Here is a 57,671-nt window from a genome sequence, read left to right on the forward strand (position 1 = left end):
GGAAGCGTTGCTGCCACATCCATCTCATGCAGAATGTTCTCGGCTAGGTAGTTCAGTATTAATACACCCACAAGATCGCCAGCATCGTTTATCAGTTTGTGACTTAAACGAATCATCGGTTTATGGGGCTGTTCTATCTGACCATTCTCAACATTCAAGTCAAGCTGTGATGCATAACTCTCATTCGGACCTAGGTTTAACGCTTCGAAAAAATAGTAACGGTTGGATTTGTCTTGCAGAAGTTCAGTGGGAGTGATGACAGCCTCGCCTGAAGAGTAGTTCACTCGAACGGTTTCATACCCAAGATTTGAGAGGATTCGAACCTGATCGTAACGTCGACTGACCGTTGAAAGAAGCGCGAAGTAGTTTTCAACACCTTGTCTAGCCTCTTCGCTGGGGTTATTGGTGTACTCTATGATCTCTTTGGAGTTGATCAACGTCTCTAAATCTTGTGATAGAAAATCAAGATCCTCTTGGATAACGACCCCAACGGATTCAAGCAGGTCATCAGTAACTTGACGTTCACTGTCGTAACGCGCTGTCTCAGTCTCAATAATCGTGTAACTGTATAGCCCTATTGGAACTAACAGAACAATTAATAATCGTAAAAAGACATTGATGAATAGATTGCTACCAAGAGAGAACTGCATTTATAACTTCCGATAGAAAAGGGATTTGTCCTCATTTAAGAGTAGTCCATTTCTGGCATAATGAAACCAATGTTTTGGTTTTTTTCTTTCTACTTTGTAGCCTTTTCGGTTTAGAGATAAGCTCATTAAGATGACCCATTCAATCACTTCAGCCGAGTTAACCAACCCTCTCTATTACCTACAAAATGCACAGACACTAATCGGCTGGGTCGTTAAGGTTTATCAGGATCTTCTTACAGAAGAAGAGTTAGATAGACTGTCTCAATTTCAGTCATTGAGCGAGCCAGCGAAGGCACTGTTAATAAGAATGGTGATGCGCAGCCAATCTCAATTTTTGATGCGCCACATCGATCACTACCAAGAGATCATAGAGCCAACTGAAGCGCTAATTGATTCATTAGTAAGTGCCAAACTGATAGCACTCAACCAACCGCTATCCGTTCAAGAGTGTTTCAAACTGCTTAATCGGCAAGAGTTGTTGATGCTTCACAACCAACTGAGCTCAAAGCCATTGAGTAAAAGCAGTTCAAAACAGACCCTGTATGACTCACTGCAAAGGAGTAGCACTGCCCCCCTTCCCCTTCACCAGCATCTACCTGTGCTTGGTGATACTCTCCATCTTTTGTGTGATCCGCTGTTTGAGCGTCTCAAGTTGATGTTTTTTGGCAACCTGCATCAAAGCTGGAGTGAATTTGTCGTTACGGAGCTAGGTTACTTCAAATATGAGCCCGTTGAACTTAGCCTAGAGAGTCGAGCGTTTCATCGCAGAGAGGACCTTGATCAATACATCGAATTAGAGCATCTGTTGACCGGCGATAGTCTCTTATCGATTGAAGAGAGAGTCCTAGCCACCCAAAGAATCGAACCGATAAGCAGTTGGCTGGCAGGTCGCAAAGATCGCGTCCTCTATCTATTGGCGAGAGAGTTGGAGCGCGAGGATCAAACAGAGGCGCTAAGGGTCTATCAGCAACTGAGTATTCAAGATGCTCACATACGCGAACTCCGCCTGTTAGAGCGCTTAGGGAAACTGGAAGAGTGTCATGAGCGGACACGGCTATTTCAACAGGACAATCCTACCCCGCTAACTCAACTTGCCTACCAGCGTCTGTTAAAACGTAGCAGTAAAAAACTGGGCGTTGAATACAGTGCGTCTACACTCCTAGCCCCGCCTCAACAGAGATTAACCCTGGATCAAATAGAGGGGGTATCCGTTGAACGACAGGTTGCAGAGCACTTAACGAGCGAAAACTCGCACAGCCATTACGTCGAAAACCACTTAATCAATGGACTCTTTGGCTTGCTCTTCTGGGATGTGATCTATGCCCCGGTTCCTGGCGCTTTTTTTAACCCCTTCCAATCCCGCCCAGCCGACCTCTACCGAAGTCACTTCAAAGAGAGACGCTACCCTCTCATCACTGAGGCGATGACTCAAATAGAAACGGGCCAGTATCGTGAAACCATTCGGCAACGATTTAGAGAGAAACAGGGTATAACAAACAGCTTCATCCATTGGTCTGTACTGACAGAGGAACTTGTTGAGCGGGCATTAAATTTTATCCCTGCAGATCATTTAAAAAGGATTTTTGAACGACTTTTGATGGATATTAGAACGCATCGTAGCGGTCTTCCTGATCTGATTCGATTTAACAGTGACGACGAGAGTTATGAACTGATCGAAGTGAAGGGGCCAGGCGATCGCATTCAAGACAACCAAAAACTCTGGCTCGATTTTTTTGTTCGTCATGACATCCCCTGCTCCGTCTACTGGATCGAGTGGAGCCACCCCGAATGAGAGCCCTCTCCGTTCGCACCCTATGTGAGTTTTGTGATCGATCTGGTGATATCGATCTAAGATATACGCCGGCCCCCACAGCACTGGAGGGAATACAGGGGCATAAACGACTGCAAATGCGTCGTCCCAAGAGCTATATCCCAGAGTTCCCTGTGGCTGTGGATATCAAAGATTTCCACCTAAAAGGCAGAGCCGATGGTTGGGACCCTAGCCAGAATCGTGTTGAAGAGATAAAGACACACCGAGGGGATCTTGAACGCCAGTCAACGGGACAGCGACAGCTTCATCTGGCACAACTTCGTAGCTATGGTGCCATGCTATGCATGAGTGAATCACTGCATGAGATCCATCTAAGATTGAGCTACTTGGAGATCGCTTCCGACGAAGTTACACACTTCGACTTTACTGTGAATGCTGCAGAGCTGATCGAAGAGCTCAAACAACGAGTGACTCACTATCAAACCTGGCAGAGCACTCTCGATCAACACCGAGCGGCTCGGCAAAGCCATATTGCGTCGCTCGTTTTCCCTTTTCCCCATTTCAGAAAAGGGCAACGGGAGCTGGCTGAAGCCGTCTACAAAGCGAACAACAGAGCTAAACAACTACTTATAGAGGCACCCACTGGCTCAGGAAAAACCTTGGGCACCCTGTTTCCAGCGATTAAGGCGCTTCAGACCGAGTCGTTGGACAGCCTCTACTATCTGACAACCCGAAATACAGCCCGTAGAGTGGCACTGGATGCCTTTGAGTTAATTCAAAGCGACTCACCCATTCCACTCACGCTCATTGAGATGACCTCAAAAGAGGCGGGCTGCATCGAACCTGACAAACTCTGCCAGGGCGATAGCTGCCCACTGGCAAAAGGCTTTTTTGATCGCCTACCGGCTGCTCGTGATGAAGCGTTTACAAAACAACTACAGACCTTTGATCAGACCGCTCTGCAAAGGCTCGCCAAGCAGCACTCTCTCTGCCCCTACTTTTTAGGGCAAGAACTGGCGCGCTGGGCGGATATTGTGGTGGCTGATATCAATCAATTTCTGGCATCTAGTGCTATTTTGTATGGCTACCTTGTTCAAGATGAGCGAAAGGTCTCGGCACTGGTGGATGAGTCTCACAATTTGATCAGCCGCTGTCGCGACCTCTACTCGCTGGAACTTCGCCAGATTGATTATCGTTTTGATACTAACAATCAGGATTTACAACGCGCCTTGGATTCTGTGCAACGCGCGTGGCAACAGCTGTTTAGTGATCGAACAGGTGAACAAGAATTTATTAACTACCTACCAGAGACATTAGAGAATGCACTGCAGAAACTCTGCTCAGTCATCGGTGAAGAGCTGGCCATGGACCCATCAAGCATGGAGCTGCAAAATCTACTCTTTGCCTCTTCGGCCTATTTAAAGTTGGCTGAACAGTTTGGCGAGCACTCCATTGCCCGAGTAGAGAAACGCCGTAGAGGCAGAGGCGAGTTAGCCATACTCAATATGGATCCATCGCTATTCCTAGTTGAGCGCTGGCAATCTCTTCACAGCTTGACGATGTTCTCTGCCACGCTAAAGCCGTTTGACTACTACCAACAACTGCTTGGTCTAAATGAACCCGTATCAGGGTCGCTGCCTTCACCCTTTGAACCTGACCAGATCCGATTAACCCTTCGCAGAGATATCGATACTCGTTATCAATTCAGAGCGCGTTCGATACAACCTATCGCAGAGTTACTGGTGGAGCTGTATCACCAAAATCCAGGCAACCACCTCTTCTTCTCCTCCAGCTTTAGTTATCTAAACGAGATTGAAAAGGCTGTTGCTGAGATGGACCCAGATATTGATCTGCATCCGCAAAGGCAGGCCATGTCCAATGCCGAGCGACAGGACTTTTTAGATGCTTTTTCACCAACGAGTCGAAAACTGGGTTTGGCTGTACTGGGTGGTCTTTTTTCGGAAGGGGTCGATCTTCCAGGAGATCGACTGATTGGCGTAACGGTTGCCACCTTGGGGCTACCGCCCTTTGATGAGTTTCATGATCTGATGCGAAACAGTTTTGATGAGCGTTTCGGAAAGGGATATGAGTACACCTACCTTTACCCAGGTTTGCAAAAGGTCATTCAAGCTTGTGGGCGTTTAATACGCACGGCTGAGGATCGAGGAACGCTGACGCTGATTGATCCTCGATTTGCATCGCGTGAGATACAGGCGATGCTACCGAGCTGGTGGCCATCGCCTCATCTTCGATAAGGCGCCAACACCAACTCGGCGAACGAACCGTTGGAGCGGTCTTATAAAGGCCGCGATGTTTACTGATAGAAATCGCCTCATCTTTGATAAGGCTCCAACACCAACTCGGCGCGCGAACCGTTGGAGCGGTCTTATAAAGGCCGCGATGTTTACTGATAGAAATCGCCTCATCTTTGATAAGGCTCCAACATCAATTCAGCGTGCGAACCGTTGGAGCGGTCTTGAAAAGGCCGCGATTTTTACCGATATAAATCGCCTCATCTGTGATAAGGCTCCAACATCAATTCAGCGTGCGAACCGTTGGAGCGGTCTTGAAAAGGCCGCGATGCGTGCTGATAAAAATCGCCTCATCTGTGATAAGGCTCCAACTGAAAAGGCCCCATAAGGGGCCTTTGATCGATTAGAAAGGTAAGTTAAAAACTTACTCCTCTTCCTTCTTAGAATGAGGCATAAACAGGTTGAGTACGATGGCGCAGACTGCGGCCGGTAGTAGACCTGTTGTCAGAAGTGCCTTAACCGTACCGTCTAGGTGCTGAAGCGCTTCTGGAACCTGCATTAGACCCAGGCCAAGTGATAGTGATACTGCAAAGATCACCATGTTACGGCTGTTCCAATCCACATCAGCCAGCATCTTCATACCCGAAGAGGCAACCATGCCGAACATCACGATAACACCACCACCCAATACTTCGATTGGCACAGTAGAGATGAGAGCACCCACTTTAGGGATCAGACCACAAACGATCAGGAAGATCGCACCAATGGTTGCCACGTGACGACTCATCATACGCGTCATTGCGATCAGACCAACGTTTTGCGAGAAAGATGTATTTGGCAGTGCACCAGCTAGAGCAGATAGCGCTGTACCTAGACCGTCTGCATAAGTTGCGCCTTTGATCTCAGTATCAGTTGCTTCACGATCCGCACCACCTTTGGTGATACCCGATACGTCACCCACTGTCTCAATCGCAGAGATGAATGACATAAGTGCAATACCTATGATGGCACCTGCGCCGAACTCGATTCCGAATGGGAAGAGCTGTGGCAGCGCAAAGCTTGCAGCACGGCCGACGTTACCGAAGTTAACCATACCCATAAAGTAGGCCAGAACGTAACCTGCAATCAGACCGATCAATATAGCCGCTGAGCTGATCATGCCTTTACCGTAGAATTTCAGACCTAGGGTCACCACAATAACGGTACCAGCAACAGTCCAGTTCTCTAACGAACCAAACTCAGGCTTACCAATCGCCGGAACGCCACCTGCCGCGTACTGAATACCCACTTTAAGAAGTGACAAACCGATCATCAGCACGATCAGACCAGTTACCAATGGAGGCAAAGCAAAACGAAGGCGACCAATAAATGGCGCTAGCGCTGCTTGGAATAGACCACCGACTAGGACACCACCGGTCACCATAGCCATCGCTTCTACACCCTTACCCGCTACCAATGGGATAAGAATAGGAATGAATGCGAAACTGGTACCTTGCACAATCGGAAGACGTGCACCCACAGGGCCTGCACCAATTGTCTGAAGCAGTGTTGTAACACCCGCAAGGAGCATACACATCTGCATCATGTAGATCATGTTAGGGAAGTCAGGTGAATTTGAACCAAAGCCAAATCCCGCTGCACCCGCAACGATGATCGCTGGGGTTACGTTTGCGATAAACATCGCCAGTACGTGTTGAATGCCTAGCGGAATTGCTAGATGCATCGGTGGGGTGTAATTCGGGTCGCGCATCTGCGCTGCCGAAATCTTTTCATTGCTCATTATTGCCTCCAAACAACTGCTCAATGCAGCCTTCTTATTTTTGTTAGTACATCAAATGCCAACTTCACTAACCCATTGATATAAATGAATAAATCATTAACCAATAGGTCAGAAACTTAAGCTGTTGCACCTTTTATGTGCATCCAATTTAACTTGACGCACCGTTATGCGCCAGCTTTTTCAGCTCGGCGCCCAAACACCTTAGCCAAATTTCGGTTACCCGGTGACTCATCCAGAGCCAAACGCTCTTCAATATGATCTAGATGCTCACCCATTAAACGCTTCGCCTCCTCGGCATCACCTAGCTTCAGCGCATCCAGTAGACGACTGTGCTCATCAATGGCACAACGACTCCCCTCTTTGGCCTGATAGAGGGCGATGATTAATGAGGTTTGCGGTACCAGGGAGTGAAGAAACCCCTCCAGGGGTTTATTGCCAGAGAGGCGTGCTAACTCTAAATGGAATTCACCCGACAAACGAATGGCCGTGCCCTTGTCGGCTGCCGCACTGCTTTTATGCTCCTGCTCGATCAGATCATAGAGTTTCTTAAACTCGCCTTTGATCGAAGAGGCACGTTCTGCCACCCTCTCAACAATGGCTAACTCCATAAGACGACGAGCATCAAGAATCTGACGAGCATCCGAGACATCGGGTTCAGCAACAAAGGCACCGCGGTTGGGTTCAAAAACCGCAACACGCTCGTGCGCTAATCGACTGAGCGTGCGTCGTATAATGGTTCTAGATACACCAAAGATTTCACCCAAGGACTCCTCTTTCAGGCGAGTACCTGGCCAGAGCCGTTGCTCTAAAATAGCGTCAAAAATCTCCTCGTAGATATGCTGATCTTGAGTCTTAGATTTTTGACGTGTGGATTTAGGCTCAACCACTGTGAAAACTCTTACTTAGCTACCGCGGTAAGTTGAGTAACTGTAGGGCGAGATCAGAAGCGGTACATGGTAGTGCGCTTCTTCGTCAGCAATACCGAAACGGATAACAACCTGATCCAAAAAAGCAGGCTCAGCGAGCTCAGTGCCGCGACGTCTAAAGTAATCACCCGCCATGAAGTGCAACTCATAGACCCCTTTGACACACTCCCCCTTAGGAAGAATTGGAGAATCAACACGACCGTCGTCATTCGTCACTGCAGAAACCACTTCGATTAATTGCCCCTCTTCAACCTTAAAAAGGGTTAGCTCAATCCCTTCACCAGGACAACCGTTGGCAGTGTCTAAAACATGAGTTGTTAGATAACCGTTCATATGAAATCCTCAATATTGATTAATTATGTATACCGATTTGTATACATAAAATCTAACAAATAGAGCAATATTCGACTAAAGTCTATCGGATAATTGGCATTATCTGCATGATTAGAGCCTGTTTAATGCTTTTACGCTATTTACCTGACTGACAAATTGTATACAATCTGCTCATCAATATTGGAGTTTTAGGTATGAACAACTACCCTCGCGATCTGGTCGGTTACGGAAAGAATCCACCACACGCAGCTTGGCCGAATGAATCGCGCATTGCTCTCTCATTTGTACTCAACTACGAAGAGGGAGGCGAGCGCTGCATTCTTCATGGCGACTCAGAGTCTGAAGCCTTTCTTTCGGAAATGCCTTCCGCTGTCCCCTTCCCAGGTCAACGCCATATGAGTATGGAGTCGATCTATGAGTACGGAAGTCGCGCCGGTGTATGGCGCTTATTAGATACCTTCCAAAAACGGGATATCCCTCTGACCATTTTTGGTGTTGCGACTGCATTGGAACGCCACCCTGATGTCACCCAAGCGTTCGTTGATGCTGGATATGAGATCTGTTCACACGCTCTAAAATGGATTACCTACCAAGAGATGCCGATGGAGCAAGAGCGTCAAGAGATGCAGGAAGCCATTGAGATCATCGAGCGAGTAACCGGACAACGCCCACTGGGTTGGTACACCGGTCGAGATAGCCCCAACACTCGTCAGTTAGTCATGGAGGAAGGTGGATTCCTTTACGACTCTGACTCCTACGCTGATGACCTGCCCTACTGGGTCGATGGACCGAAAGGCAAACATCTCGTTGTCCCCTACACACTGGATACCAACGATATGCGTTTTGCGCAGGTGCAAGGCTTTAATACCGGAGAACACTTTTTCCAATACTTAAAAGACGCCTTTGATGTCCTCTACGCAGAAGGTGAGAGATCCCCTAAAATGCTATCGATCGGCATGCACTGTCGTCTACTGGGTCGCCCTGGACGCATTGCTGCACTGCAACGTTTCTTGGATTACGTACAAAGTCATGACAAGGTCTGGTACGCACGTCGCATCGATATTGCCCGCCACTGGCATCAACACCACAAACCTGAGGCTTAATGATGAGTGTCACCTTTGCATTTGGCTCACCTAGCGAGCTAACAAAACAGGAATTCGTTACCAAATTTGGTGGCATCTATGAGCACTCCGCTTGGATTGCTGAACAAGTATTTGATCAAGGGATCACAGCAGAGCACGATATCATTGATGAGCTTCACCGCTTAATGTCCGACTGTTTCTTGAGTGCTAGCCATGAGGAGCAGCTCGGTGTCATTATTGCCCACCCAGACTTAGCCGGAAAAGCGGCGCGAGCAGGCAATCTAACGGCAGAATCGACGTCAGAACAGGCCAGTGCGGGCATCGATACGCTGACCGACGAGGAGTTTGCCCGCTTTACCGAACTCAATGATGCCTACAAAGCCAAATTCCAATTTCCATTTATCATGGCCGTTAAAGGGAGCAACAAACATGCAATCCTCTCTGGCTTTGAGGAGCGTATCAATAACTCGCCAGAGCAAGAGTTTGCTCGAGCGTTAGCCGAAATTAATAAAATTGCCGCATTCCGTCTGGCTGATTTGTGAGATTGTATAGATGAACGAACAGAAACTGAAACGCTTAGTTAACCTTGCAGATGCTCGCTTAGGAGCCAAAGCGACCTTTGTTACCGATGACTGGTTTGCCGAAGTGAACCGCATGCTAAATCCTGAACCCCCTGTCTGGAAAGAGGGTGTTTACGATGATGCTGGTAAGTGGATGGATGGCTGGGAGTCACGCCGCAAGCGTTTTGAAGGCTATGACTACGCCATTATTCGTCTTGGCGCACCGGGCATGATTCAAGCCATAGAGATCAACACAAACTTCTTTACCGGAAACTTTCCTCCGTCAGCTTCTGTGGATGTCTGTTACTCGCCAGATCAGGATCCAGATGATAAAACTAAGTGGTACACACTGCTTCCATCGGTCGATCTTCAGGGCGATAGCGAACACCTATTTGAAGTGAACAACGATCAGCCTTGGTCTCACGTTCGCCTAAACATCTACCCAGACGGTGGCATTGCGCGTTTCCGAGTCTATGGACGTCCGTTTATCGACTGGGATTCGGTCGACAACTCACAAAGCATCGATCTAGTCTCGGCACTGAATGGCGGTTGTGCCCTATCCTGTAGTGATGAGCATTTCGGGAAAATGGGCAACCTAACCAATCCTGGCCGTGGCGTTAATATGGGTGATGGCTGGGAGACAGCACGCCGCCGCTCACCAGGCTATGACTGGGTCATTCTGGCATTAGGTAGTCCAGGGGTTGCAGAGGAGATCGAGATCGATACTGCTCACTTTAAAGGCAACTTCCCTGACAGCTGTGACATTCAAGCGGCCTATGTTCGTGGCGGTTCACCTGAACAGATCGCCACTCAGAGCCTATTTTGGAAAACACTCTTACCTAACCAGAAGCTAAGCGCCGACTCGATTCACAAATTTTCTGTAGATCCTGAGTTTGGACCGATTACTCACGTTAAGCTCAACATCCACCCAGATGGTGGTGTGTCGCGCTTAAGAGTCTTTGGTAAACCAACCCTTTAATAGGAGTGAATGATGAGATCTCTGACCATTGAACCGTTAACAAAAGAGGCTTTTGAACCTTTTGGCCAAGTAATCGAGACGGAAGGCTCTGATCACTTTCCTATTAACAATGGCTCAACTCAGCGGTTTCATCAATTGGCAACGGTTGAACTGAATCGCCAAGAGGACCAAGCCATTATCAGTATCTTCAAGGCAGATACCTTAAGTTACCCGCTCGAAATCAAGATGCTTGAGCGCCACCCTCAGGGGAGTCAAGCCTTCATCCCGATGGAGCGCCAACGCTTTCTGATCGTCGTCGCGCCACCTGCAGATCAGCCTAACCCAAACGATATTCGCGCTTTTATTAGCAACGGGCGTCAGGGTCTGAACTACGGTAAAGGGGTGTGGCATCACCCTATCCTAGCGCTAGAGAACGGCAGTGATTTTCTGATCGTTGACCGCAAAGGCGAAGGTAATAACTGCGACGAACACTTTTTTGCTGACGGAGAGATCACTCTTCTTGATGCAGATATCAATCATTTAAACGCTTAGAGGTCGATATGGATCCGCACTACACAGAATGGCTCAACCTACTGGTCCGCTGGATACACATGATCGTTGGTATCGCGTGGATTGGTGCCTCTTTCTACTTTGTCTGGTTGGAGAACAACCTAAACCGTAAGAGTCCTAGAGAGGGTCTATCGGGCGATCTATGGGCCATCCACGGTGGTGGTATCTACCATCTAGAGAAGTACAAACTTGCCCCGCCACAGATGCCGGAAAACCTACACTGGTTTAAATGGGAAGCGTACACCACCTTCCTCTCTGGTTTTACCTTGTTGGCAGTTGTCTACTACCTAAATGCCGAACTCTACCTACTCGCCCCTGGCTCAGGCCTAACTGCATGGGAAGGCATTGCGATCAGTATCGCGTCACTGATCGCAGGTTGGTTTATTTATGATTTCTTGTGTGAATCACCCTTAGGTAAACAACCGGCACTGCTTGGATTGGTTCTACTGATGCTGCTGATTATTGCGGCCTGGGCCTTTACTCAGGTGTTCAGTGGTCGTGCTGCCTACATTCACATCGGCGCCATTACCGGCACCATGATGGTGGGTAACGTATTCCGCGTCATCATGCCGGGACAGCGTGATCTGGTTGCAGCAATTAAAGAGGGTCGCGAACCTGATCCAAAACAGCCCGCTCGTGCCCTGCTTCGCTCTCGCCACAACAACTACCTGACGCTGCCAGTGCTGTTCATTATGATCAGCAACCACTACCCAAGCACCTATGGCCATGAGTGGAACTGGGCCATTCTATTTGCGATTGCGTTGTTGAGTGTCGGTGTTCGCCACTACTTCAATACCCGCCACGAGAGTCAAAAATTTGCATGGACACTCCCCTTCGCGGCTCTGGGTATGATCTGCCTTGCTTATGTGACGCACCCTAATCGAGGTATGGAAGCTACCCTAAGCAGTAACAACGTCACCCTGGCGCAAGCGACTCAGATCGTCTATGAGCGCTGCACTAGCTGTCACGCTAAGAACCCAACCAGTGAGATGTTCACTGCTCCCCCTGCCGGTGTCATTCTGGAGACAGAAGAGGATGTTCTAATGAGCGCTGCACGCATTCATGCACAGTCTGTCGCGACTCAGGCGATGCCTTTAGGCAACCTAACGGGCATGCTACCGGAAGAGCGCGTCATGCTCGGGCAGTGGTTTAGCTCTTTAGAGAAATAGTTGAGTAATGGGGTCAGACCGAAGGTCAGACCCCAATCGCCTCATCTTCGATAAGGCTCCAACAAAAGCATCCTGTTGGAGCAGTCTTGCAAAGGCCGCGATTCTCTGAAAAAAATCGCCTCATCTTCGATAAGGCTCCAACAAAAGCATCCTGTTGGAGCGGTCTTGCAAAGGCCGCGATACTCATCCATCCAATCACATTCGCTTCGGCTTCGCCTAGATTCTACAATAGGGACACCAACCTTATAGAGGCTCCCAGCTGTGAACCGTCGAATTGCCACTCTGATTGCGACTGCACGACCCAACTTCTTAATCCTTACCTTCGTCTGTGTATTGTTAGGCATCGCAACGGCGAGCCAGGTCACATCCATAAATCTTGGATTAGCTGCACTAGTTCTTATCACTGCGCTATTGGCTCACATAAGCGTCAACATGCTCAATGAGTACCATGACTACTGCTCAGGCTTAGACTTAACCACTGATCGAACCCCCTTCAGTGGCGGCAGTGGTGCGCTTCCCAGCCATCCTGAGTCTGCTAAAGAGGTTAAAAGTGTCGCATTAACACTGCTTTCACTGTGCACGCTGTCTGGGCTCTATTTAATGCAACAGAACCTTGCTCTGTTAATGCCTTTGGGGATTTTGGGTCTCTTTATTGTTTTAACCTACACCCCGGTACTGAACAGACACCCAATCGCTTGCCTAATCTCTGCGGGAATTGGCTTTGGGCCGATCATGGTTTTGGGTACCCACATTAGCCTGACCGGCGGTCTGGCAGAGCAGGCTGTGCTGGCGTCCATCATTCCATTCTGTCTAGTGAACAATTTACTGCTATTGAATCAATACCCGGATATCGATGCAGACAGTGCCTCAGGCCGATACCACCTGCTCATCGCTTATGGACGCCATACCGGCGCCAAGGTATACACCCTATTTAACTCGGTTATGATCGCTGGGATGGTACTGCTTATTCAGACAATGGGAACAGATCTATTTGGGCTACTAGTTGGTGTGGTTGTTTCAACCGCCGCGATCAGGCTCTCTATTTTGGTTTTAAACAATGCCGCTAATCAGACGAAATTCAATCAATTGATGGGCCCTAATGTTGCGCTCACACTGGCTACACCCACGATCTTATCGATTCTTATAATGTGGAATTAAGGCAAAAAAAATGGGGCCAAAGGCCCCAAAGATCACTGCGAAAACGGTTAAATCATTCACAAGAAGAGAGTGATAAATCACGCTCTGGAAAGATGTAAGTATCATAGCACCATTATTACCAAAAACAATAACCTAATCACAAAATGCCATATAAAATTTTGGCACAAAAAAACCCGGCACAATAACCGGGTTTTTGTAAGGAATATGATTAGTTCAACGGAGGAACTGCATCAATCCAATGTTTTTCAGCGTAGTCACGCTGCTCTACACCCTTACGTGCTTGGTAGTGAGCACGAGCAGCAAGATCCATTGCTTTCTGGAATTCACCAGCAGCAATCGCCTCTTTAGACTCTTTCAAGTACTTTTTAGTATCACGCCAAGCAAAGCCTGCTTCTTGTGACTCTTTGTACTTAGCCTTAGCAGCATCGAATAGTGCTTGAGCATTTTCAGCGTTAGCTGGTTTCGATGCCAAAGCTTCTTCGATTGTCTGTGTGCTGTACTTCTTGCCGTTCCATTCAAACGTGCCGTTAGCACCTTGAAGGGCACGAGCTGCATCAAATGCTTCACTGAAGCTTTGAGCAGAAGCCATAGAGCTCAGTGTAAGTGCAGCAACAGCTGCGATCGAAATGATCTTTTTCATCTGTTTGCCCCTTACTTACGTGCGCCAGGACCGTTAACGATGAGACCGTTAGACATGTAAGTCTGGAAGTACTCAAGGTTACGGAAAGTTTCGCTTTGTGGCTTCAAGTACTCTGAACGAGAGTCACGGTGACAGCCTTCGTAACGACGGTGTAGTGTACCGATGTTACCCCATTTAGAACGTACTACAGGGAAGTGTGTAGTGTGACCTAGCGCTGGGCTTGGAAGGTCGGCACGAACCAAACGGTTAGTACCAGTCAAATGACAGTCAGCACATGATAGGTTCAACTGACCACGCTTAGAGTAGAAGAACTTTTTACCATCTAGGTAAGCCGCTTTCGCCTCATCGTTTGGAATCTCAATTGCAAACTCGTTACCGCGTGAAGTGTAGGCCATGTATGCAGAGATCTCTGCAATAGCGCCCTTCTTCCAGCCTAGTGGTTTCTCACCGTTTGTCATACGACACTCGTTGATCGCCATCTCTAGAGTTACAACTGTTTTACGCTCGTCGTTCCAGTATGGGAAGTTTTGACGAATGCCAATACCACCGTTCTCGAAACAGTCAGCGTAACCTTTACCGTTTGCGAAAGGCGTATTGAATAGCTCTTCACCCTTTTCGAGGTCTAGCTCGTAAGGAGGGAACTCTTCAATCTCTTCCCACTGCGCACGAGACGCAGCGTCAACAGCATAGATACCGTTTACGTACTCACTCATTGGAGTGTCTGGGAAACGGTTTTTCATATATTCTTGCAGTGCAATGCGGTCAGCTTCTGGATCGACAGTTGCGACAGTAGCTCCCGTAGTTGCTGCCATTGCCATTTGGCTAGCAGCTGCAACACTCAAACCAAGTAGTGTGCTTTTTATTATATTCATGCGTCCTCCGTAAGCAGAGATCAATTACTTGATCTTTGCAGATTCGGTGCCAGTTGCGCCTGTGTTTTCAGACCAAGCAACAGATAGTTCTTCACCCTTAGCGCCACCTTCGAAAGTGAATGCTAGGTATGGGTTTTTAGAGATAGCTGTGTTTAGGTTCGCTTCAAACACGACTTTGCCGCCGTGAGAAACAGACACAGTATCCAGGAATTTAGCTGGGATAAGATTGCCATCTTTACCCTTCTGAAGACCTGTATCCATGTTGTGTTTAGCCATCATTTTAACGGTAGTTTTACCGCCACGTGCGCTAGCTTTAACTCGAAAAATCTTAGCCATTATACTTCTCCTAATCTAAACCGCTTATTAACCGCCACAGCCACCGATAGTGACTTTAACTTCTTTGGTAGCGCTGTAAGTCTTGCCACCAGCCTTAACAACTGCAGTTACGTTAGTTGTTTTACCCATGCGTACACGAGTAGACACGTCTGCAGCAGTACCAGCAGGGATACCGAACTCAGCCGCTAGAGGCGTTGGGTTCTGCTCTACAAAGATAGCCATTGATTCAACGTTAGCCAGCTTAGATTCAACTGATACAGGTACAACTGCACCGTTCTCAGCGATATCTGGAGCTTTCAACATTACGTCAGCACTTGCTTCTGCAGCGCTTCCGTATAGTGCGTTTAGCGCATCAGCTTGTGATTTTGCGTTAAATGCATCTTTATTCCATGCAGCAACTGCCACGCGTGGCATCATTGCACCTAGACCGATTAGCGCACCGCTTGCAGCGATCGCTTTTACAACTGTACGACGATTCATGCTCATTTTACTCCACCTAAATCGAGTCTAATTAGTACTGATAAATGTATTCTACGACTGCGTCGATTTCATCTTCTGTCAAAATATTATGCTTACCCATTGGTGGCATGATAGACAGAGGATTCTTCGCAGTAGCATCCCAAATTTGAGCACGAAGCTCAGCTTTATTTGGGTAGCGCGCTTTCATAGCAATAATCATAGGACCCTGGTTACCAGCTTGGTTGGTAATAGGATCTTGAATGTTGTGACAAGCAACACAGTTACCACGTGACTTACCGTGGTAGATTGCTTGGCCTTCTTTGATCATCGCTTCGCTATGTGAACCCGCGACTGCAGAACCGGTGAATGCTACACCTGCAACTGCTAGGGCTGAGATCAACTTTCGCATGGTCACTCCTTCAGTGATCGTGCACTTTCGTGCTTGTTATTATAAAAAACAGGGCGGCGTTAACCGCCCCGCCATCCGTCAATTATTGACTAGATTCTGCCATGTAGGCAACCGCATTAGCGACAGCTTCGTCAGATAGGTCCATACGACCACCTTTCGCTGGCATAATGCCGTTATCACCCTGGTAGCCATTGATCGCGTGGTCTACTAGGACATCCATACCTTGTGCGATACGTGCTTCCCATGCAGCCTGATCACCTAGCTTAGGTGCGCCTGCGATACCCATACCGTGACATGCGGCACAAGCACCTTCGTAAGTCGCCTTACCCTCTTTAGCAGCAGCTGATAGCTCAGCAGGCTTAGCTGAGTGAGACTCCTCTTCAACTTCAACACCCAGTGCTTTTAGACGCTCTTTCTCTTTCGCTTGCTCAAGAGCGTGTTGCTCTTCGTGAGAAGCGGCAGGACCGTCAGCACCTTCAACGAAGTGACCGACTGGGGTTACACCACCGATAGTACCGGTGATCATGATCGCATTAGGATCTTTACAGTCAGACATACAACGCGTGTTCTTAACATCAGGACGCGGATCTACGAAGAAATTCTCTTCGTTTGGCATCTTGATGTCAGCAAGGTTTTCATTTGTTAGTACGAAGTCATCTTCTACGATCTCGTTCATGTACAGAATGTACGCAGAGATTGCGTATGTCTCATTCGGAGTCAATGAACGTGGAGCCGTAAATGGCATCGCACGGTAGATGTAATCGTAAAGAGTCGAAGCGAAAGGCCAGTAAGAGCCTACAGTTTTAGTAGGACGGTCCTGAGCAAGAGTACCCTGACCACCTACAAGCACTGGCCAACGGCCTTCACCTTCACCAAATAGACCGTGACACACAGCACATTTAGCTTCGTAAAGACCTTCACCGTCTTCTACCGAACCTTCACCTACTGGAAGACCCATACCGTCAGGACGTACATCGATGTCCCAACCAGCGATCTCTTCAGCAGTCGCGGTACGACCGAAGCCGAATGATTCACCCGCGTTTACAGAACCAGCAACTAGTGAGCCGGCAACTGCAGCAGCAACTAGGGTTGGCTTAAGAGAGTTGAACATTCGAAACCTCCCCAGTGTTAGCAACTTTCCAAGTATGGATAGCGTTCTTGTGGTAGATAGACTCAACACCACGAACTTCACGAAGCTGCTTAAGTGTTGGCTGTACGTAACCTGTCTCATCGATCGCACGCGCTTGTAGCAACCATGGCTGACCATCCCACTTAGTCACAAGACTGAAGCGAGTCAGAGCTTTTTCAAGAACTAGACCTTTCAGGTTAGCTGGCGTCCAAGAGACACCGCCGTCGAACGAGATATCTACCTGTTTGATCTTACCACGACCAGACCATGCAAGACCTTCGATCTCGATCATGCCTGGGCTAAGGATTGGTTTTTCAGGACATGGGCTAGTGATAACCGAGTTAGTTTCCTGAACGAATGTAAAGCGACGCGCACGGCCATCAGCCATGAGGTCTGTGTACTTAGACGTCTCTTCACGGTGGTGCCAAGGCTTATCACCGACTTCAAGACGACGAAGCCATTTAATAGAGGTATTACCTTCCCAACCTGGGTTAAGAAGACGAACTGGGTAACCCTGTTCTGGACGAAGCATCTCACCGTTCTGTGCGTAAACAATCAGAGCATCATCAAGACACTTCTCGATTGGGATAGAACGAGACATGTGCGCACCGTCAGCACCTTCAGCAAGTACCCACTTACCTTCTGGTTTAACGCCCGCTTCTTCAAGAAGAACGCGTAGAGGAACACCTGTCCACTCACAGCAGCTTAGCATGCCGTGTGTAAACTGAAGCGCTTCCATCTGCGCACCACGCCACTCCATACCACCGTTCGCTGGACACTCAAGGAACTTGATGTGCGACTCAGATGGGAAGCGCATTAGATCTTCCATAGTGAAGATCAGTGGGCGCTCAACAAGGCCGTGGATGATTAGACGGTGCTCTTCAGGATTAATTGTTGGAACACCACCGTGGTAGCGCTCGAACACAAGTCCGTTTGGCGTAATGATACCTTTCAGCTCGTGAAGAGGTGTCATTGAGATTGAAGAGATAGACTCAGCTGTCAACCAAGGTACGGTACGACGAACAACATCACTTTCGAATTTCGAAGGGTTGCCGTACGGGTATTCAATAACACCGTGACCTAGCTGCTTACCCCAAGTTGGCTCATTTGGTGGCAAGTTGTTTGAGTTAAGTAGAGCATCAGATGCCGTTGCAGTGCCTGCGACACTAGCAGCAGCAACACCGCCTACAGCAGCGATACCCTTGCGGAGAAAATCACGACGATCGTTAGTAGAGAGTCCTTCTGACTCGCTCGCAAGCTGGGACATTAGCTCACGTGTCGTCGGCCCTTTGATGATTTTGGCCATCAATTGCCTCCCGGCTGTTTGTGAATTATCAAAATTAGTTCTAGCGGAAAGAATTCTACGTTCCCAATCACCATATATGCAAATTAATTATAGCTATATAAAGCTTTTAGCTATAACGAATCGATATAAGTCGGTTTAGTGACAATAAAATGACAGCCAAACCCACGGAACTACAAGGATTAACCTACCACACAGGAAACTTATGACCATCAATAAGCTATCGGCATTAGCCTAAAGGACTAGTGCGGTGCAACATAATAAAAATCGGGATTTTAGAAGATTTGCAGCCTTTTACAGGGAGGTGATTTCTATCTTTTCGACCACTTGAACGGCCGACTGTTTGTCAACTGTATCGGCGTGTGATGTAGTCAATTTTAGAATGGTTGACTCATCCTCAATACCGTGAGCATATCCGGTTTTGAGGGATTTAAAATCAAACAGTTGCTCATCGGCCAGATGCGACGGAACGACATTGCACATCGCCCTGAACATAGACTCAATACGACCCGGAAACTGCTTATCCCACTGATTCAACATCTCTTTAATGGATGCACGCTGCAGATTCTCTTGCGAGCCACACAAGTTGCAAGGAATGATCGGGAAGCCCTTTATCTCAGCGTACTCGGCAATATCCTTTTCACGCGAGTAGCTCAGCGGGCGTATCACCATATTTTTTCCATCATCTGAGACCAGCTTGGGCGGCATCCCCTTCAGCTTACCGCCATGGAACATGTTTAAGAACAGCGTCTCAATAATGTCATCACGGTGATGTCCTAGCGCTATCTTGTTGGCACCGATCTCATCTGCAAAGCCATACAGCGTGCCGCGGCGCAGACGCGAGCAGAGACCACAGGTGGTCTTGCCCTCAGGAATAACCGACTTAACCACCGAGTAGGTATCTTTCTCGATGATGTGGTACTCAATATCTAAAGAGTCGAGGTAGGCTGGAAGAATGTGTTCAGGGTATCCCGGCTGTTTCTGATCCATGTTGACGGCAACCAGATCAAAGTGGATCGGCGCACTTTTCTGTAGGTTGATCAGAATATCGAGAAGCGTGTAGGAGTCTTTACCACCGGACAGACAGACCATCACCTTATCGCCCTGCTCGATCATGTTGAAGGCCTCTATCGCCTGTCCCATTTCACGTCTGAGTCGCTTATGCAGCTTATTGAAGCGAAGCTTCTGCTTGCGATTGAGCTCATCTTGCTGGGTGTCGTCTTTCATGGTCTATCCGATCTAAATAATGTTTTGCCTAGTTAAATGGCGGCGCAAGTATAACGAAAAGGCAACAAAGCGACAGCCCCTACTGATCGCCTAACGCATCGAGCCAACCTATTTCACTGGCAGTCGCGGGCCCTATGTGAGCAAAACTCAAATCGGAGGGTAATACAGCCACTCCGGGCACAAGCGGAATCCTACCCCCCATCACCTCAGCTCGAGATTGAGGATAGAGCGGCACTTGAACAGGGTCGGCAAATCCATCCGGCCAAACCGGCTCAGCGGTTTCGGGATCATAACGATCCAAAGCCCCCAAAGTATGCAGCGCCTCATGGACCGCTACAAAGTGATTCAAGCCCTGAAAACGATCTGACGCGAAACCATTTACCAGCCCGATCCTACCCTTTTGCAAACCCAAGGAGTGTTTCATGGTGCTATTAAGCGTTGGTGAATAGTAGTTCATGAAGACACGAATAGTATTGTCATCCGCATCAAACTGATCATTCCCAGCCACCCACAAGCGCATTCGCAAACCCCACCATAGAGAGTCCAAAATACTCGCAGATTCTGGCGCTTCAGGCGGAAGTGACGTGACCACAGGATAGAGCTCGACCGACAAAGGCTTTTCAAGGGGAAGACCGTAGCGCCTAGACTCATCAGAGAAGAACTGCTCGATGTCGTTAAAATCGTCATCAGATAGCGTTGCAAGGTACTCTGCTGTTGCGATCGTTTGATCCGCATTCACAGGATAGATTCGCAGTGAGACCGGCTCTTGCCAATCGGGCGTTATCGACTCACTCTGCAAGCGATTGAGCCACAACACGAGCGCCAGCAACATCAGCGCAATATAGGAGATTGTCCGCCAACTCCACATCAGACAGCGACCTCAAGCGCCAGCCATGCGATGACAAAGTAGCGTATCGACTTTCCGATCAGTATAAACAGAAAACTGCTTAGCGGATTTAGGCGCAACCAACCAGCCATTAGACAGAGCGGATCTCCCACTACAGGTAACCAAGCCAGCAGCAGTATCACAGCACCGTATTTCCCTATCAAGCGTTTCGCTCTTTGATGCTGTGGCTTGTCCAACAGTGTCAGAGGGTATTTCAGAGCGATTAACCACCCCATAAAGAAGGAGAGCATCGATCCGGCCAAATTACCGACAATCGCAGTCAAAAGAAGTGGGTAGAAGTTCGCAGGGTTTTCAGCAACGTACCATGCCAACAATAGCTCGGAACCACCGGGCAAAAGCGTTGAAGAGATAAATGCAGCGAGCAGTAACTCCCAAGCCATTCAACCCTACTCCATTGCTGCCTGAACGCAGCGTAATACGCCCAAACTGTAGACGTTAGAGAAGTGCTCAAAAACGGGTTTGAGTGACGCGCCATGTATACTTGAGCTTTCCAAAATCTGCTGCTCAATTTGACTGATCTCTGATAGAGGCAGTTCAACCACGTCCGTTAACGCGAGATCACCCAAAGCGATCCAGTGCGCCAGAATATTGAACACCTGCTGTTCGGATAGATGAACCTGCCTAGCCACTTGATCGGTGGTCATGCCAGCACGATAGAGCTGTAGCACCTCCTCCTTCTGGTAATCCACCTCTTTCTCGCGTTCATTGGAGAGCGACTCGTTAATAACCTCTAGGAAGGCATCGCCGTAGAGTTCCAGTTTACGATCACCAATCCCAGATATACGACGCATCTGAATCAGCGAGGTTGGTTTGCGCTCCACCATCTCCATCAAGGTAGCATCATGGAAGATGACATAAGGTGGCACATTTTGTTCGTCAGAGAGCTGTTTACGACAGGCTCGGAGACCTTCCCAGAGTTTAAAGTCCTGATCATCCAGCTGCATCTCTGGTTTACGAGAGCGCCCACTGGCCATCGATGTGCGCAACTTGCGTTTATCTTTGCGTAACTGGATCTCCGTCTCGCCTTTCAGCAACGGACGGCATTTCTCAGCTAAGGAGAGCGAACCATGCTCTGCAGATACTTGTACCAACCCTTGAGCCACCAGCTGTCGAAACACTGATCGCCAGGTGTTTTTATCGATCTCTTTACCAATACCCCAAACCGAGAGCTTATCGAGACCGCGATCACGCGAACGATCCGAATGTTCCGCATGTAAAATTTCGATAATCGCATTAACGCCAAACTGCTGACCGGAACGATAAATAGCCGACAGCGCTTTCCGAGCCGCCTCTGTACCATCCCATACCTCGGGGGGTTCTAGGCAGTTGTCACAGTTACCACAGGGCTGGTGCTCTGTCTCACCAAAATAGGAGAGCAACACCTGACGTCGACAACTGGTGATCTCACACAGCCCCAACATCGCCTCAAGCTTTTGTCGCTCTATACGCTTCTGCTCATCAGGCGCCTGCCCTGATTCCAACATCTGCCTTTGAAAGATCACATCCTGAAGGCCATAAACCATCCAAGCGTTGGCCGGCTCACCGTCTCGACCGGCACGACCGGTCTCTTGATAGTAGGCCTCTACCGATTTCGGTAGATCCAGATGAGCCACGAAACGAACATTGGGCTTATCGATCCCCATACCAAAAGCGATCGTCGCGACCATAATCACCCCCTCCTCCGTCAGGAATCGGTGCTGATGATGCTCACGCAGTTGTGCATTCAATCCGGCATGGTAAGGCAGTGCATTAAAACCCTTTTCAGATAGCCAAGCGGCAGTATCTTCCACACGCTTGCGGGACATGCAGTAGACCACACCGGCATCCTGGGCATGCTCGGTGCGAATAAAGTTGAGAAGCTGCTCCCTTGCACGATCCTTCTGCATGATGCGATAGCGAATATTGGGACGATCGAACCCCTTAATAAAGACACGACCGGTCTGAAGTTGCAGTTTATCAATGATCTCCTGCTGAGTTCGAGCATCCGCCGTGGCGGTCAGCGCCACCCGAGGCACATTAGGGAAACGTTCCGCTAGAGAACCTAATTGAAGATACTCAGGTCTAAAGTCATGCCCCCATTGCGAGACACAGTGCGCTTCATCAATCGCAAACAGAGCAAGTTGTGATTGCTGCAACAGTGACAGGGTTCTTGGTTGAAGAAGGCGCTCGGGTGCGACATAAAGCAGATCCAGCTCACCATTTAACAGCGCCTGCTCTGTGGCCTGTAACTGGTTAAAATCGATGGCCGAATTGAGACAACCTGCGCGTATACCTAACTGTGACAGCGCACTGACTTGATCTTGCATCAAAGCGATCAGCGGCGACACCACCACCCCAACACCCGATCTGACAAGAGCGGGTAGCTGATAACAGAGGGATTTACCTCCGCCAGTCGGCATAATCACGAGTGCATCCTGCCCCTCTAACAGGGTCTCTACGACGGACTGCTGCGGATCACGAAACTCATTAAAACCGAAGGTGTGTAACAGTTGATGGCGGGCTTGTTCAATCATGCGCTCATTATCGGATATGCCGTGGATTAAGTCACTCAAACATAGGCACTTAATCGAGATCGGGGTACAATTAAAGGATTCAATCTATGGAAAACAGTAATGAATCAAAGTGTAGCTCTAATTAGCGAAGACGAACTGGATCAACTAGAGAACTTTTTAGACTCTGAAGCGGTGGCAGAGACCGCTCTTGATCTAGTCGGTGCACACGGGCTTTTATGCGCTCTTAATATCGCACCTGAAAAAGTCGACGAGTCGACGTGGATGACGCTTATCTTCGACGAGAAGCCTAACTGGAGTAGCGCAGAGCAACAGGCAGAAATAGAGAACCTGTTGAGAAAATTGAACTCTACCATCGCCAACGATCTCTACAGCGATCAGGAAATCTACCTGCCTTGTGATCTCAGCCTTGAAACTGACGAAGAGGATGAGATTCCTGAGATCACACTCTGGGCTGAAGCCTTTATGGAAGGCGTTTTCAGCAATGAAGAGGCCTGGTTCAGTGATGACGAAGAGTCGGTGGCCGGCCTTCTACTACCGATTATGGTCGCATCCGATCTATTCGATGAAGGTGAAGTAAAAGATATTCGTAAAGATCGCGCGTTAAGCGAAGAGATGTGTGAACAGATCCCAGAAATCCTGATCGATCTCTACCTACAGTTTAACGCACCAGAGAAGTAGACCTCTCTTCAAAGGATTCAGTTAGGCCTGCTCGTACAACTCTAACGGCAGGTCATCCGGATCAGCAAAAAAGAGAAAACGCTTGCCGGTATAAGGGTCAACCCTTACCGGCTCATGCCCTACCCCATTGTCAGCCAACCATTCGACCCACACCTCAATATCGCTTACGGCGAAGGCCAAATGGCGCAACCCCTGAGCTTCAGGGTAACTCAAACGTTGCGGAGCTCCGGGCATTGAGAAGAGTTCAACCTGGCCACCATCCGGTAGCGCTAGATCAAGCTTGTAAGAGTCACGCTCAGCTCGATAATTCTCATCCAATACCGTCAATCCAAGAAGTTCTGTGTAGAACTGCTTGGATCGTTGGTAGTCACTGCAGATAATCGCCGCGTGATGAATCGAGTTGAGCTTAGGCTGCTTCATTAATAGCTGACACGAACGGTATTGCCAGAGCGCAACACACGAACCTTATCGCCCGGTCTGAAGAAGAGATTGTTCTGCACACCCTGGACGATGGAGATGCGACCCCCCTTATCCATTAACAACTGAATCTCTTGCCCTTGAGTTTGTGAGCTGTTCTCTTGGATTTTAGAACCAGCAATACCGCCGGCTACTGCACCCAAGACCGTCGCAATAGATGATCCTTTACCGCCACCAATGGTTGAGCCTGCAATACCACCGACAATAGCACCAGCACCCACACCAACAGGATTGTTAGGATCACCATTAATGATCACCGGTGTCACCTGCTCGACAGTCGCGAACTCAACCGTCTGAACCTGGCGTGCATCGGCAGCGGTGTAGGCTGTTCCTTGCAGGTTCTGCTGCATACAACCAGTTAATGCAACTGCGGCCACTGCACCAATCAACACTCTATTCATTCGCATAACAGACTCCCAATCGTTATTGATAGATTAAGCTTAGACAGAAAGCACGAATTCTGCATTAAAAAATGGCGAGTCGATCAACAAACCAGATCATTCCCATGATACCGATCACCAGTGAAGCCGGAACCACAACAATACGGTGGTAGAGTTTCTCTGAGCTAAACCAGTAAGCGACACCAAAATAGGCAATCAACACCACGGCGAGCTGGCCCAACTCAACGCCAACATTAAAGGCTAATAACGCAGCTACAAAATCATCCGTCGGCATCCCAAACTCCGACAGCATGGTGGCAAAGCCGAGACCATGAAGCAGACCGAAACCGAACACGACGGGAAGACGGAAACGATTAATTTTGGATGAGAAGAGATTCTCTATAGCAACGTAGGCGATCGATAACGCAACCAGAGGCTCTACGATACGAGGCGAGATCGAAATAATCTCCAAAGTACCCATTGCCAAGGTAATCGAGTGGGCAATGGTAAACATCGTAATCTGTAGGGCAATCGGCTTTAAACGACGACTCAGTAGGAAGATACCCAGCACGAACAGGATGTGATCCAACCCTTTGGGAAGAATGTGCTGAAAACCACCTAGGGTGTAAGTTTTCACCACCTGCGCAAAACTCGGTTTGGCAAACACCTCATTCAGCATGAACGGTTCAGTTGGCTTATCCTCTTTTACCCACTGGTGTGACGACCAGTGCCACTCGTTATTGGCCTCATCTACCTGTCTGACTCGAGTCGCATGATCGCCAAACGCCATGGGGTAGTACCAGGTTAGACTTTGAGTCTCCCGGGGGATTCGCCCTTTCAAGATAATCACACTATTGCGAGGCACCTTGGTATAGCCTGGGGGTGGCACGACTAGCTCTTTTAGCTGCAACTCAGCGGGCGTTCCATCAAGCTTCAACTCAACACCCTCTAGGAGCGTCGGCATGAACTTTTTAAACTCCGCCTCAAGCTCTGCCGACTCCATTGCACGGTAATGGTCGTATTGATCTGAGTTAGGCGCCTCTTGAGTGTTTCGATACTGTCCATTGATACCGGTCAGAAGTGCTTCGAGGCTGGCACGGATCTCAATCTCTACCACTTCAGTCGTATTTGCAGAGATCTCTATCAATGCAGGCTTCACAACATCAGCCCTAACTGGGTAGAATAAGGATGTAACTAATGTGCATATAACGAAAATGCCTGGAATTAGTCTCACTGGTATGTCTCTAGTAATAAGCATGCGTGCTTTTGGTGGATTTCAGCCTGTGGGCCCTTTAAGAAGAGTGGGAAACTAAGATAACTATGAATCGTCGTCAACTATTGAAGGCTATGGCCGCCGCTGCTGCAGCAGGAAGCCTACCAGCAATTTACACTTCTCGCGCGCTAGCAAGCAACACTGCTCCAAGCGGATTTTATGATGTTCCAATGGAAGGTGATGTTCGTATCCTTCACATTACAGACGTTCACGGCCAGCTAAAGCCTGTCTACTTCCGTGAGCCAAACGTCAACCTTGGTGTCGGTGATGCATTTGGTCGTCCACCACACGTTGTCGGCAAAAATTTCCTTAAGGAGATGGGTCTTTCAGAGAACTCTCCTGAAGCTTACGCATACACCTACCTTAACTTCCTAGAAGAAGCTAAGAAGTACGGTCGTACGGGCGGTTTCGCACACGTTAAAACACTTCTAGATCGTCTACGCGATCAAGCGGGCGGACGCCAAAACACACTGACCCTTGATGGCGGTGACCTATGGCAGGGATCGGGTACTTCACTGTGGACACGTGGTGTCGACATGGTTGAGGCATCTAACATTCTTGGCATCGACGTTATGGTTGGTCACTGGGAGTTCACCTACCGTGAAGAGGAAGTTCTTTCGAACGTTGCTCTGTTCAAAGGTGACTTCATCGGTCAGAACGTTAAAGTACTAGAAGACTCACTGTTTGGTGATGAGTACTACGAAATGGTTGAGCGTTTCGATGGCCGTGGTCTGTACGACGAAGATACGGGTCATGCGTTCCAGCCATACGTGATTAAAGAGATCAACGGCAAGCGTATCGCCGTTGTTGGTCAAGCCTTCCCACGTACCTCAAACGCCAACCCTAAAGAGTTCTTCCCAGACTGGTCTTTCGGTCTTCGTGAACCAGAGATGATCGAGCTTGTTCAGCAGATCCGTGAAGAGGAGCAGCCAGACGCGGTTGTTCTTGTATCGCACAACGGTATGGACGTCGACATCAAGATGGCTGAACGTGTTCCTGGCCTGAATGCTGTATTCGGCGGTCACACTCACGATGGTGTTCCACAACCGATCAAAGTTAAGAACGTTGACGGTGGCGAATGTTGGGTAACCAACGCAGGTTCAAACGGTAAGTTTGTCGGCTGTATGGACTTCTCGATCGAAGATGGCCAGATCACCAACATGACTTACAAACAGCTACCTGTTATCTCTGATTGGCTTGAAGCTGACGGTGAGATGGAAGCGTACATCAACCAGATGCGCCAAGGTCGTTACGATGAGAACATCATCGAAGCGCGTAACAAGAAGTGGCAGAACAACCCAATCCGTGTCGGCAAAACCTTCGAAGAGATTCTTCAAGAGAAACTGGCTAAAGCGGATCGTACTCTTTACCGTCGCGGTAACTTCATGGGCACTTGGGACCAAGTTATCTGTAACGCACTTCGTTGGGAGTACAAGGCAGACATCGCACTATCAGCCGGCGTTCGCTGGGGTACCACTACTCTAGAGGGTGAGTGGATCACAATGGAAGATGTCATGAGCCAGTGTGCAACAACCTACTCTGAAACTTACGTTCAAGAGATGACTGGTAAAGCGATCAAAGAGATGCTTGAAGGTGTTGCCGACAACCTATTCGATCCAGATCCATACCTACAATCAGGTGGCGACATGGTTCGCGTGGGTGGTCTTGACTACACCATCGATCCAACCAAACCACTTGGCCAGCGTATCTCTGAAGTACGCCTAGACAACGGTGAAGTGATTGCTGATGACAAGAACTACAGCGTCTCTGGTTGGGCAACTGTTAACCGCACACCAGAGGGTCGACTACTCTGGGATATCATTGCTGACTACCTAAAAGCAGAACGCGATGAGAACATGGTGATCAAACTACCTAAGGTGAACAACCCTAAAGTGGTGGGTGTCTCTGACAACCCAGGTTTCGCTGACTACCCAGGTGATTGGGCATAACAGCCTACCCCATTAAAAAACCCGCCTAGTGCGGGTTTTTTATTGCTATGAGAAACCTGGACAAATAGCAGTTCAGAATATCGCGACCTTTTTAAGATCGCTCCAACAAAAAATTGAAGCAAAAAAAAACCCGCCTAAAAAGACGGGTAACGTTCAAGCAACGAAAGGACAATGAAAAGGGTTAACCCTGAAGCATTTTGAAAAGCTCATCTTTCAGTTCAAGACGACGCTTTTTAAGTTCCTCTTCACGACTGGTCGTGGTCGGTTCAACTTCAGCTGCAGCAAGCTCAGCCTGCTTAGTAATTTCGTGGTACTCATCAAACAGACGAGAGAAGTGGTTGTTTGATGTTTTAAGCTCATGAATACGTTCGCGATACTCTGGAAGTTCATGAACTAGATCGTGGTGTTCTCCGATCATTTTTTACTCCTAATTCCATACAGTGTTGATGGTTCTAATATGCCCTACTCTTCTCCATCGTCCATTGATTGAAATCAATTAAAACGAATCTCTCTGAACAATGGACTTAACAGGCGTTTACCTGTACCTTTTTCGATCCTTTTTTGGCGATCAACTACACTTTTAAGATTATGGAAACTCTTTCACTCCAACCTCGCGATTTTGCAAACGGTGACGTTCAACTGCCAGGCTCAAAAAGCCTATCAAACCGAATTCTTCTTCTAGCTGCACTGGCGGAAGGTGAAACCAAGGTAACCAACCTGCTAGACAGCGCAGACGTTACCCATATGCTGAATGCACTAAAAACGTTGGGTGTCTCTTATGAGCTAGCTGATGATCGTCGCTCGTGCGTTGTCACCGGTGTGGCAGGTCCTTTCAAGCAGCAAAGTGCTGAGATGTTCCTGGGCAACGCCGGTACTGCAATGCGCCCACTAACCGCCGCACTTTGCCTAGGTTTAGGTGAGTTCACACTGACCGGTGAACCTCGCATGTACGAGCGCCCTATCGAAGATTTGGTTGATGCTCTTCGTCAAATTGGTGCTGATATCGAGTACTTAAAAGATGAAGGCTACCCGCCGCTAAAGATTAACGCTCAACAATTGAAAGGCGGACGTGTATCGATTCGAGGCAACATCTCGAGCCAGTTTTTGACTGCCCTACTGATGGCCGCACCGATGGCACAGCAGGATTTAGAGATCGTTGTTGATGGTGAGCTGGTCTCTAAGCCTTACATCGATATCACCCTGCACTCGATGAAGCTGTTTGGTGTTGAGGTCGAGAACAACAACTACCAGAGCTTTGTCGTTAAAGCCGGACAGACTTACCACTCGCCCGGCGAAGTGATGGTTGAAGGTGATGCTTCATCAGCCTCCTACTTCCTAGCTGCAGCGGCTATTGCTGGCGGTACGATTCGCGTCTACGGCGTCGGTTCTGAATCGGTACAAGGCGACAAAGCCTTCGCTGAAGTGCTCGGTAAGATGGGTGCTAAGGTCACTTATGGCCCAACTTGGGTAGAGGTCTCTAAAGGCGAACTGAACGGTGTAGACCTGGATCTGAACGCCATTCCCGATGCTGCAATGACGATTGCCACAACCGCCCTGTTCGCAAAAGGCCCTACGGCCATTCGCAACGTCTACAACTGGCGCGTCAAAGAGACCGATCGCCTAGCCGCAATGGCAACCGAGCTTCGTAAAGTGGGTGCGGAAGTGGTGGAAGGCGAAGATTTCATCGAGATTACACCACCAGCCGAAATCCAGAGCGCCGCGATCGATACCTACGACGACCACCGCATGGCCATGTGCTTCTCACTCGCCTCGTTCGGCAACAGCGAGATCATCATCAATGACCCGGGCTGTACCAGCAAAACCTTCCCAGAGTATTTTGATCTGTTTGCTGAGGTTACGAAGTAACCTGCCCTTTAGGTGGTGACTGGCTTTCAGCCTGTCACCTCTACTTTAAAACATTCTACTCGCCTAAAGGCGGCCAGCCTTACTTTTTGGTCAGCAAAAAGTAAGCAAAAACTGACCACGCTCACTCGGCCTGCGGCACGCTCCGTTCAATGATTTTTCACTGAAGTCCAATAGGACACTGCAAACCGTTAATTGCTCCTGCATTAACGGAATACATGCCTTCCATGGCAATAAGTCGGCTCCTGCCTCCGTTGCAGACTTCGGCCATCCCGGCCTCAGCCGATTGAACTCTTAACCGTAAAAAATCATCGTACTCACTCTCGATCGGACGTGGACGATTGGCACGAGATTTGAGTCAGGCACATTGTTGGAGCGGTCTAGAAAAGGCCGCGATAGGTCTTAATGTGAATTTAGCTATTAGCACCGGTGTCTGGCTTTAGCCTGACATCCACTTTCCCAGCGATTTCCAGAAAGGTAGTAAAGCTAACCTGCGGATGACAGGCTGAAGGCCTGTCACCGAAACACTACTTATCCTGCTTTGAACCACCCATACACTTGGGGCTGTCTGGAACTAAACCAGACTTTTCGGCCCACTCTGCTTCGGTGTATAGATGCATTGAGAGTGCATGAATGGGGTTTTGCATAAGGTCTGACAGCAGACCAAAAATGGTTTGATGGCGCTGAATTAGGCGCTTACCTTCAAAATCATCGCTAACGGCGACGAGCTTGAAGTGAGTATCCAAACGGTTACCACCGTGCATGTGGCTTTCGTTCTCTAACTCCATGTGAACTAGATTAAGGCCTTCATTGAGAAGGGTTTGGATCTGATCTTCTACTGACACCTTACTGATCCCCTTTCGCTGTTGATTCGGTTTTCACTTCAGCGAGTTTCTTAAATCGGTTTTGAATTTTACGAGTAATGAACCATACCGCACCAATCACCAGTGGGACAGAGACACCAGTTGCAAGACTCTTATCGAAATCGACACCGGCACCATGCACCGCATCAATGAGGTACTTGACTAGGCCAACTGCGTAGTAGCTGATCGCAGCAACCGACAGACCCTCTACCGTATGCTGCATCATTAGCTGTATCTTGGATCGACGATCCATGGAGCTCAGTAGCTCTTGGTTCTGGTTCTCAATCGCCATCTCAACTCGGGTACGCATCATATCGGCTGCGCGGTTTACACGACGCGATAGGTCGTCGAGTCGATTGTGCATGGTCTCACAGCCACGCACAGCAGGCGTCAATCTACGGATCAAAAACTCTTTCAAGGTCAGGTGACCAGAGACCTCATCCTCACGCAATTCATCCAATCGTGCCGCCATAACATCATGGTATGAGCGGCTAGCATTGAAACGGAAGGTGGTTCTCGCACGTTCAGCTTCAATATCGGCCGATAGGTTGATGAGCTCTGTCAAAAGCTGACTGTCATCTGAGTTATCACCCGTTGACAGGCGACGCGTCAGATCGGCCATTCGATTATCCATATCAGCAACAACCGGTGACAGCTTACGCGCTTCGCGAAGACCGAGCAGCGCTAACAAACGGTAGGTCTCAACTTCAATTACACGCTGCACCATTCGGCCCATCTGCCCTTTCGACATGCTGTTATTGAAGATTAGGAAACGGCCAAAGTTGTCGCTGTGCGTTCTAAATGTCGTCCAGATTTGTGCTGCACCATTCTGTGGCAGACTGCCGATCATCTGCATATCATCGAGCTGAGAGCGAACATCTTTGGGCTCTGGTAGTTCATCACCCTGAATGTTCTGAATGCGCATATGAAAAGCGGCTACCGCTTTACCTGGGTAGTTACTTAACCAGCCGTCTGGCAGTCGATCCAACGCCGTTGTGAAAAAGGGTTGTGTCGACGCTACCCCTTCACGTGAATCGGTGATGGTCAGTGACGTAAACTCGAGATGCTGCTCCCAACGGATGCGCAGATCGCCCGCTGTGTAGATATTACACGCCTGATCCACTCCGTCGTGTTCGATGTTGAGGGTATCTAGCAAGCGCTGGATGTGCTGACTCTGAATGGCACGCTCCTGTTGGTTTGCCAGCACCGCAATGTGGGTAATACTGGCATCCCCTGAAATGCGCTGGAACGGGCGCGAGTGCAGCTCGTCATAGAGCCAATCACGGTCTTCATGCCATTCCAATCCGTGTTGCTGCTGTGCGACAACCATCAGAGACTCCTTACTCTATATCCAGATTAGCCCGCATCAGGGGCTGATCGCTCAAATCAAAACTCATCAGTTGTAAATCGATGTCAAACCAACTCTTAAAGAGATCAAGCGAGAGCGGTTTGGGCCAAAAATCCTGAAACTCATCCCAGGCAGAGAGTTCGTTCTCAAAGATCGTCAACCAGTGCTGTTCAATCTCTGAGGTGAAATCCTCATCAGAATCGACCTCATCAAAGAGGTAGAGGTTGGCTTCACTGCGCAGCTCCTCTAGTGAAGGAACCGGCTCTTCTGAGCCCGCCAAAAGCCACTCATGAAAAGGAGCCTTGGGTTTAATGCTAATACCCGAGCGGTTGATCAAACGCATAGACTCTCCAATACATAGATTTACTTATAACCATATAACCTGACTATACCGCAGTTGCACAAAGGGAGCACTAGTAGATTTCGCTGAGTGGAAAAGGAACAATAAAAAAGGGGTCTGACCTGGGCCAGTCCCCTTTTCGGGCAATCGATCGCCTCATCTTCGATAAGGTTCCGACACTTAAGTTGTTGGAGCGATCTTAAGAGGCCTCGATTAATACCTGTTGGAGCGGTCTCATTGAGGCCGCGACGCTATTTGTTAAAGCTCCGCCGCTTCCTCTTCTGCCATTACCTTGTAAGGGTGATCAGACGCCAATAGCGCTTTACCAAGATCCGTTGGGAACTCGACATCAATGTCGACCACACGACCGTCACGACAGACGTTAATGATAGTATCCATGCAAGTACTGAGCAGAGAGTACTTCTCATCCGGCGCAGCAATAATGGTTTGGAGACCCAAATCACTCATGAAGCCAAGCGAGGTAACGGTGTTCTCTGAATCCAGCTTGTTGAACGCCTCATCGAATACCGACAGGCTGAAGCCACCAACAGGCTTACCATCACTACCCTCTTTTAGGCGGTAGGTCGCACCCAAGGCGGCCGCCATCGCGACGTAGAACGGTACCTGGTGCTCACCACCGGAACCGGTCTTGATACGCTGCGACAGGGTTGTCTTACGATTGCCGTCAAGATCTTTAACCACCAACTCGAAGTTGTAGAAGTTACGGTAGTCCTGAAGCAGACTGCTCTCGCCTTCATCTTTAAGTACTTCGTGAATTCGTTCTAGAGCATCCTTGTGCTGCGCATTGTCATCAAACTTCATATCAAACAACGAGCCCACATTGGCAGAATCGAGCTGCGTATAGGCCTCAACCAACTCAAGAATGTCTTTCAACTCAGGGTTAGGTGACATCTCAAAGCTGTACATCTCTTTATGGAAAGGACGGTTCTTCAAGTGCGAGTTTAGCTCACGGATCAGATCACGAATCTTATTGATCTGGTCATTCAGATGGGCCACGAAGTCAGAACGGAAAGCAGACTCAGCCTCTAGACGAGCTCGCTCGGCCTTCTCTGTGTACTCTGCCAATTCAGATTCACGGAGTGCCTCAACGGTCTCGTTAACGTAACCCTCGAGATCTTCATGACTGGAGTCTGGTCCAACCTTATCCAACTCATGGTGAGTCAAACCGCCACCGTGGTGACGCGCTTTATACTGTGCAACGGCATCACGGACACCGTTCTTTTTCTTCTCATGCAGAGCCAGTTCAGACTGAGCTTTCTTGGCCGCTTCGAAGATGATGCGTTCCAACTCACCATCACAGCTCTCATCGAGGTAGTCGCGTTTCTCCTGCGCAGACTGAGCGTCGAACTCATTCTTCGCTTCACAGGCTGCACGCGCTTCAGCATGCTCTGTTAGATCGGTCTCTAGCACCTCTAGCTGAGCAGTATCACGGATCAGGCCTGTACGGGCTTTTTGCAGCTTATCCATCAACGCAGCTTGAGTGGACTCGGTCTCTTTCTGCTTAGCCGCCAGATCGGCAATGCGCTGCTGAATACCGGTATCGTCATGGTTACGGAGATCGACAATAGTCTGCTGGTACCCTTCAATCTGATGCGTCAGTTTCTTACGCTGTTCTGTCAAATCAAACAGAGGCTCGTTCACTTGAGACAGACCGCCATCAAGGCTTATTAACGCATCACGTAGCTTCTCTAGAGATTCGTGCTGACGACCTAGCAGTGTGAACTCATTGACCAGCTGATCGACCTGCTTGCCCTGCAGTTCAAGTTGATCACCACGACGACGAATACCCATAATCGGTGTCAGTTCATTAATCGATGTGGTTGAACCCTCAGTCTGCAACATGCAGTCATAGGTCAACGCACGCTCCTGTTTCAAAAGCTCCGCTTCCGTCTCAACCGCCATGACACCGCCCAGTGCGCGATTCATAAATGCGCGGGCATCGTCAGAGTCAGACTCGATAAACTGAGCCAGAGAACCTGGCTTAGTGCGGTGTAACCAGTCACCCGATTTAGTGGTGTTGATGATACGACAGCCTTTCAGGTGACGCCCTTTACGGCGGTAGAGTGTAATCGCCTCTTTGACACGATCAGGATCGACGACCAATGCTTCGCGGCGAGCACCTAAGAAGGACTCAATTGCAATGCGCCACTTGTCATCGGTAATATCAACCAACTCACAAATGGGTGTTGAGTCGATACCGTACTCACTCAACAGCTCCATCAATTCAGCCGTGTTACGACGAACGGGGGCGCGCCCCTGCTGAAGCTGTTCTACGGCACTCTTCTGGTTCTGTATCTGAGCGCGCAGTTCAGAAATACGGATAACTGACTCTTCATAACGACGCGACACTTTACGACGAACGTTCTCAATCGACTTACGCATTGCGTTTAGCGTGTTATCGACGCTGACAGGATCTGAAGGCCAAGCGTCTGCCATTAGGTTTTCACCCGAGCGCCAGATCTCTGATGCTTGATCCACCAGTGCTGCAAACTCTTCAGGCAAGAACTCACGATTCTGATTAAAGCTCACCGCTGTGCGCATCAGCGAGTAGGCCTTCTGAATGCGCTCTTCGATGACATTGAGTTCGTGTTGACCAACGCGTATAGAAGATTCCATCGCGTTAATCTGATGCGCAGCATCGGTGTTGTTTAGCGCTGCACGTGCGTTGGCAAGATCCTGCATAACCTGATTGAGATCAGCACCAATATTGGTTAGCTCTCGCTCAACTTCCGCCTCTTGCTCTTGCCACTTCTCTAGACGCTCTTCAGCCTCCTCTTTACGAAGGTCGGCGCTTTCAAAACGTGACTCGTGAACAACCCACTCGTACTCGACGGCGTTTTTGATGTTACGACTGATACCCTGGCAGAGCTCTTGTACTTTAACCAGTTCATCAATACGGTTAGCCACATCACGCGTCTTCTCCTCCATCGCTCGATACTCATCCAGCGATTTACGGAAGGCTCCGACATGCACTACGTTCTCATCCAAGACAAACTCGCGAACGAATCGAGTCGGACTATCAATGGGTACAAATTTAAGAGCGTTTTTGAAGTTCTTGATGAATTTGTCATCGTCATTCGGCATCGCTGGATCGTGACTCAAGTGGGTCACAACCTCACGAATGTAGCGGCTTGCACGCTTCTCTAGCGTCATATCCGGACACTGTTTAAGCAGGCTTTCACGAACTTCATTCCAAGGACGCGGCATACGACCACCGCCCTCTTTTCGACTAAAGTCATCCAGCGAAACAGAGAAGTTAGGCAGAATAAAGCGACCCAAAACCTCTTCATCTGGGCTGGCGGTTGATGCACTGATCGCAACACCAATACAGCTCTCTTGTGCCGTCTCAGTATCAAAGAAGCTCATCGCCAGATAGCTGATAGAATCTTCACGGGCACTGTTGCTTTTACCACCATCATCCATAAAACCGAGACAGTAGGTGCGCAGTGAACGCTCAGACTTTTCACCCGCCGAGGCGTTAAAACTTAAGTGGCGCTTATGGCCACCCATCAAAATGGTCTGCATGGCGTCCAGTAGTGACGATTTACCTGAGCCGTTAGGACCTACAATCGCGACATTACCTTTGATCGGGATCTCTTGAGCACCCAATACATACCAGTTAACTAGAACGATGCGATTAAGCTGTTTCATCGTCAGACTCCTCTACTGCACCCTTCTCTTCTGACTCCACTGACTCATCAGCTGGCTCACTCACCTCTTCGATCGACTCCTCTGGAGTGTCAGCAATATCATCCATCAAGGCCGCATCAGCGCTTTCGATGTCACAGAGCGCCTCAAGCTGTCGGATGTAATCTTCGACCACCACTTGACGAATGGTGGGGTAGATGCCGATTGGAATGTTTTTAGGGTCGGTCTCATTCGCCTTGCCGCGTTCAATCAAACCGTGACGTGAGAAGAGCGACAGGATCTCTTTTAGACGCGTCTCATTAGGGATCTCTTTACCGGTTAAACTCTCGTAAGTGCTCAACAGATCATCAGACGTGGTGTACGCCTTACCGCTCTCTACTTCGAAATTTTCCAGTTTCTGTTCATACATTTGACGCATACAGAGCATCAACAGAGACTCATCGAGCTTCAATCGCATGACTCGCTCTTCACCCTGGGGTAGCACACCCAAATAGGCTTCATCAGGTTGATAGACCAGAGACCAACCCAGTGCCGCGAACAGGTTACGGAAGTACTCCATATTCTGCGAAATAAGGAAATAAGTATCACGCTGTGCAGGGCGATCCGCATAGAGGAACTGGTTTGTCAGTAGTGAGTTTGCAGCGCGAACGAAATCGGCTTCTGTACTCTTTTCATTGCGCGTCAGCGCTTTTTGTAAATCACCAAGCATCAGGCGTTGTTCCTGTGTATTTTGAAACCACGGCACTCCACCATATCGGCAACGCGCACGTACTCTTCATCAAATTCTATTTGGTAGCGTTCAGCTGTCTTACGCGCTTTCTTACCTAACGAATTTAGGTGTCGCACATAGCTGAAGCAGATGTAATCTTCGATTGAATCAATGGTAAATTCAGACGCCGAGACCAGGGTTTCACCATTTAAAAAGTGACGATCTAGGTAGGCCTCAATTCGATCCACTTTCACCTCACGGCGTGCCTTCCACTCTTTGAAGAGCTGACGCATGTAAAGAACCTTAGGATCGATCTGCTGTTGGGTAATGACTCTAGGCGCTGTCTCAACACGTCGACGCACTGGCGAGCGAATGGACGAAGGCGAGATAAAGCCATACTGATCAAGCGACTGAACCGGTGGTATCTCCCGACCATCTTTCTCCGCCAATTTGGCAATGACACGCGACAGTCGAGCCGCCATACCCGGCGTTGTCTTGTCCATGTAACGAACTGTGTCGGCTACCCGTTTCTCTAGCTGGTAACGGAAATCATCAATGATCGCCAGACGCTGGTCGACCGACTCGAAGATCCGGATGATGCGATTGATGTGCTGGTGCACCATCGCTTCCGCAGTTTCAGATTCGATTTCATACTGCATCTGATAGTGCTCAGTCAGCATCTCTACCTTCAGCGTATCGAACTGAAGATCACGCAATAAAGAGAGAATTTGACGTCTAAAACGGAAGGGGTTGTTCTTTGTTTTCAACGTCTTATAGTCAGAAACAAGAATGTGCTCAACGAAACGATCAAAGAAGCCACGGACAATCTCTTGCGGGTTATGCGACTCAGCCAATGATATTTTAAGTTCGCGCAGACCCAACATCATATCGGTCAGGTGTGCACTGAACTCGGCTGCTGTGTCTGCCGCTTCCGATAGGGTAATACCACGACCCACCGGATCATTGATGGCCGATTCCAGAGACGACAGCACGTTAAGAACGGTGCCACCGTAACTGCGTTTTTCCAAACGCGCGATCGAAACCAGGTTACGCAACAGGTAACTGACCGAAGGAGAGAGCAACACATAGGTGCGATAGATCTTCTGCTCTTCCTCTAACCAGCCCGTTTGCACTAGGCGTCGGTAGATACGGTTTGTGTAATCTGCGCTAGAGGTAGGCAGCTCCGCCTCCTCTTCAGACTCAGCCACCCAGCGACGAACACCAAGCTTAACAACGGCATTTTCGATGGTTGAACGGACTAAATCTTTGGCAATAAAGGGGTCTATAAGATCTTCATCAAAGAAGAGATCGGCCAATTCAAGAAGAACAGACTGGTAAACCTGTCTATTCTGCCCAGAGAGCGGCGCAAATATATCGTCTGGTAGCTTATTGAAAAGCACTAAAAATCCACCATTTGAGGGCTGCCCACTCAATAGGCAGCAAATCGAATAACAATCGATTCTAACAAAAAAAGGAGTGCTGTATAGGCCTCTTAGATGAGACTTTGGCGTAAAAGAAAAATCTTTAACCCTTGAGTCAAAAAACAGCCCTCAACCACCCTGCCACAAGAACTGTTTTACCTAACATGAAAGCTTGTTATTATCTGCTTTAAAGCGGGCCAACATGGCCCATCAGTACCGCAGAGTGACCTATCTCACCGAAGCGGATTCGTTTCACCACCTTAAAGGCGTTGTGGATGAAATTTCGTTTCCCTGTCGTCATCATTGACGAAGATTTCCGTTCTGAAAACATCTCTGGCTCAGGCATTCGTGACCTTGCAGCCGCTATTGAAAAAGAGGGTATGGAGGTTGTCGGCTTAACCAGCTACGGCGATCTTACAGCATTTGCTCAACAGGCGAGCCGCGCCAGCTGCTTCATCATCTCTGTCGATGATGAGGAGTTTGATTCGGGTGAAACGGATGATCTGTCCGACGAAGTACTGAATAACATCCGCGACTTTATTACCGAAGTTCGCAAGCGTAATAACGAGATCCCAATCTTCTTGTACGGTGAAACTCGTACCTCTCGTCATGTGACGAATGATATTTTGCGTGAGCTTCACGGCTTCATCCATATGTTCGAAGACACTGCCGAGTTCGTTGCACGCCACATTATTCGTGAAGCGAAAAAGTACCTCGAATCACTAGCACCGCCCTTCTTCAATGCGTTGATGAACTACGCAAGCGACTCTTCATACTCTTGGCACTGCCCAGGACACTCGGGCGGTGTTGCCTTTTTGAAAAGTCCGGTTGGGCAGATGTTCCACCAGTTCTTCGGGGAGAACATGCTGCGTGCCGATGTCTGTAATGCGGTTGAAGAGCTTGGACAGCTTCTGGACCACACAGGCCCTGTTTCAGATTCAGAGCAGAGTGCTGCACGCATATTTGGCGCTGATCATCTCTTCTTTGTCACTAACGGTACCTCGACGTCGAACAAAGTGGTCTGGCACTCAACCGTTGCCCCTGGCGATATTGTGGTAGTGGATCGTAACTGTCACAAATCGATTCTGCATTCGATCATCATGTGTGGTGCGATACCGGTCTTCCTAATGCCAACTCGTAACCACTACGGCATTATCGGACCGATTCCAAAGAGTGAGTTTGATCCCGAGACGATTCGTCGCAAGATCGAAGAGAACCCCTTTGCTCGTGAAGCACTGAACAAAAAACCTCGCGTACTGACACTGACGCAATCGACCTATGATGGCATTCTCTACAACGTAGAGACGATCAAAGCGATGCTGGGCGACACCATTGATACGCTGCACTTTGACGAAGCTTGGCTGCCTCACGCAGCATTCCACAAGTTTTACAACCACATGCACGCGATTGGCGGCACAGAGAGCCGTGAACGCTCTGACGACACCCTGGTGTTTGCAACACAGTCAACGCACAAACTGTTGGCAGGTTTGTCACAGGCCTCTCAGATCCTAGTACAGGACGCTAAGAACCGTAAGCTGGATACCTTCCGATTCAACGAGTCCTACCTGATGCACTCATCGACCAGCCCTCAGTATGCGATCATCGCCTCTTGTGATGTTGCCGCTGCGATGATGGAGCCTCCCGGTGGTACAGCACTGGTCGAGGAGTCCTTGTATGAAGCGATCGACTTCCGTCGCGCCATGGTTAAGGTTGAAAAAGAGTTTGGTGAGAACGACTGGTGGTTCAAGGTTTGGGGGCCTCAGAAGTGGGATGATGAAGGTCTTGGCGATCGTGATGCTTGGGTCATCCATGAAGAAGACACTTGGCACGGCTTTGGCAAGATTGAGTCTGGCTTTAACATGCTCGACCCAATTAAGGCGACCATTATCACACCGGGATTGAACATCCATGGTGAGTTTGATGAGCACGGCATTCCCGCGGCGATTGTGAGCAAATACCTTGCAGAGCACGGCATTATCATTGAAAAAACGGGACTCTACTCATTCTTCATCATGTTCACCATCGGCATCACCAAGGGCCGCTGGAACTCCATGGTGACTGAACTTCAGCAGTTCAAAGATGACTTTGATAACAACCTACCCATGTGGCGGGTTATGCCTGAATTTGTCGCACAGCACCCTGAATATCAGCGCATTGGTCTGCGTGATCTTTGTCACTCACTGCACGACATCTACCGCAAGTACAATGTCGCAAAAATCACGACAGAGATGTACCTCTCTAAGATTGAGCCTGCTATGACACCGGCAGATGCTTGGTCGAAGATGGCGCACCGTGAAGTTGAACGTGTCTCAATCGATGAACTAGAGGGTCGAACCACCGCCATGCTCGTGACACCTTACCCACCGGGCATACCACTGCTTATACCGGGTGAGCGCTTTAACTCAACCATCGTTGACTACTTGAAGTTTGTTCGCGAATTTAACGCCCAGTTCCCTGGCTTCGAAACAGACTGTCACGGACTAGTGCGAGAGAACATAAACGGCGTCGATCACTACTACATCGATGTCGTAAAAGACTGATTCAACAAGACGAGATAACGGCACCTTCGGGTGCCGAATTTTTATGAAAATAGAGTTCGAAAAATCCATCACCACTGAACAAGCCGGCAGCAATGTCACCGACTTTCTGGCGCAAGAGACCGCAATCTCCAAACAGAAAATTAAGGACGCACTGAGTAAAGGTGCCTGCTGGCTGAAGCGTGGCCAAAAAGGTCGTAAGCGCCTGCGTAAGGCCAAGGAGATTCTGCAAAAAAACGATCGGATCTCTCTCTTTTACGATTCTGAACTCTTAGGCCGTAAACCAGAAGGCGCGCAATGTTTGGTGGATGCTCAAGGTTACTCTGTCTGGTTCAAACCAGCCGGTATGGTTGCACAGGGAAATGACTGGTGTGATCACCTTGCCATTACTCGTTTAGCCGAGCAAACACTTGAACCGAAACGCGCTTCGTTTTTAATACACCGTTTGGATCGTGAAACGGCAGGTCTGATCGTGATCGCTCATAAACAGGGTGTTGCAGGCGCCATCTCGCGCGAATTCCAAAACCGTAAGGTTGAAAAATTTTACCGCTGTCTTGTCTCAGGGCAGGCACCCGAGTCCGGTGAAATCATCAATAAACTGGATGGCAAACCGGCCCATACCAAATTCACCCGACTGCACTACAACTCCGATCGTGACTATTCGGATCTCTATGTAGAGATACTGACCGGGCGAACACACCAGATCCGACGTCATCTCAATCAGATCGACCACCCTGTTATGGGTGATCCACGCTACGGAAGTGACAACAAAAACCTAGCAGGCATGCAGTTATTTGCTGTCAAATTGGCATTCAACTGCCCTATTCAACGCCGCAAAGTCACGTTTGAACTCTCCAACGAGTTTTTGAAACAGCACAGCAACTCGGAGTTGTCTGACGCAACGCCTTAACAAAATTGCCAAGACAGTTGGGTGTAGCATCAAGGGCAGATGACAGGCTAAAGCCAGTCACTGGTTTAGCGACTTGGCTTCGGAGCTGCGGTGACTGGCTTTCAGCCTGTCATCCGCCAGACCAGCCACTCAATAGATATCGCCAACCACTGCGCAAAGCCTTACAATACTCGGCTGACCTATTTGGATGAAATCATGTTCGACAAAAAGACCAAAGCCCAGATCCGCGCCGAGCTTGAACAGCAAGTTCAGGATTTTCTGCGCTCTGGTGGCGAGGTTAAAGAGATTCCTCAGGGTCAGAGTGGAGTTCCGCACGGAGGACTGATACGCCCCGTCTTTAATGACGGCAAACCGCGCGAGTCGAGAACCCCCTGCGAGGGTGTGTTGCAGACCATCGATGCAAGACGCCTAATCAAAGAGCGCCCTAAATTAGCTAGAAAACTGAGTAAACCTAAACGCAAAGTCATTTACGACGATTTCGGAGAGCCTATCCGAGAAGTTTGGGAGTAAGAAACCTGCGAACAAGTCCCGCAGAGAAGATGCGAAACTTATTCGCAGATTCCCTAGGTCAGCGATTCATTAAATCCAGTGTGAATCTGAGTCGCTCCACCGCACTCTCCATCTCCAGTGCTTGCTGCAAATAGTGAGCATCAAATCGAATTAATCCAAACAGCTCAAAACTGAACGCTTGTGGCGATTTTGTTAACCACTCCTCTTGATTGAGAATGTCTCTCAATTTATTGGCCGCTCGGCTATCACCTTGCACCATTGCCAGTACACGATGGCGCACCTTATCAACCAGCTCAATCGCTTCTGATAACTCATCTTCAGTCATCTCACGATCAGCCATTGGTTGACACTCATACACCGAGTAGGGAATCTGCTGCAGTGATTGACCCAAACGGTATCGCTGATCGATATGGACATCCACCACTAGACGCCCATCATCTAACTGCTTAATCAGCTCGCACTGACCAGCACTAAACACTGTGTAGGGTCGATAGGTTGCTTGGTTTGTCTGCAACGCCTCTTTCAGAGGCAATCCCGATTTGGCAGGACTGATCTCTTTTTGTGTGTGACAAATCGCTACCGGCATACCTGTCTCCAAACAGTGATTGATCATCTGTCGGTAACGAGGTTCAAATACATGCAACGGAAACACTGTGCCAGGAAAGGTGACACAGTCGGGAATGGGAAAAATGGCGATTTGAGTCACGCAGCCTCCTTAAAGTAGTTAAAGAGATTACGCAACTCAATTAGGGTCGGACTACTTAAACTCGGTGACTGACTTTAAGGGCCAGCTCCGCAGTACGATTCGCGTAGCCCCACTCATTGTCGTACCAGAGGTAGAGCTTCACCTGAGTGTCGTTAACCACCATGGTCGAGAGCGCATCGACGACACTTGAACGAGGATCCGTCTTGTAATCGATCGAAACCAGTGGACGCTCTTCATAGCCCAAAATGCCTGCTAAATAGCTCTCTGATGCGGATTTAAGCAAATGATTAACCTCTTCAACACTGGTCGCTCTGTTGACCTCAAAGACACAGTCTGTAATCGATGCATTGGTTAGAGGTACACGTATCGCGTGGCCGTTCAACTTACCTTTTAGGTCTGGGAATATATGCGTAATTGCCGTCGCCGAACCGGTTGTGGTGGGAATCAAACTGGTACCACAAGAGCGAGCACGACGCAGATCTTTGTGCGGAGCATCAATAATAGTCTGGGTATTGGTAATATCATGAATGGTCGTCATAGAACCGTGTTTAATACCTAAATTCTCATGAATTACCTTCACCGCAGGTGCTAGACAGTTGGTAGTACAAGAGGCGGCTGTCACAATTCGATGCTGCTCAGGGTCAAATAGGTCATCATTCACCCCCATGACACAGTCCAGCACACCCTCTTGCTTGACCGGCGCAGTGACGACGACACGCTTAACCCCTTGATCAAGGTAGGGCTGGAGTGCCTCTTTTGATTTGAACTTCCCTGACGCCTCTATGACCAGGTCACAGCCACTCCAGTTGGTCTCATCAATGGTCTTGTGCGAGCTAACGGCAATGAACTGATCTGCCACCTGCATGCCACCATCAACGGGAAGTGCCTCTCTGCTCCAACGTCCATGAACGGAATCGAAATTCATAAGGTGAGCCAAGGTTGCCGCATCCCCAGCGGGATCATTGATCTGAACAATCTCCACATCCGCACTATCAAACAGTACACGAGCTGTCAGACGGCCCATTCGACCAAACCCATTGATACCAACGCGCATAAAATACTCCTTCATAAGATGACAGAATTATTTCAGCGTTTTGTTACAAATTGAAGACAAATGAATCTTTTGACACATATCAATGCGGCTATATTAGAAAGGCGTAATCTACAGTTAACCAAACAAACAGAAGGAGCAAGCAAATGGCTGCTATTTCAAAAGATCACACACCGGCAACTGTATGGGCACTGGATCTAGTCTTTCTACTGATCGCGATTTCACCCGCCCTAATTTTTGTAGGCTCACTGATCGCAGGTTAATGGTCGATAAGGGTTAACTGCCCATAGGATAAAAGGTCAGCGGATGCTGGCCTTTTTTGTGGAAAAAAAAGCACCCACTGCGGGTGCTGAATTGTGCTGCTAATAATAGGAATCGAACTAGACAGCCAAGGGACAATCACAAATTAAAACTAGCATCTAAATAGAGCCTCTGCGACCGCAACTGTGCTGACTGTCCCTATTGTCTTAATACCGTTTTTCATAAGAACCTGACTTCACATCATGCAAACGCTTATAGACTGTTAGCAGAGAGTGATGAGTGTTTAGGTTAGAGAGTGTCTCATCAAGCCCGGACAGAGCATCGAACAGCTTCTCTCCAGCAATATTAGCCAGAGCTTCTTGGTATAGCGCTTCACCATAGAGCGCAACCAATGGGCGTTCATACTGTTCTCGTTCACGATTGGAATCTATCTCTAATCGTATCAATTCAGAAAGACAGCGGTGCAATTTAATCTCATCGTCTGTTAGGTGACCAAAGTTTAACATCCAGTCAACTTGCTCTAGGGCTAACTCTAACTCGCCAGACTTAAGCGCGAGCTTGAACTTAATATCCCCAATGCGAACACGATCCCAGGGCGAATCAGAGTCCGTTGCGACCCCTAACAGCTTAGCAAGACGCTGTTGATCATCAAATCCACCCTGCTCTAACTCTTCCAACAGATCCAACGCCATCTCCTGATCAAGTTGAGCGGGCGATAACAGTCGTGATCGCAGAGGCGCAGCTAGATTGTTGTTTCGCCAAATTAACTCATCAACAGGATAGATCTCTGACATCCCTGGGACCAAAATCCTGCAACAATCGAGCCCAAGGTGTTGATAGTCAGCAATATAGATCTGTAAATCTACGCCATGAATGATTCGACAGAGCTCGTCAAACTCATTCTCAGAACTTCCCTCTATATTCCACTCGGTAAAGGGGTAATCAGGCTCATCGGCGAACATATCCCATGCGACAACCCCACTGGAGTCGATAAAGTGCGTCTCCAAGTTTTGAGGCTCTGCCGCCTCATCAATATCAAAGGTTGGGTGCGGGAAATCGTTCAGAGAGTCCAAAGCCCTACCCTGCAACAACTCAGTGACGGTTCGCTCCAGTGCCACTTCAAACTTAGGGTGAGCACCAAATGAAGCGAAACAGCCACCATCATTGCGATTAAAGAGCGTGACATTTACCAGAGGGTATTTTCCCCCAAGAGAGGCGTCACGCACATCAACCAAAAATCCTTGAACACGCAGTGCTTTGATGGATGCTTCGATGCGAGGATATTGTGCAATCACCTTAGCCGGAATGCGCGGCAGTGTAATACCACTGGAGATAATGGTGTTTTTTATATGACGCTCAAAAATCTCTGACAGCGCTTGAACGCGCGCTTCAAAGAGATTATTGCCGGCAGCCATACCGTTGGAGACATAGAGATTTCCTAATACATTGACTGGAAACCAGACTGTCTGTTTATCCGACTGACGAACAAATGGCAAAGCGCACACACCTCTATCAGCTCGACCCGAGTTTAGGTCGACCAACATATCGGCACTGAGCTCCTCATCGGGGTCGTAGTGATTTCGGCTGTTTTGATCCAGCAGGCCTTCTGGCCATTGACCTGCAGAGGCTGGGAACCAGCGTTCATTGGGATAGTGTACAAACTCACGATCGGAAATGTCTTGACCGAAAAAGTAATCGGCAAAAAAGTAATTAGTACTCAATCGTTCATAGAACTCGCCCAGCGCACTGGCAAGACAGGCTTCCGGAGTAGACCCTTTACCGTTGGTAAATAGCAGTGGGCAGTGACGATCTCGAATGTGCAGTGACCAGACGTGAGGCACAGGATTGAGCCAACTCACCTCCTCTATGTCAAAACCAAGCTCCTTCAGCCCCTGACTCATGCGCTCGATCGACTCTTCAAGCGGGGCATCTTTTCCTGGAATTCTGGTCATTTTTTGTACTCTTTGTGGGCTAACAGAGGTGTCAGCTAACTTATTATTTATTCGAAAGATTATACCTGAAGAAATAGTAGGAAAAAGTTCAAATGAGCGCTTGACGAAGGTCCGCCCCGTAATTAGTATATGCGCCCTCAGTTGAGCAAACAGTTCCTCGATAGCTCAGTTGGTAGAGCAGTAGACTGTTAATCTATTGGTCGCTGGTTCGAGTCCAGCTCGAGGAGCCAACTTTACTCAACAAGAGAAAAAGTCGGAGTATAGCGCAGCCTGGTAGCGCATCTGCTTTGGGAGCAGAGGGTCGTAGGTTCGAATCCTACTACTCCGACCACTTTTTCTCACTCCTTGTCGGAGTATAGCGCAGCCTGGTAGCGCATCTGCTTTGGGAGCAGAGGGTCGTAGGTTCGAATCCTACTACTCCGACCATCTCTTTGTGCCGGTATAGCTCAGTTGGTAGAGCAACTGACTTGTAATCAGTAGGTCCCGAGTTCGACTCTTGGTGCCGGCACCATTTACTACCTCTTATCTCCGTTCATTTTTTCTTTAAGCACTCTGAGAATATAGCCACTTTTATAAACATTTTTAAGGTATAGTGCTCGCATGAATATTAAGCTCATTACCTTATTCCTTGCAGCCCTGACTCTTCAAGGCTGTGTACTTACTAAAGTCGTGACGGTGCCTATGCGCGTTGGTGGGGCAATCATCTCTGTCGTACCCGTGGTCGGTGACCCAATTGACGAGTCAATCGACACCGTGGCGGATGGAATTGACAAAATCCCGATCTAAAATTGCTCTAAATCAGACAAAGATGTTCTTTTTCTGACACCCTGCCAAACACTCTCTAAAGTACAGGCATAAGACCCAATCTGGAGAGTGTTATGCTACCTGCCGTAAACAATATTCTTTACGCATCAGACATTAATGATGGCTCACGCCCTGCGTTTCGACACGCTGTTAAACTCGCCGAGCTGTACGATGCCAAACTCACCTACTTGCACGCCGTAGAGAAGATCAGTGACGGCGCAGCTGCTGTTCTACAAAATGTCATCGATCGTGATGAGCTTAATGAGTTAGAGAGAAGTGGCTCTGCCCGTTTGATGGAAAAAGTGGAACAACGCATCAAAGCGTTTTGCGAGGACGAGGTTCCAGAAGGGTCCATTAATCCGAGCGACATTGCCACTTGCGTCGATCAAGGCACCCCTTGGCAAGTCATCATCGATACAGCTGACAAGATCAATGCGGATATGATTGTCATGGGTGTTCGGACCCATGCGACCCTTCAGCACATGTTACTGGGCTCAACGTCACGCAAAGTCATGAGCCACAGTGTAATACCCGTGTTGATCGTCCCTTTAAGCTGATAGTTAGCGATTAAACAGACGCTGTTCAAACTGATGATTGAGTTGAGCGTCTGTCTCTTTGAGATCGGTTACAACACTGAATCGAGTCACCTCACCATGGGTGAACGGAAAGTTAGCGGTGTACATGATGCGCATTCCTTCATAAAACTCACGCATCTCTAATACCACGTCTCCTGTTGATCCTGACACTCTTACCTTTGGATCCTCAAATTGATAAGAACCGAAAGTCACAGGATCAACGCAAGTGATCGTCAAGTAGCCCAATGAGGGCTTACGTTCGAATCCATATAGATCTGCTACATGTTCGGAAAGCTCTTCACTCGCTGAAACATAGGTTTTAACCTTACAATCTTCTGCCCATACTCCGCTTGAAACTAGGGTTAAAGAGCCAACAAATAGAGAAGCAATTACCTGTTTTTTCATAACAATCCTTACTAGCGACCTAAACTGTAAAATTCATCATTAGGGCGCAAACTCATGACATTGGCCATGCGATTAGAGAAGCCAAACAACCCTGTGATTGACGTGATATCCCAAATATCATCATCACTGAACCCCTGAGCATGCAGCCTATCAAAGTCTGCCTCACCGACCTCATTAGCTGATTGAGCGACCTTCATGGCAAAGTCCAACATGGCGCGCTGGCGGCCAGTAATATCTGCTTTACGGTAGTTGGCAACTATCTGATCGGCAATCAATGGATTTTTCGCACGTATTCTCAAAATTGCGCCGTGCGCAACGACACAATATTGGCATTGGTTCAGGCTGCTAGTGGCCACCACAATCATCTCACGTTCAGCCTTTGTCAGCCCTGATTCCCGCTCCATAAGCGCATCATGATAAGCAATGAACGCACGAAACTCGTCTGGCCTCCTAGCCAATGCCAGAAAAACATTAGGAACGAAACCGGACTTTTCCTGAACCGTTAAAATAAGATCACGGATATCTTCAGGTAGATCACTTATATCCGGGGTACTAAAAACACTAATCTGATTACTCATTAGAAGAGACTCTTATTCTAAATTTTTCCTATTTATACCAGAAACATGGTCTGTGCAGTATTGAACTGATTCAATCAGTGCTAGGATGAATTCATAGCATAAAGTAGATAAAAAAATGACAGACAACACCCGGAAGCCAAGAGTACTAATTGTTGATGACGATGAGTTTTCTCAAGATTTCATCAGTGGAGCTCTAGATACATTAGCAGATGTAAATGTCGCAAAAAGTGGCGAACAGGCGCTTCATAAATTGAGTGACACCTGTCAACTGCCAGATCTAGTGGTTGTCGACATTGTCATGTATTCAATGAACGGTATCGAGATTACCCGTTATATCCGCCATGATTTGAGCGAACATAAAATACCTGTCTTTGTTCTGTCATCACACGCTGATCCAGAAATGGAGCGAATTGCCTACAGTGCTGGTGCTACCGTGGTGTGTAAAAAAGGTCTATCAGCACAAGCTTTGTCACAGCGCATTCGCGGGCTTCTGGATATTTCATTTAATCCCCACTCTTAAGAAACATTGCGTACACAGGTATATTGGACCGTCAATAACTACTAAAAATCTTATTCCAACCGCACTACTCATTGCACTATGGGTGGTTCGTTAACGGATTAGGATTGGCGTTTCTGCATCGCCATAAAGTGCTCTATCCCTTTGATTTGATCTTCAGCGTGGTGGTTTACATACAAGACGGTCGTCTCGTTACCCTCACAGATCTTCTCAATCAGAGCCAATACCAACTGTCGGTTCATATCATCTAGCCCTAGACAGGGCTCATCCAGAATTAATAGCGGTGGATGTTTTACCATGGCGCGCGCAATCAACAAGAGTCGCTGATCACCGTAAGAGAGCTTGTTGAACGGCACATCGGCGCGATCCTGCATACCCAGCAGTGCAAGCCACTGATCGGCAATCATCTTCTGATTATCGGTTGATTTGGTGTACATACCAATGCTGTCAAAGAAGCCCGAGATAATGACATTTTTACAACTGATGCTGACACGATACTCCCATTGCAGTGCGGTCGACACATAACCAATAAACTGCTTAATCTGCCAGATACTCTCGCCGTTACCGCGCTGAAAACCGAACACAAAGATGTCGTTGACGTAACACTGCGGGTGATCGCCAGTAATCAATGAGAGCACACCTGTTTTACCACTGCCGTTTGGACCGCTCAGTTGCCAATGTTGGCCAGGATTTATCGTCCAGTTGAAGCCCTCAACAATTACTGCATCACTGTATTTGATCGAGATATCGGTCAGTTTGACCAGTGGATCATTCGGATTCAGTTCTGGAAGCGGGTTAGCAGGATCCGCCGGTGGAACCTCTAGATCTGTCGTTTTCAAGTGAAGCAGTTGGTATAGCTCTGCATAAGCCGATTCATCGCTGCGATCGACCTGAAACGCCAGACGGCCGGCATCATTACCCACTTTCTCCATGTAAGCGACATGCGTAATAAAATCAGGCATTTCGTCGAAGCGGTTTAACACCAGTATCATCGGCGTGGTATCAATGATGCTGGCTAAATGCTGCTGCAGCATCGCAAGCGTATCAGCATCTAACCCATCAAATGGCTCATCTAAAATAAGAAGCTCTGGGTTATTGGCCAACGCACGGACCAACATCATCTTGCGGCTCTCACCGGTCGAAAGCTTGCGGAATGCTCTATCCAACAGCGGCGACAAACCGAACTGCTCGACTAATTCAGCCGCTAACAGTTGATCTTCACAATGCTCAAAGATCATTTCCCGAACGGGGGTTCCTTCTGAGATGACATCTAAAATATCGGCGTCATCCTTTTTAAGCTCCTGTTTGATCAACTCTGCCTGAGCTTCGAATGAAACGAGTCCAACTCTATTTGGGACTCCCTCTATGGATCCATTCAATGCATCACCAAACCCTGCTAACACCGCTGCAAGCGCCGACTTACCAGAACCATTGGTACCGGTGATGACCCAATGCTGATTGGGCTCAATGGTCCAATCGACCCCTTTAAGGTCAAAGCGTTCATCAAAGTTTACGTCAAGGTTTTCAATGTGAATGGATGTCGACATGGGGATTCCTAATCAACAAATAGAGTTTATAAAAAGCATAAAGCCGAGTACTCCTTGCGAGGCACTCGGCTTTGAGTCGTTTAAATTTTATCTAAAATTAAACGATCTTCTTCATGTCAGCCATGTGGCCACGAAGAACTGTACCGATCGCTTCAACTGGGTGAGCGCGTAGTGCAGCGTTAACTTCGATTAGACGAGCGTTATCTACGCCGTTGTCGTCAAGATCTAGGCCTTTACCGATAACGTCAGACTTGATGCCCTTCATGAAGTCAGCTAGTAGCGGAACACACGCGTGGTTGTATAGGTAACAGCCGTACTCTGCAGTATCAGAGATTGTTGCGTTCATTTCGTAAAGCTTCTTACGAGCGATAGTGTTTGCGATTAGTGGAGTCTCGTGAAGTGACTCGTAGTACGCAGACTCAGCGATGATACCAGCAGCCGTCATTGTTTCGAATGCAAGCTCAACACCTGCTTTGACCATAGCAACCATAAGGATGCCTTTGTCGAAGTACTCTTGCTCAGAGATCTCTACGTCGCCTGCTGGAGTCTTCTCGAAGTTAGTCTCTGCAGTCTCTGCACGCCATTTAAGAAGATTAGCGTCATCGTTCGCCCAATCCTCCATCATGACACGTGAGAAAGTGCCGTCGATGATGTCATCCTGGTGCTTGTTGTAAAGCGGACGCATGATCACTTTTAGCTCTTCAGCAAGGTCGAAACACTTGATCTTAGCTGGGTTAGATAGACGGTCTAGCATGTTGGTAACGCCGCCGTACTTAAGTGCTTCAGTGATGGTTTCCCAACCGTACTGAATCAACTTAGATGCGTAACCAGCGTCGATACCCTCTTCAACCATCTTGTCGAAACATAGGATCGAACCAGTCTGCAACATACCACAAAGGATAGTCTGTTCACCCATAAGGTCAGACTTAACTTCTGCGATGAACGATGACATTAGAACGCCCGCTTTGTGACCGCCAGTACCTACAGCGTAAGCTTTAGCCAGTGCTAGACCTTCACCCTTAGGATCGTTATCTTCGTGAACCGCGATTAGAGTTGGAACACCGAAGCCACGCACGTACTCAGCACGTACTTCTGAACCAGGACACTTAGGTGCAACCATGATAACGGTTAGGTCGTCACGGATCTGCATACCCTCTTCAACGATGTTGAAACCGTGTGAGTAAGATAGGCAAGCGCCCTCTTTCATCAGAGGCATCACCGCGTTAACAACGGCTGTGTGCTGCTTATCTGGAGTTAGGTTAAGTACGACGTCTGCAGTAGGAATAAGCTCTTCGTAAGTACCAACAGTGAAACCGTTGTCCGTTGCGTTTTTCCATGACTGACGCTTTTCAGCAATCGCTTCAGGACGCAGAGCGTAAGAGACATCTAGGCCTGAGTCGCGTAGGTTAAGACCCTGGTTAAGGCCTTGCGCACCACAACCTATTACAACCATTTTTTTGCCTTTAAGCGCTTCAACGCCATCAGCAAATTCAGACATATCCATGAAACGGCACTTTGCCAGTTCCGCTAGCTGCTCACGTAGTGGCAGTGTATTGAAGTAGTTAGCCATGCTAAACAGATCCTAATTTAATTGGGAGGTGCGTCGTTGAACGACACGGACAACTGACTAGAGTTCTAATCAAAGTGGGCAGATTATAAGCAAAACCAATAGTTTCTTAAATTGATATATTTGCAACACAACATCCCGATTTGCGCAACAATAGACAATTTAGATAGACTACCCCCATGAATTTAAAGAATCTGAAACAGTTTTTAGCATTGGCCGACACTCTGCACTTTGGACGGGCCAGTGAAGAGTGCCATGTCAGTCTATCAGCCCTCTCTCGAAACATTCGCCAACTCGAAGAGGAGCTGGGCGTAGAACTGTTCAAACGTGATAATCGGACTGTAGTTCTTACCCAAGAGGGGCAACGCTTTCTACAGTACGCCCGCGAAACTTACAGTCAGTGGAATATTATTCGCAGCGAATTGACGGACAAAACAGGACAGCTCAGCGGTGAGATCAGTATCTACTGCTCGGTAACAGCTAGTTACAGCTTCCTGTACGAATTGTTAAACCGCTTTCGCCAAGTACATCCGCATATCGAGATTAAGCTTCATACAGGGGACCCTGATCGCGCCATTGCACGTATCCAAGAGGGTATAGAGGAGATCACCATTGCCGCTCAACCCGACAACCTGAGCAAAAGCCTCTCATTTAAACCGATTACCCAATCTCCCTTAGTATTTATTGCACCGGCAGAGGCACAACCCAACTTACCCAACAGCTCACCACAAAGCGTTGAGGATTGGCAGAGCACCCCTATGATTCTCTCTGAAGCGGGTGTTGCTCGAAGTCGGGTCGACGACTGGTTAAACGAGCAAGGCATCACACCCAATATCTATGCTCAGGTTGCAGGTAACGAGGCGATCGTCAGCATGGTGAGCTTGGGGTTCGGCATTGGTGTCGTGCCCAAAATTGTTTTGGATAACAGTCCACTGGTCGAGCGAATCAGAATACTGGATGTACAACCCGCTCTAAAACCCTATGAGATCGGACTATTTACACTAACACGTAGCTTAAAAAACCCATTGATTGAAGCGTTCTGGGAGCTAAGCTAATGATGAAACTGATCGCTGTTGCATTTCTGCTTCTCACCACTCCTCTTCAAGCCGCCAGTTTCAGGGAGACCTGGCAAGCACTGTTCAGTGAACAGTATTCAGAAGCTATCGCCGGTGCTCGTGATATTCAGCTCAATGAAGACCCCAGAGGCAATTTTCTGTTTGGTTATATGTATCTGTTTGGTAAAGGGCTGGAACAAGATCCTGTTAAGGCTGAATCCTATTTCAAACGCGCCTCGGAGGCCGGCTTTAATGGTGCAACCTTTCGATTGGGAAAGATGTACCGGGAGGGACACCCTGGCGTACCGAAACAGACAGCACTGGCCTATCAGCTCATTTCACAAGCCGCTGAAAAAGGCGGACCCAACGCACAGTTCAACTTAGCGCAGATGGTCGAAAACGGGGAAGGTACCGAGATCGATTGGGAGAGAGCGTTTAAGCTATACCAAGGCGCAGCTTCCAAAAAACACGCCTTCGCGCACTGGAATCTAGGCTACTACTACCTCACTGGAAGAGTCGTTGCTAAAGACGTCAACAAAGCGTCTGAACACTTTGAGACCGCCTTCAAGGAGGGATCCGCTAAGTGGCTGTCTGTCGAGATCAATAGACGCCTGTTGGACGATATAAGTGATGAGGTGCGTAAGGTGCTAGAAGAACAACTCATCACCTTGTCCCGAAGCCCCCGTGACTGACTTCAGTCTGTCATCGGCTCTATGAGCGTTTTCCAGACAACCCAATTAACCGGACAGCGGATGACAGGCTAAAGCCAGTCACCGGAAAACACAAAGGGCCCCCTGTTGGAGCGATTTTGAGCACAGCGAAAAGTCGCGAATTTGAGATGAGAGGATTACGAAATACACCCCTGTATTTCGCCCCTTCGGGGCCGCGCTTTGATCGCCTGCGACGTGACTGACTTCAGTCTGTCATCGGCTTTATGAGCGTTTTCCAGAGGGTCCATTTAAGCCAACAGCGGATGACAGGCTAAAGCCAGTCACCAGAAACACAAAGGGCCACCCTAACGGGTGGCCCTTTGTGTTTGTATGGTCGGAATGAGAGGATTCGAACCTCCGACCCCCTGCACCCCATGCAGGTGCGCTACCAGGCTGCGCTACATTCCGGAAACTTGGCGCGCATGTTACAGGATGCGCTTTCGGGTTTAAAGCCTAGTTGGCGTTAATTCTCATCGATTTAAGAATATCTTCCAGCTCGGTAATCGATTGGCGAATCAACTGCTTATACCGCCCTTGATCATCGTGTGTATTACCTGCTGTCAGATACTGTTTTGCTCCAGCAATAGTAAGGCCTTGTTCGTAGAGAAGGCCCTTGATTTCACGAATCAGAAGAATGTCTTGGTGCTGATAGTAGCGGCGATTACTGCGTTTAACCGGCTCAATTTGTTCGAACTCTTGCTCCCAGTAGCGAAGCACATGAGGCTTTAGATCACACAACTTGCTGACTTCACCAATCGTAAAGTAACGCTTGGTTGGGATGGTAGGAAGATCGCTCGACATTATTGTTGCTTAGCTGAATGCAGCTCTACTCGCTCTTTAAGCTTTTGCCCCGGACGGAAGGTTACCACTCGACGGGCAGAGATAGGCACCTCTTCACCCGTCTTAGGGTTACGTCCAGGACGCTGTCGCTTATCGCGTAGATCAAAATTACCAAAACCCGAGAGTTTGACATGCTCGTTATGCGAAAGACTCTCTTTGATCTCATCGAACATCGATTCAACCATCTCTTTCGCTTCGCGTTTGTTTAGACCGAGTTCTTCAAAAAGACGCTCTGCCATATCCGCTTTTGTTAACGCACTCATACCAAACCCCTTTATTAGGTTTAATCTCGCAATACTGCACCTAGATCAGAGGTCAGTTTTTCAACGACCGCTTGCACTGATGCATTGATCTCTTCTTCGTTAAGAGTGCGCGATGGGTGCTGCCAGGTCAAGCCAAGAGCAAGACTTTTTTGTCCATCATCAATACCTTGGCCGGTATATACGTCAAATAGGATGACCTCTTTTAGGAACTCACCGCCCTCTGACTGCGCAATAGAACGAACCGAGTCAAAGCTCACCTCTGCACCGATCACCATCGCTAAATCACGACGTGACTCTGGGAATTTAGAGAGGGATGCAAAACGAGGTAGACGCCCTTCCAACAGAGATGATAGCTTCATCTCGAATAGATAGACTGGACCTGCAAGATCTAAGCTCTTCTGTAAGCTTGGGTGCATCGCACCAACCCAACCCACTGTCACGCCCGCCTTCTCAATGCGAGCTGACTGACCTGGGTGAAGGGCATGGTGAGTATCGGCAACCAGCTTAAACTGGCTCGCATCGCCACCCAAAGAAAACAAGGATTCCAGATCACCTTTGATATCAAAGAAATCGACCTTGTCGCTCTTACCCATCCACGATTCTGGTGAACGGTTACCCGAAATAATACCCGCTAGGCTGTTCTCTTGTTCAAGCTCATCACCATTGGCAATAAAACACTGACCAATCTCGAACAGACGCACTCGACTCTGTTGACGCGCTTGGTTATAAGCAACTGCTTTAGAGAGACCTGGCCAGATAGTGGTACGCATAACCGCCATTTCAGCAGAGATAGGGTTAGCAAGCGCTACCGCTTCATTCTGATCGTCAAACTGTTTTGCTAGACCCGCTTCGATGAAGCTGTAGGTAATCGCCTCTTGGTATCCACGAGAGACCAAATGACGACGCAGGGTGCTTGCCGTTAGTTTCGACTCTTTGATTGAGGGCAGAGGAAGCTCGGCACGGGGTGTGTTAGACGGCAGATTGTTGTAGCCGTAAACGCGTGCAATCTCTTCAATCAGATCAACTTCGATGCTGATATCAAAACGGTAGCTAGGAACCGCAACCATCCATGAGCCATCGCCATTAGCACGCAACTGAAGACCTAGACGCGTTAGGATCTCTTCGATCTCTGCCGCTGGAATTTCAAGTGCCAACATATCAGTGACACGCTGGTGACGCAGTTCAAGTGCGACCGGCTTCGGCAAGTTCGTTTCAGATACAGCCTGGATAACCGGACCAACCTCACCACCGACAATATCAATCAGCAAGGCTGTCGCACGCTCAATAGCACGCGCCTGTAACTGCCAATCAACACCACGTTCGTAACGGTGGGATGCATCCGTATGCAGACCATAGTTTCGTGCGCGACCTGCAATCGCGATAGGGTCAAAGTAGGCACACTCAAGCAGAATATCTTTACTCTCTTCAGAGACTTCAGAGTTACCGCCCCCCATGATGCCCGCCATCGCAATTGCTTTATTGTGATCGGCAATCACTAGCGTATCAGCGTTCAGCTTAATCTCACTGCCATCAAGCAGTGTTAGCGCTTCGCCCTGCTCGGCCATGCGAACACGAATACCACCTTCAATCTTATTCAGATCAAAAGCGTGCATTGGCTGCCCTAACTCAAGCAACACATAGTTGGTAACATCGACAACAGGATCGATAGAGCGAACGCCAGAACGCTCTAAACGCTCAACCATCCAACGTGGCGTCTGTGCATTGATATCGATGCCACGAATGACACGACCCAAGTAGCGAGGGCAAGCTGAAGCGGCTTCTAACTGGATCGAAACGGTATCACCAATGGTTGCTGCAACAGCAGAGCAATCGATCTCAGCCACAGCGGCTTTATTCAATACACCCACTTCACGAGCCATACCGACCATACCTAGGCAGTCACCACGGTTAGGCGTCAAATCGACATCGATAATCATATCTTCAAGATTAAGGTAGTCACGGACACTCTGACCGACTGGAGCATCGGCTGGAAGCTCCATGATGCCGCCATGATCATCCGATAGGCCTAGCTCATCTTCAGCACAGAGCATACCCATGGATTCAACACCACGTAGCTTGGCTTTCTTAATCTTAAAGTTACCCGGTAGAACGGCACCGACCGTTGCAAAAGCGGTCTTGATTCCAGCACGGGCGTTGGGGGCACCACACACCACTTGGAAGGTCTCACTACCGTCGCTTACCTGACATACGCGCAGTTTATCGGCATCTGGGTGCTGCTCGGCACTCAGAACTTCACCCACAACCACACCGGAAAACTCTTTGGCAACCGACTCAATCTCATCAACTTCTAAACCTGCTAGGCTGAGTTGATCCGCTAAACCCTGCGTATCGATGGCAGGCTGAACCAGTTCACGTAACCACTGTTCACTGAATTTCATAGTTAAATACTCTCGTCTGCTATCGGCTGAATTAGTTGAACTGGCTTAGGAAGCGCAGATCGTTTTCAAAGAATAGTCGTAGATCGTCAACGCCATAACGCAGCATTGCGAAACGCTCTACCCCCATACCAAAGGCAAATCCGGTGTACTCTTCAGAGTCGATACCCGACATCTCAAGTACTTTTGGATGAACCATGCCACAGCCTAGTACTTCTAGCCATTTACCATCACCGCGATCGATATCGACTTCAATAGAAGGCTCAGTAAATGGGAAGTAGGAAGGACGGAAACGCACACGCACATCCTCTTCAAAGAATTCACGTAAGAACTGTTCAAGCGTACCTTTAAGATCTGCAAAGCTGATGTTCTTATCGATGATCAAACCTTCAACCTGATGGAACATTGGTGAGTGGGTCTGGTCATAGTCACAACGGTAGACACGACCTGGACAGATAATACGAATAGGCGGCTTCTGCGCCTCCATCGTACGAACCTGTACTGGAGAAGTGT

General features: G+C 48.6%; 56 protein-coding genes and 5 tRNA genes (2 of these 61 only partly in view). 24 read left to right on the forward strand and 37 right to left on the reverse strand.

The features are described 5' to 3' along the window. Positions 1–650, reverse strand: partial view of a response regulator gene (locus tag XMD579_RS06395; RefSeq protein WP_173506097.1) — the start only. The gene continues 2,863 nt to the left of window position 1, outside the view; the window shows 650 of its 3,513 coding nt (coding positions 1–650); it begins with the start codon at positions 648–650; its stop codon lies off the left edge, out of view. Positions 651–780: 130 nt separating this feature from the next. Here XMD579_RS06395 and XMD579_RS06400 point away from each other — a divergent pair, with 130 nt between their 5' ends. From XMD579_RS06400 to XMD579_RS06410, 3 genes are all read left to right on the forward strand, one after another. Beyond that, positions 781–2,442 (forward strand): VRR-NUC domain-containing protein, encoded by a 1,662-nt coding sequence (locus tag XMD579_RS06400; RefSeq protein ID WP_173506098.1) that lies wholly within the window; start codon positions 781–783, stop codon positions 2,440–2,442. Next, positions 2,439–4,676: an ATP-dependent DNA helicase gene (locus XMD579_RS06405; RefSeq protein ID WP_173506099.1), complete on the forward strand. Its 2,238-nt coding sequence runs from the start codon at positions 2,439–2,441 to the stop codon at positions 4,674–4,676. Before XMD579_RS06400 ends, XMD579_RS06405 begins: the two co-directional genes overlap by 4 nt. 145 nt (positions 4,677–4,821) lie before the next feature. Next, a complete protein-coding gene (locus tag XMD579_RS06410; protein ID WP_173506100.1) occupies positions 4,822–5,061 on the forward strand; it encodes a hypothetical protein in 240 nt (79 codons plus the stop codon). A 36-nt stretch (positions 5,062–5,097) separates the two neighbouring features. On the opposite strand, the gene XMD579_RS06415 is transcribed toward XMD579_RS06410, so the two are convergent. The 3 genes from XMD579_RS06415 to uraH all read right to left on the reverse strand — a co-directional run bounded on the left by XMD579_RS06415 (position 5,098) and on the right by uraH (position 7,712). Then, positions 5,098–6,453, reverse strand: a complete 1,356-nt coding sequence (locus XMD579_RS06415; RefSeq protein ID WP_173506101.1) for a uracil-xanthine permease family protein — start codon at positions 6,451–6,453, stop codon at positions 5,098–5,100. Positions 6,454–6,617: 164 nt separating this feature from the next. Next, on the reverse strand, positions 6,618–7,340 hold the full coding sequence (locus XMD579_RS11360) for a GntR family transcriptional regulator (RefSeq protein WP_173495520.1): 723 nt from the start codon (positions 7,338–7,340) through the stop codon (positions 6,618–6,620). A gap of 15 nt (positions 7,341–7,355) precedes the next feature. Beyond that, positions 7,356–7,712 carry a hydroxyisourate hydrolase gene (uraH, locus tag XMD579_RS06425; protein WP_173481079.1) on the reverse strand — a complete coding sequence of 119 codons (357 nt, stop codon included), beginning with the start codon at positions 7,710–7,712 and terminating at the stop codon, positions 7,356–7,358. Between the two features lie 194 nt (positions 7,713–7,906). Here uraH and puuE point away from each other — a divergent pair, with 194 nt between their 5' ends. The 6 genes from puuE (at position 7,907) to XMD579_RS06455 (ending at position 13,209) form a co-directional block, all read left to right on the forward strand. Next, positions 7,907–8,815, forward strand: a complete 909-nt coding sequence (gene puuE, locus XMD579_RS06430; protein ID WP_173481080.1) for an allantoinase PuuE — start codon at positions 7,907–7,909, stop codon at positions 8,813–8,815. After that, complete coding sequence (gene uraD / locus XMD579_RS06435) at positions 8,815–9,336, forward strand: 2-oxo-4-hydroxy-4-carboxy-5-ureidoimidazoline decarboxylase (protein ID WP_217364089.1); 522 nt, start codon at positions 8,815–8,817, stop codon at positions 9,334–9,336. Before puuE ends, uraD begins: the two co-directional genes overlap by 1 nt. 10 nt (positions 9,337–9,346) lie before the next feature. Continuing rightward, a complete protein-coding gene (gene alc, locus XMD579_RS06440) occupies positions 9,347–10,333 on the forward strand; it encodes an allantoicase (RefSeq protein WP_173481081.1) in 987 nt (328 codons plus the stop codon). Positions 10,334–10,345: 12 nt separating this feature from the next. Next, on the forward strand, positions 10,346–10,864 hold the full coding sequence (locus XMD579_RS06445; protein ID WP_173483639.1) for an ureidoglycolate lyase: 519 nt from the start codon (positions 10,346–10,348) through the stop codon (positions 10,862–10,864). Positions 10,865–10,872: 8 nt separating this feature from the next. Continuing rightward, the gene (locus tag XMD579_RS06450) at positions 10,873–12,051 is read left to right on the forward strand and encodes a urate hydroxylase PuuD (RefSeq protein WP_173506102.1); all 1,179 of its coding nucleotides are present in this window, start codon (positions 10,873–10,875) and stop codon (positions 12,049–12,051) included. 261 nt (positions 12,052–12,312) lie between these two features. Then, positions 12,313–13,209 (forward strand): prenyltransferase, encoded by an 897-nt coding sequence (locus XMD579_RS06455; RefSeq protein ID WP_173506103.1) that lies wholly within the window; start codon positions 12,313–12,315, stop codon positions 13,207–13,209. Between the two features lie 208 nt (positions 13,210–13,417). Here XMD579_RS06455 and XMD579_RS06460 read toward each other — a convergent pair whose 3' ends face one another. From XMD579_RS06460 to recQ, 11 genes are all read right to left on the reverse strand, one after another. Then, positions 13,418–13,849 (reverse strand): hypothetical protein, encoded by a 432-nt coding sequence (locus tag XMD579_RS06460; protein ID WP_173481085.1) that lies wholly within the window; start codon positions 13,847–13,849, stop codon positions 13,418–13,420. Positions 13,850–13,860: 11 nt separating this feature from the next. Continuing rightward, a complete protein-coding gene (gene soxA, locus XMD579_RS06465) occupies positions 13,861–14,721 on the reverse strand; it encodes a sulfur oxidation c-type cytochrome SoxA (RefSeq protein WP_173481086.1) in 861 nt (286 codons plus the stop codon). Between the two features lie 24 nt (positions 14,722–14,745). After that, on the reverse strand, positions 14,746–15,057 hold the full coding sequence (gene soxZ / locus XMD579_RS06470; protein ID WP_173481087.1) for a thiosulfate oxidation carrier complex protein SoxZ: 312 nt from the start codon (positions 15,055–15,057) through the stop codon (positions 14,746–14,748). Positions 15,058–15,084: 27 nt separating this feature from the next. Then, on the reverse strand, positions 15,085–15,537 hold the full coding sequence (gene soxY / locus XMD579_RS06475) for a thiosulfate oxidation carrier protein SoxY (RefSeq protein WP_254442920.1): 453 nt from the start codon (positions 15,535–15,537) through the stop codon (positions 15,085–15,087). 31 nt (positions 15,538–15,568) lie between these two features. Next, positions 15,569–15,925, reverse strand: coding sequence for a sulfur oxidation c-type cytochrome SoxX (soxX, locus tag XMD579_RS06480; RefSeq protein ID WP_173481089.1), 357 nt, complete (start codon positions 15,923–15,925; stop codon positions 15,569–15,571). Between the two features lie 82 nt (positions 15,926–16,007). Continuing rightward, positions 16,008–17,036, reverse strand: coding sequence for a c-type cytochrome (locus XMD579_RS06485; protein ID WP_173481090.1), 1,029 nt, complete (start codon positions 17,034–17,036; stop codon positions 16,008–16,010). Beyond that, on the reverse strand, positions 17,020–18,360 hold the full coding sequence (gene soxC / locus XMD579_RS06490) for a sulfite dehydrogenase (RefSeq protein WP_173481091.1): 1,341 nt from the start codon (positions 18,358–18,360) through the stop codon (positions 17,020–17,022). Before soxC ends, XMD579_RS06485 begins: the two co-directional genes overlap by 17 nt. A 291-nt stretch (positions 18,361–18,651) precedes the next feature. Further along, positions 18,652–19,584 carry a tRNA 2-thiocytidine(32) synthetase TtcA gene (gene ttcA, locus XMD579_RS06495; protein WP_173481092.1) on the reverse strand — a complete coding sequence of 311 codons (933 nt, stop codon included), beginning with the start codon at positions 19,582–19,584 and terminating at the stop codon, positions 18,652–18,654. 79 nt (positions 19,585–19,663) lie between these two features. Next, the gene (locus tag XMD579_RS06500; protein ID WP_173481093.1) at positions 19,664–20,452 is read right to left on the reverse strand and encodes a hypothetical protein; all 789 of its coding nucleotides are present in this window, start codon (positions 20,450–20,452) and stop codon (positions 19,664–19,666) included. Beyond that, complete coding sequence (locus tag XMD579_RS06505) at positions 20,452–20,871, reverse strand: YqaA family protein (protein WP_173495460.1); 420 nt, start codon at positions 20,869–20,871, stop codon at positions 20,452–20,454. Before XMD579_RS06505 ends, XMD579_RS06500 begins: the two co-directional genes overlap by 1 nt. A 6-nt stretch (positions 20,872–20,877) precedes the next feature. Beyond that, on the reverse strand, positions 20,878–23,004 hold the full coding sequence (recQ, locus tag XMD579_RS06510; protein WP_173483518.1) for a DNA helicase RecQ: 2,127 nt from the start codon (positions 23,002–23,004) through the stop codon (positions 20,878–20,880). Between the two features lie 99 nt (positions 23,005–23,103). Here recQ and XMD579_RS06515 point away from each other — a divergent pair, with 99 nt between their 5' ends. Next, on the forward strand, positions 23,104–23,682 hold the full coding sequence (locus XMD579_RS06515) for a YecA family protein (protein WP_173481095.1): 579 nt from the start codon (positions 23,104–23,106) through the stop codon (positions 23,680–23,682). Positions 23,683–23,703: 21 nt separating this feature from the next. Here the strand turns inward: XMD579_RS06515 and XMD579_RS06520 are convergent, their stop codons facing one another. The 3 genes from XMD579_RS06520 to XMD579_RS11525 are packed head-to-tail and all read right to left on the reverse strand — an operon-like array spanning position 23,704 to position 25,698. After that, a complete protein-coding gene (locus XMD579_RS06520; RefSeq protein WP_173481096.1) occupies positions 23,704–24,102 on the reverse strand; it encodes a VOC family protein in 399 nt (132 codons plus the stop codon). Further along, complete coding sequence (locus tag XMD579_RS06525; protein ID WP_173506104.1) at positions 24,102–24,566, reverse strand: glycine zipper 2TM domain-containing protein; 465 nt, start codon at positions 24,564–24,566, stop codon at positions 24,102–24,104. Before XMD579_RS06525 ends, XMD579_RS06520 begins: the two co-directional genes overlap by 1 nt. A 58-nt stretch (positions 24,567–24,624) precedes the next feature. After that, entirely contained in the window at positions 24,625–25,698 is a 1,074-nt protein-coding gene (locus tag XMD579_RS11525; RefSeq protein WP_173481098.1) for a HupE/UreJ family protein, read from the reverse strand. Between the two features lie 161 nt (positions 25,699–25,859). Between XMD579_RS11525 and XMD579_RS06535 the strand changes: the two genes are divergently transcribed. Further along, a complete protein-coding gene (locus XMD579_RS06535) occupies positions 25,860–27,761 on the forward strand; it encodes a 5'-nucleotidase C-terminal domain-containing protein (protein ID WP_217362054.1) in 1,902 nt (633 codons plus the stop codon). Between the two features lie 181 nt (positions 27,762–27,942). On the opposite strand, the gene XMD579_RS06540 is transcribed toward XMD579_RS06535, so the two are convergent. Next, entirely contained in the window at positions 27,943–28,179 is a 237-nt protein-coding gene (locus XMD579_RS06540; protein ID WP_173481099.1) for a YdcH family protein, read from the reverse strand. A gap of 170 nt (positions 28,180–28,349) precedes the next feature. Here XMD579_RS06540 and aroA point away from each other — a divergent pair, with 170 nt between their 5' ends. Further along, positions 28,350–29,627: a 3-phosphoshikimate 1-carboxyvinyltransferase gene (aroA, locus tag XMD579_RS06545; RefSeq protein ID WP_173483511.1), complete on the forward strand. Its 1,278-nt coding sequence runs from the start codon at positions 28,350–28,352 to the stop codon at positions 29,625–29,627. 524 nt (positions 29,628–30,151) lie between these two features. Here the strand turns inward: aroA and XMD579_RS06550 are convergent. From XMD579_RS06550 to XMD579_RS06575, 6 genes are all read right to left on the reverse strand, one after another. Then, a complete protein-coding gene (locus XMD579_RS06550; RefSeq protein WP_173506105.1) occupies positions 30,152–30,469 on the reverse strand; it encodes a BolA family protein in 318 nt (105 codons plus the stop codon). A gap of 1 nt (position 30,470) precedes the next feature. Beyond that, positions 30,471–31,817, reverse strand: a complete 1,347-nt coding sequence (locus tag XMD579_RS06555) for a DUF3422 family protein (RefSeq protein WP_173484053.1) — start codon at positions 31,815–31,817, stop codon at positions 30,471–30,473. A 10-nt stretch (positions 31,818–31,827) separates the two neighbouring features. Further along, positions 31,828–32,178, reverse strand: a complete 351-nt coding sequence (locus XMD579_RS06560; protein ID WP_173481103.1) for a hypothetical protein — start codon at positions 32,176–32,178, stop codon at positions 31,828–31,830. A gap of 255 nt (positions 32,179–32,433) precedes the next feature. Beyond that, positions 32,434–35,847, reverse strand: coding sequence for an SbcC/MukB-like Walker B domain-containing protein (locus XMD579_RS06565; RefSeq protein WP_173481104.1), 3,414 nt, complete (start codon positions 35,845–35,847; stop codon positions 32,434–32,436). Then, positions 35,834–36,553, reverse strand: a complete 720-nt coding sequence (locus XMD579_RS06570) for a DUF4194 domain-containing protein (protein WP_173481105.1) — start codon at positions 36,551–36,553, stop codon at positions 35,834–35,836. Before XMD579_RS06570 ends, XMD579_RS06565 begins: the two co-directional genes overlap by 14 nt. Then, on the reverse strand, positions 36,553–37,953 hold the full coding sequence (locus XMD579_RS06575) for a Wadjet anti-phage system protein JetA family protein (protein WP_173483510.1): 1,401 nt from the start codon (positions 37,951–37,953) through the stop codon (positions 36,553–36,555). Before XMD579_RS06575 ends, XMD579_RS06570 begins: the two co-directional genes overlap by 1 nt. 296 nt (positions 37,954–38,249) lie before the next feature. Between XMD579_RS06575 and XMD579_RS06580 the strand changes: the two genes are divergently transcribed. The 3 genes from XMD579_RS06580 to XMD579_RS06590 all read left to right on the forward strand — a co-directional run bounded on the left by XMD579_RS06580 (position 38,250) and on the right by XMD579_RS06590 (position 41,931). Continuing rightward, on the forward strand, positions 38,250–40,514 hold the full coding sequence (locus XMD579_RS06580) for an Orn/Lys/Arg decarboxylase N-terminal domain-containing protein (protein WP_173506106.1): 2,265 nt from the start codon (positions 38,250–38,252) through the stop codon (positions 40,512–40,514). A gap of 43 nt (positions 40,515–40,557) precedes the next feature. Next, positions 40,558–41,421 carry an RluA family pseudouridine synthase gene (locus XMD579_RS06585; protein ID WP_173481108.1) on the forward strand — a complete coding sequence of 288 codons (864 nt, stop codon included), beginning with the start codon at positions 40,558–40,560 and terminating at the stop codon, positions 41,419–41,421. Positions 41,422–41,511: 90 nt separating this feature from the next. Continuing rightward, the gene (locus tag XMD579_RS06590) at positions 41,512–41,931 is read left to right on the forward strand and encodes a hypothetical protein (RefSeq protein ID WP_173506107.1); all 420 of its coding nucleotides are present in this window, start codon (positions 41,512–41,514) and stop codon (positions 41,929–41,931) included. 58 nt (positions 41,932–41,989) lie between these two features. On the opposite strand, the gene XMD579_RS06595 is transcribed toward XMD579_RS06590, so the two are convergent. The 3 genes from XMD579_RS06595 to ycaO all read right to left on the reverse strand — a co-directional run bounded on the left by XMD579_RS06595 (position 41,990) and on the right by ycaO (position 45,901). Further along, complete coding sequence (locus XMD579_RS06595; RefSeq protein ID WP_173481110.1) at positions 41,990–42,637, reverse strand: LON peptidase substrate-binding domain-containing protein; 648 nt, start codon at positions 42,635–42,637, stop codon at positions 41,990–41,992. A gap of 55 nt (positions 42,638–42,692) precedes the next feature. After that, positions 42,693–43,691: an ArsJ-associated glyceraldehyde-3-phosphate dehydrogenase gene (locus XMD579_RS06600; protein WP_173506108.1), complete on the reverse strand. Its 999-nt coding sequence runs from the start codon at positions 43,689–43,691 to the stop codon at positions 42,693–42,695. 464 nt (positions 43,692–44,155) lie between these two features. Then, a complete protein-coding gene (gene ycaO, locus XMD579_RS06605) occupies positions 44,156–45,901 on the reverse strand; it encodes a 30S ribosomal protein S12 methylthiotransferase accessory factor YcaO (RefSeq protein WP_173506109.1) in 1,746 nt (581 codons plus the stop codon). Between the two features lie 154 nt (positions 45,902–46,055). Here ycaO and XMD579_RS06610 point away from each other — a divergent pair. The 6 genes from XMD579_RS06610 (at position 46,056) to XMD579_RS06635 (ending at position 47,262) form a co-directional block, all read left to right on the forward strand. After that, a tRNA-Asn gene (locus tag XMD579_RS06610) sits at positions 46,056–46,131 on the forward strand. A gap of 24 nt (positions 46,132–46,155) precedes the next feature. Then, positions 46,156–46,232: transfer RNA gene (locus XMD579_RS06615), tRNA-Pro, on the forward strand. An 18-nt stretch (positions 46,233–46,250) separates the two neighbouring features. Next, positions 46,251–46,327, forward strand: a tRNA-Pro gene (locus XMD579_RS06620). A gap of 9 nt (positions 46,328–46,336) precedes the next feature. Further along, a tRNA-Thr gene (locus XMD579_RS06625) sits at positions 46,337–46,412 on the forward strand. Positions 46,413–46,501: 89 nt separating this feature from the next. Then, positions 46,502–46,687 carry a DUF6726 family protein gene (locus XMD579_RS06630; protein ID WP_173484057.1) on the forward strand — a complete coding sequence of 62 codons (186 nt, stop codon included), beginning with the start codon at positions 46,502–46,504 and terminating at the stop codon, positions 46,685–46,687. Positions 46,688–46,779: 92 nt separating this feature from the next. Then, positions 46,780–47,262 (forward strand): universal stress protein, encoded by a 483-nt coding sequence (locus XMD579_RS06635; RefSeq protein WP_173481114.1) that lies wholly within the window; start codon positions 46,780–46,782, stop codon positions 47,260–47,262. A 3-nt stretch (positions 47,263–47,265) separates the two neighbouring features. Here the strand turns inward: XMD579_RS06635 and XMD579_RS06640 are convergent, their stop codons facing one another. Together XMD579_RS06640 and XMD579_RS06645 are read right to left on the reverse strand one after the other, a co-directional pair. Next, positions 47,266–47,685 carry a DUF4426 domain-containing protein gene (locus XMD579_RS06640; protein WP_173484058.1) on the reverse strand — a complete coding sequence of 140 codons (420 nt, stop codon included), beginning with the start codon at positions 47,683–47,685 and terminating at the stop codon, positions 47,266–47,268. An 11-nt stretch (positions 47,686–47,696) separates the two neighbouring features. Then, positions 47,697–48,263 (reverse strand): peroxidase-related enzyme, encoded by a 567-nt coding sequence (locus XMD579_RS06645; protein ID WP_173484059.1) that lies wholly within the window; start codon positions 48,261–48,263, stop codon positions 47,697–47,699. A gap of 115 nt (positions 48,264–48,378) precedes the next feature. On the opposite strand from XMD579_RS06645, the gene XMD579_RS06650 reads away from it, so the two are divergent. Beyond that, on the forward strand, positions 48,379–48,783 hold the full coding sequence (locus XMD579_RS06650; protein WP_173481117.1) for a response regulator: 405 nt from the start codon (positions 48,379–48,381) through the stop codon (positions 48,781–48,783). Between the two features lie 98 nt (positions 48,784–48,881). On the opposite strand, the gene modF is transcribed toward XMD579_RS06650, so the two are convergent. Together modF and ilvC are read right to left on the reverse strand one after the other, a co-directional pair. Beyond that, complete coding sequence (modF, locus tag XMD579_RS06655; protein WP_173481118.1) at positions 48,882–50,327, reverse strand: molybdate ABC transporter ATP-binding protein ModF; 1,446 nt, start codon at positions 50,325–50,327, stop codon at positions 48,882–48,884. Between the two features lie 97 nt (positions 50,328–50,424). After that, positions 50,425–51,897, reverse strand: coding sequence for a ketol-acid reductoisomerase (gene ilvC, locus XMD579_RS06660; protein ID WP_173483503.1), 1,473 nt, complete (start codon positions 51,895–51,897; stop codon positions 50,425–50,427). Positions 51,898–52,073: 176 nt separating this feature from the next. Between ilvC and ilvY the strand changes: the two genes are divergently transcribed. Further along, complete coding sequence (gene ilvY, locus XMD579_RS06665; protein ID WP_173481120.1) at positions 52,074–52,949, forward strand: HTH-type transcriptional activator IlvY; 876 nt, start codon at positions 52,074–52,076, stop codon at positions 52,947–52,949. Continuing rightward, the gene (locus tag XMD579_RS06670; protein WP_173506110.1) at positions 52,949–53,641 is read left to right on the forward strand and encodes a tetratricopeptide repeat protein; all 693 of its coding nucleotides are present in this window, start codon (positions 52,949–52,951) and stop codon (positions 53,639–53,641) included. The genes ilvY and XMD579_RS06670 overlap by 1 nt, the downstream gene beginning before the upstream one ends. A gap of 349 nt (positions 53,642–53,990) precedes the next feature. Here the strand turns inward: XMD579_RS06670 and XMD579_RS06675 are convergent. The 5 genes from XMD579_RS06675 to pheS form a co-directional block, all read right to left on the reverse strand. Continuing rightward, positions 53,991–54,067: transfer RNA gene (locus XMD579_RS06675), tRNA-Pro, on the reverse strand. Between the two features lie 45 nt (positions 54,068–54,112). Beyond that, on the reverse strand, positions 54,113–54,460 hold the full coding sequence (locus tag XMD579_RS06680) for a MerR family transcriptional regulator (RefSeq protein ID WP_173482050.1): 348 nt from the start codon (positions 54,458–54,460) through the stop codon (positions 54,113–54,115). Then, complete coding sequence (gene ihfA, locus XMD579_RS06685; RefSeq protein WP_173482051.1) at positions 54,460–54,762, reverse strand: integration host factor subunit alpha; 303 nt, start codon at positions 54,760–54,762, stop codon at positions 54,460–54,462. Before ihfA ends, XMD579_RS06680 begins: the two co-directional genes overlap by 1 nt. Before the next feature lie 20 nt (positions 54,763–54,782). Continuing rightward, positions 54,783–57,161 carry a phenylalanine--tRNA ligase subunit beta gene (gene pheT / locus XMD579_RS06690; RefSeq protein ID WP_173506111.1) on the reverse strand — a complete coding sequence of 793 codons (2,379 nt, stop codon included), beginning with the start codon at positions 57,159–57,161 and terminating at the stop codon, positions 54,783–54,785. Between the two features lie 31 nt (positions 57,162–57,192). Beyond that, positions 57,193–57,671, reverse strand: the 3' end of a protein-coding gene (gene pheS / locus XMD579_RS06695) for a phenylalanine--tRNA ligase subunit alpha (RefSeq protein WP_173483500.1). It continues 505 nt past the right edge of the window; the window shows 479 of its 984 coding nt (coding positions 506–984); its start codon lies off the right edge, out of view — the gene reads right to left on this strand; the stop codon is at positions 57,193–57,195.

Origin of the sequence: Marinobacterium sp. xm-d-579 (assembly GCF_013282935.1) — a bacterium.
Classification (GTDB): domain Bacteria; phylum Pseudomonadota; class Gammaproteobacteria; order Pseudomonadales; family Balneatricaceae; genus Marinobacterium_E.

Coding starts and splice junctions, on each gene's coding strand:
- XMD579_RS06505 (WP_173495460.1), bottom strand. CDS start 20,871: ATGGCTTGGGAGTTACTGCTCGCTGCATTTATCTCTTCAACGCTTTTG.
- modF (WP_173481118.1), bottom strand. CDS start 50,327: ATGTCGACATCCATTCACATTGAAAACCTTGACGTAAACTTTGATGAA.
- alc (WP_173481081.1), top strand. CDS start 9,347: ATGAACGAACAGAAACTGAAACGCTTAGTTAACCTTGCAGATGCTCGC.
- soxY (WP_254442920.1), bottom strand. CDS start 15,537: ATGAATCGTCGTACAGTTGTAAAAGCGATCGCTGCAAGCGGTGCGCTA.
- XMD579_RS06410 (WP_173506100.1), top strand. CDS start 4,822: ATGTTTACTGATAGAAATCGCCTCATCTTTGATAAGGCTCCAACATCA.
- soxX (WP_173481089.1), bottom strand. CDS start 15,925: ATGCGAAAGTTGATCTCAGCCCTAGCAGTTGCAGGTGTAGCATTCACC.
- XMD579_RS06525 (WP_173506104.1), bottom strand. CDS start 24,566: ATGCGAATGAATAGAGTGTTGATTGGTGCAGTGGCCGCAGTTGCATTA.
- XMD579_RS06680 (WP_173482050.1), bottom strand. CDS start 54,460: ATGTCGAGCGATCTTCCTACCATCCCAACCAAGCGTTACTTTACGATT.
- aroA (WP_173483511.1), top strand. CDS start 28,350: ATGGAAACTCTTTCACTCCAACCTCGCGATTTTGCAAACGGTGACGTT.
- XMD579_RS06580 (WP_173506106.1), top strand. CDS start 38,250: ATGAAATTTCGTTTCCCTGTCGTCATCATTGACGAAGATTTCCGTTCT.
- pheT (WP_173506111.1), bottom strand. CDS start 57,161: ATGAAATTCAGTGAACAGTGGTTACGTGAACTGGTTCAGCCTGCCATC.
- XMD579_RS06405 (WP_173506099.1), top strand. CDS start 2,439: ATGAGAGCCCTCTCCGTTCGCACCCTATGTGAGTTTTGTGATCGATCT.
- XMD579_RS06535 (WP_217362054.1), top strand. CDS start 25,860: ATGAATCGTCGTCAACTATTGAAGGCTATGGCCGCCGCTGCTGCAGCA.
- XMD579_RS06560 (WP_173481103.1), bottom strand. CDS start 32,178: ATGCGTTTGATCAACCGCTCGGGTATTAGCATTAAACCCAAGGCTCCT.
- ilvC (WP_173483503.1), bottom strand. CDS start 51,897: ATGGCTAACTACTTCAATACACTGCCACTACGTGAGCAGCTAGCGGAA.
- XMD579_RS06460 (WP_173481085.1), bottom strand. CDS start 13,849: ATGAAAAAGATCATTTCGATCGCAGCTGTTGCTGCACTTACACTGAGC.
- uraD (WP_217364089.1), top strand. CDS start 8,815: ATGATGAGTGTCACCTTTGCATTTGGCTCACCTAGCGAGCTAACAAAA.
- ycaO (WP_173506109.1), bottom strand. CDS start 45,901: ATGACCAGAATTCCAGGAAAAGATGCCCCGCTTGAAGAGTCGATCGAG.
- XMD579_RS06485 (WP_173481090.1), bottom strand. CDS start 17,036: ATGTTCAACTCTCTTAAGCCAACCCTAGTTGCTGCTGCAGTTGCCGGC.
- XMD579_RS06600 (WP_173506108.1), bottom strand. CDS start 43,691: ATGCGCGTTGGTATCAATGGGTTTGGTCGAATGGGCCGTCTGACAGCT.
- XMD579_RS06585 (WP_173481108.1), top strand. CDS start 40,558: ATGAAAATAGAGTTCGAAAAATCCATCACCACTGAACAAGCCGGCAGC.
- puuE (WP_173481080.1), top strand. CDS start 7,907: ATGAACAACTACCCTCGCGATCTGGTCGGTTACGGAAAGAATCCACCA.
- ttcA (WP_173481092.1), bottom strand. CDS start 19,584: ATGAAAGACGACACCCAGCAAGATGAGCTCAATCGCAAGCAGAAGCTT.
- XMD579_RS06540 (WP_173481099.1), bottom strand. CDS start 28,179: ATGATCGGAGAACACCACGATCTAGTTCATGAACTTCCAGAGTATCGC.
- XMD579_RS06515 (WP_173481095.1), top strand. CDS start 23,104: ATGAATCAAAGTGTAGCTCTAATTAGCGAAGACGAACTGGATCAACTA.
- XMD579_RS06415 (WP_173506101.1), bottom strand. CDS start 6,453: ATGAGCAATGAAAAGATTTCGGCAGCGCAGATGCGCGACCCGAATTAC.
- XMD579_RS06645 (WP_173484059.1), bottom strand. CDS start 48,263: ATGAGTAATCAGATTAGTGTTTTTAGTACCCCGGATATAAGTGATCTA.
- XMD579_RS06650 (WP_173481117.1), top strand. CDS start 48,379: ATGACAGACAACACCCGGAAGCCAAGAGTACTAATTGTTGATGACGAT.
- XMD579_RS06555 (WP_173484053.1), bottom strand. CDS start 31,817: ATGGTTGTCGCACAGCAGCAACACGGATTGGAATGGCATGAAGACCGT.
- XMD579_RS06445 (WP_173483639.1), top strand. CDS start 10,346: ATGAGATCTCTGACCATTGAACCGTTAACAAAAGAGGCTTTTGAACCT.
- XMD579_RS06450 (WP_173506102.1), top strand. CDS start 10,873: ATGGATCCGCACTACACAGAATGGCTCAACCTACTGGTCCGCTGGATA.
- XMD579_RS06670 (WP_173506110.1), top strand. CDS start 52,949: ATGATGAAACTGATCGCTGTTGCATTTCTGCTTCTCACCACTCCTCTT.
- XMD579_RS06500 (WP_173481093.1), bottom strand. CDS start 20,452: ATGTGGAGTTGGCGGACAATCTCCTATATTGCGCTGATGTTGCTGGCG.
- ilvY (WP_173481120.1), top strand. CDS start 52,074: ATGAATTTAAAGAATCTGAAACAGTTTTTAGCATTGGCCGACACTCTG.
- soxZ (WP_173481087.1), bottom strand. CDS start 15,057: ATGGCTAAGATTTTTCGAGTTAAAGCTAGCGCACGTGGCGGTAAAACT.
- recQ (WP_173483518.1), bottom strand. CDS start 23,004: ATGATTGAACAAGCCCGCCATCAACTGTTACACACCTTCGGTTTTAAT.
- soxC (WP_173481091.1), bottom strand. CDS start 18,360: ATGGCCAAAATCATCAAAGGGCCGACGACACGTGAGCTAATGTCCCAG.
- XMD579_RS06635 (WP_173481114.1), top strand. CDS start 46,780: ATGCTACCTGCCGTAAACAATATTCTTTACGCATCAGACATTAATGAT.
- XMD579_RS06400 (WP_173506098.1), top strand. CDS start 781: ATGACCCATTCAATCACTTCAGCCGAGTTAACCAACCCTCTCTATTAC.
- ihfA (WP_173482051.1), bottom strand. CDS start 54,762: ATGAGTGCGTTAACAAAAGCGGATATGGCAGAGCGTCTTTTTGAAGAA.
- XMD579_RS06520 (WP_173481096.1), bottom strand. CDS start 24,102: ATGAAGCAGCCTAAGCTCAACTCGATTCATCACGCGGCGATTATCTGC.
- XMD579_RS06640 (WP_173484058.1), bottom strand. CDS start 47,685: ATGAAAAAACAGGTAATTGCTTCTCTATTTGTTGGCTCTTTAACCCTA.
- XMD579_RS06570 (WP_173481105.1), bottom strand. CDS start 36,553: ATGCTTGGTGATTTACAAAAAGCGCTGACGCGCAATGAAAAGAGTACA.
- XMD579_RS06565 (WP_173481104.1), bottom strand. CDS start 35,847: ATGAAACAGCTTAATCGCATCGTTCTAGTTAACTGGTATGTATTGGGT.
- soxA (WP_173481086.1), bottom strand. CDS start 14,721: ATGAATATAATAAAAAGCACACTACTTGGTTTGAGTGTTGCAGCTGCT.
- uraH (WP_173481079.1), bottom strand. CDS start 7,712: ATGAACGGTTATCTAACAACTCATGTTTTAGACACTGCCAACGGTTGT.
- XMD579_RS06630 (WP_173484057.1), top strand. CDS start 46,502: ATGAATATTAAGCTCATTACCTTATTCCTTGCAGCCCTGACTCTTCAA.